The sequence below is a fragment of the Massilia sp. genome (assembly GCF_032106685.1).
Lineage (GTDB): Bacteria > Pseudomonadota > Gammaproteobacteria > Burkholderiales > Burkholderiaceae_D > Telluria.
Map to the genome: position 1 here is coordinate 1 of NZ_DAMCPG010000016.1, position 55,094 is coordinate 55,094.

At 66.1% G+C, this 55,094-nt stretch carries 54 protein-coding genes, 1 tRNA gene and 1 riboswitch (1 of these 56 running past the window's edge); of the genes, 32 read left to right on the plus strand and 23 right to left on the minus strand.

Features of this window, described 5'->3' with window-relative positions; all coding sequences use genetic code 11:
- On the minus strand, window positions 1-1,117 hold a 1,117-nt coding region (locus RT688_RS11070), incomplete at its 3' end, for a flagella assembly protein FlgT middle domain-containing protein (RefSeq protein WP_313704935.1).
- Window positions 1,107-1,652, minus strand: a complete 546-nt coding sequence (locus tag RT688_RS11075; RefSeq protein WP_313704936.1) for an LPP20 family lipoprotein — start codon at window positions 1,650-1,652, stop codon at window positions 1,107-1,109. The genes RT688_RS11070 and RT688_RS11075, both read right to left, overlap by 11 nt.
- A 293-nt stretch (window positions 1,653-1,945) precedes the next feature.
- On the opposite strand from RT688_RS11075, the gene RT688_RS11080 reads away from it, so the two are divergent.
- From RT688_RS11080 to RT688_RS11100, 5 genes are all read left to right on the plus strand, one after another.
- Entirely contained in the window at window positions 1,946-2,992 is a 1,047-nt protein-coding gene (locus RT688_RS11080; RefSeq protein WP_313704937.1) for a TraB/GumN family protein, read from the plus strand.
- A 317-nt stretch (window positions 2,993-3,309) separates the two neighbouring features.
- Window positions 3,310-4,392, plus strand: coding sequence for a sugar-transfer associated ATP-grasp domain-containing protein (locus tag RT688_RS11085; RefSeq protein WP_313704938.1), 1,083 nt, complete (start codon window positions 3,310-3,312; stop codon window positions 4,390-4,392).
- A 209-nt stretch (window positions 4,393-4,601) separates the two neighbouring features.
- Window positions 4,602-5,414 carry a TorF family putative porin gene (locus RT688_RS11090; protein WP_313704939.1) on the plus strand — a complete coding sequence of 271 codons (813 nt, stop codon included), beginning with the start codon at window positions 4,602-4,604 and terminating at the stop codon, window positions 5,412-5,414.
- A 17-nt stretch (window positions 5,415-5,431) separates the two neighbouring features.
- Window positions 5,432-7,480, plus strand: a complete 2,049-nt coding sequence (locus tag RT688_RS11095; protein ID WP_313704940.1) for a methyl-accepting chemotaxis protein — start codon at window positions 5,432-5,434, stop codon at window positions 7,478-7,480.
- Between the two features lie 97 nt (window positions 7,481-7,577).
- Window positions 7,578-7,651: transfer RNA gene (locus tag RT688_RS11100), tRNA-Gly, on the plus strand.
- A 38-nt stretch (window positions 7,652-7,689) separates the two neighbouring features.
- Here RT688_RS11100 and RT688_RS11105 read toward each other — a convergent pair.
- A complete protein-coding gene (locus tag RT688_RS11105) occupies window positions 7,690-8,538 on the minus strand; it encodes a LysR family transcriptional regulator (protein WP_313704941.1) in 849 nt (282 codons plus the stop codon).
- A 120-nt stretch (window positions 8,539-8,658) separates the two neighbouring features.
- Between RT688_RS11105 and RT688_RS11110 the strand changes: the two genes are divergently transcribed.
- Window positions 8,659-9,132, plus strand: a complete 474-nt coding sequence (locus tag RT688_RS11110) for a nucleoside deaminase (RefSeq protein WP_313704942.1) — start codon at window positions 8,659-8,661, stop codon at window positions 9,130-9,132.
- 3 nt (window positions 9,133-9,135) lie between these two features.
- Window positions 9,136-10,371: a cyanate transporter gene (locus RT688_RS11115; RefSeq protein ID WP_313704943.1), complete on the plus strand. Its 1,236-nt coding sequence runs from the start codon at window positions 9,136-9,138 to the stop codon at window positions 10,369-10,371.
- Window positions 10,372-10,513: 142 nt separating this feature from the next.
- Here the strand turns inward: RT688_RS11115 and RT688_RS11120 are convergent, their stop codons facing one another.
- On the minus strand, window positions 10,514-11,632 hold the full coding sequence (locus tag RT688_RS11120) for a M14 family metallopeptidase (RefSeq protein WP_313704944.1): 1,119 nt from the start codon (window positions 11,630-11,632) through the stop codon (window positions 10,514-10,516).
- Window positions 11,633-11,834: 202 nt separating this feature from the next.
- Here RT688_RS11120 and trmB point away from each other — a divergent pair, with 202 nt between their 5' ends.
- Window positions 11,835-12,515 carry a tRNA (guanosine(46)-N7)-methyltransferase TrmB gene (gene trmB, locus RT688_RS11125; RefSeq protein WP_313705020.1) on the plus strand — a complete coding sequence of 227 codons (681 nt, stop codon included), beginning with the start codon at window positions 11,835-11,837 and terminating at the stop codon, window positions 12,513-12,515.
- A gap of 210 nt (window positions 12,516-12,725) precedes the next feature.
- Here the strand turns inward: trmB and RT688_RS11130 are convergent, their stop codons facing one another.
- The 3 genes from RT688_RS11130 to RT688_RS11140 are packed head-to-tail and all read right to left on the minus strand — an operon-like array spanning window position 12,726 to window position 16,739.
- Complete coding sequence (locus RT688_RS11130; protein WP_313704945.1) at window positions 12,726-14,015, minus strand: sugar MFS transporter; 1,290 nt, start codon at window positions 14,013-14,015, stop codon at window positions 12,726-12,728.
- A gap of 38 nt (window positions 14,016-14,053) precedes the next feature.
- Window positions 14,054-15,889, minus strand: a complete 1,836-nt coding sequence (gene recQ, locus RT688_RS11135; protein ID WP_313704946.1) for a DNA helicase RecQ — start codon at window positions 15,887-15,889, stop codon at window positions 14,054-14,056.
- Between the two features lie 16 nt (window positions 15,890-15,905).
- The gene (locus tag RT688_RS11140) at window positions 15,906-16,739 is read right to left on the minus strand and encodes an undecaprenyl-diphosphate phosphatase (protein ID WP_313704947.1); all 834 of its coding nucleotides are present in this window, start codon (window positions 16,737-16,739) and stop codon (window positions 15,906-15,908) included.
- 250 nt (window positions 16,740-16,989) lie between these two features.
- On the opposite strand from RT688_RS11140, the gene RT688_RS11145 reads away from it, so the two are divergent.
- Both RT688_RS11145 and RT688_RS11150 read left to right on the plus strand, forming a co-directional pair.
- Entirely contained in the window at window positions 16,990-17,400 is a 411-nt protein-coding gene (locus RT688_RS11145) for a hypothetical protein (protein WP_313704948.1), read from the plus strand.
- Window positions 17,401-17,486: 86 nt separating this feature from the next.
- Window positions 17,487-17,711 (plus strand): hypothetical protein, encoded by a 225-nt coding sequence (locus RT688_RS11150; protein ID WP_313704949.1) that lies wholly within the window; start codon window positions 17,487-17,489, stop codon window positions 17,709-17,711.
- Here RT688_RS11150 and RT688_RS11155 read toward each other — a convergent pair.
- Window positions 17,708-17,965 (minus strand): YkgJ family cysteine cluster protein, encoded by a 258-nt coding sequence (locus RT688_RS11155; RefSeq protein WP_313704950.1) that lies wholly within the window; start codon window positions 17,963-17,965, stop codon window positions 17,708-17,710. The two genes, RT688_RS11150 and RT688_RS11155, sit on opposite strands and share 4 nt — an antisense overlap.
- A gap of 183 nt (window positions 17,966-18,148) precedes the next feature.
- Between RT688_RS11155 and RT688_RS11160 the strand changes: the two genes are divergently transcribed.
- From RT688_RS11160 to RT688_RS11180, 5 genes are all read left to right on the plus strand, one after another.
- Complete coding sequence (locus RT688_RS11160; RefSeq protein ID WP_313704951.1) at window positions 18,149-19,048, plus strand: SDR family oxidoreductase; 900 nt, start codon at window positions 18,149-18,151, stop codon at window positions 19,046-19,048.
- A gap of 199 nt (window positions 19,049-19,247) precedes the next feature.
- Window positions 19,248-19,904: a TetR/AcrR family transcriptional regulator gene (locus tag RT688_RS11165; RefSeq protein ID WP_313704952.1), complete on the plus strand. Its 657-nt coding sequence runs from the start codon at window positions 19,248-19,250 to the stop codon at window positions 19,902-19,904.
- Between the two features lie 173 nt (window positions 19,905-20,077).
- Window positions 20,078-20,731, plus strand: coding sequence for a protein-L-isoaspartate O-methyltransferase (locus RT688_RS11170; RefSeq protein WP_313704953.1), 654 nt, complete (start codon window positions 20,078-20,080; stop codon window positions 20,729-20,731).
- A gap of 11 nt (window positions 20,732-20,742) precedes the next feature.
- Window positions 20,743-21,066 (plus strand): rhodanese-like domain-containing protein, encoded by a 324-nt coding sequence (locus tag RT688_RS11175; protein ID WP_312550848.1) that lies wholly within the window; start codon window positions 20,743-20,745, stop codon window positions 21,064-21,066.
- 40 nt (window positions 21,067-21,106) lie between these two features.
- The gene (locus RT688_RS11180; RefSeq protein ID WP_313704954.1) at window positions 21,107-22,462 is read left to right on the plus strand and encodes a TolC family outer membrane protein; all 1,356 of its coding nucleotides are present in this window, start codon (window positions 21,107-21,109) and stop codon (window positions 22,460-22,462) included.
- Window positions 22,463-22,530: 68 nt separating this feature from the next.
- Here the strand turns inward: RT688_RS11180 and RT688_RS11185 are convergent, their stop codons facing one another.
- The 5 genes from RT688_RS11185 to RT688_RS11205 all read right to left on the minus strand — a co-directional run bounded on the left by RT688_RS11185 (window position 22,531) and on the right by RT688_RS11205 (window position 26,316).
- Complete coding sequence (locus tag RT688_RS11185; RefSeq protein WP_313704955.1) at window positions 22,531-23,772, minus strand: hypothetical protein; 1,242 nt, start codon at window positions 23,770-23,772, stop codon at window positions 22,531-22,533.
- Window positions 23,773-23,953: 181 nt separating this feature from the next.
- Window positions 23,954-24,604, minus strand: a complete 651-nt coding sequence (ribB, locus tag RT688_RS11190; RefSeq protein ID WP_313704956.1) for a 3,4-dihydroxy-2-butanone-4-phosphate synthase — start codon at window positions 24,602-24,604, stop codon at window positions 23,954-23,956.
- A 106-nt stretch (window positions 24,605-24,710) separates the two neighbouring features.
- Window positions 24,711-24,857: riboswitch (FMN riboswitch) on the minus strand.
- 91 nt (window positions 24,858-24,948) lie between these two features.
- On the minus strand, window positions 24,949-25,362 hold the full coding sequence (gene gloA / locus RT688_RS11195; RefSeq protein ID WP_313704957.1) for a lactoylglutathione lyase: 414 nt from the start codon (window positions 25,360-25,362) through the stop codon (window positions 24,949-24,951).
- Window positions 25,363-25,561: 199 nt separating this feature from the next.
- On the minus strand, window positions 25,562-25,993 hold the full coding sequence (locus RT688_RS11200) for an OsmC family protein (protein ID WP_312550839.1): 432 nt from the start codon (window positions 25,991-25,993) through the stop codon (window positions 25,562-25,564).
- 11 nt (window positions 25,994-26,004) lie between these two features.
- Window positions 26,005-26,316, minus strand: a complete 312-nt coding sequence (locus RT688_RS11205; protein WP_313704958.1) for a hypothetical protein — start codon at window positions 26,314-26,316, stop codon at window positions 26,005-26,007.
- 142 nt (window positions 26,317-26,458) lie between these two features.
- On the opposite strand from RT688_RS11205, the gene RT688_RS11210 reads away from it, so the two are divergent.
- The 3 genes from RT688_RS11210 (at window position 26,459) to recN (ending at window position 30,167) form a co-directional block, all read left to right on the plus strand.
- Complete coding sequence (locus tag RT688_RS11210; RefSeq protein WP_313704959.1) at window positions 26,459-27,445, plus strand: DUF3667 domain-containing protein; 987 nt, start codon at window positions 26,459-26,461, stop codon at window positions 27,443-27,445.
- Between the two features lie 128 nt (window positions 27,446-27,573).
- The gene (locus RT688_RS11215) at window positions 27,574-28,476 is read left to right on the plus strand and encodes an NAD kinase (protein WP_313704960.1); all 903 of its coding nucleotides are present in this window, start codon (window positions 27,574-27,576) and stop codon (window positions 28,474-28,476) included.
- A 26-nt stretch (window positions 28,477-28,502) separates the two neighbouring features.
- Window positions 28,503-30,167 carry a DNA repair protein RecN gene (gene recN, locus RT688_RS11220; protein ID WP_313704961.1) on the plus strand — a complete coding sequence of 555 codons (1,665 nt, stop codon included), beginning with the start codon at window positions 28,503-28,505 and terminating at the stop codon, window positions 30,165-30,167.
- A gap of 228 nt (window positions 30,168-30,395) precedes the next feature.
- Here recN and RT688_RS11225 read toward each other — a convergent pair whose 3' ends face one another.
- Window positions 30,396-31,022, minus strand: coding sequence for a membrane protein insertase YidC (locus tag RT688_RS11225; protein ID WP_313704962.1), 627 nt, complete (start codon window positions 31,020-31,022; stop codon window positions 30,396-30,398).
- 215 nt (window positions 31,023-31,237) lie between these two features.
- On the opposite strand from RT688_RS11225, the gene RT688_RS11230 reads away from it, so the two are divergent.
- From RT688_RS11230 to RT688_RS11260, 7 genes are all read left to right on the plus strand, one after another.
- Entirely contained in the window at window positions 31,238-31,666 is a 429-nt protein-coding gene (locus tag RT688_RS11230) for an organic hydroperoxide resistance protein (protein WP_313704963.1), read from the plus strand.
- A 215-nt stretch (window positions 31,667-31,881) separates the two neighbouring features.
- The gene (gene hemH, locus RT688_RS11235; RefSeq protein WP_313704964.1) at window positions 31,882-32,985 is read left to right on the plus strand and encodes a ferrochelatase; all 1,104 of its coding nucleotides are present in this window, start codon (window positions 31,882-31,884) and stop codon (window positions 32,983-32,985) included.
- Between the two features lie 548 nt (window positions 32,986-33,533).
- Entirely contained in the window at window positions 33,534-34,085 is a 552-nt protein-coding gene (gene grpE, locus RT688_RS11240) for a nucleotide exchange factor GrpE (protein ID WP_313704965.1), read from the plus strand.
- A gap of 101 nt (window positions 34,086-34,186) precedes the next feature.
- Window positions 34,187-36,130: a molecular chaperone DnaK gene (gene dnaK, locus RT688_RS11245; RefSeq protein ID WP_313704966.1), complete on the plus strand. Its 1,944-nt coding sequence runs from the start codon at window positions 34,187-34,189 to the stop codon at window positions 36,128-36,130.
- A gap of 105 nt (window positions 36,131-36,235) precedes the next feature.
- Entirely contained in the window at window positions 36,236-37,357 is a 1,122-nt protein-coding gene (gene dnaJ, locus RT688_RS11250; RefSeq protein ID WP_313704967.1) for a molecular chaperone DnaJ, read from the plus strand.
- Window positions 37,358-37,499: 142 nt separating this feature from the next.
- The gene (can, locus tag RT688_RS11255; protein WP_313704968.1) at window positions 37,500-38,174 is read left to right on the plus strand and encodes a carbonate dehydratase; all 675 of its coding nucleotides are present in this window, start codon (window positions 37,500-37,502) and stop codon (window positions 38,172-38,174) included.
- On the plus strand, window positions 38,171-38,551 hold the full coding sequence (locus RT688_RS11260; protein ID WP_313704969.1) for a nucleotide pyrophosphohydrolase: 381 nt from the start codon (window positions 38,171-38,173) through the stop codon (window positions 38,549-38,551). The genes can and RT688_RS11260 overlap by 4 nt, the downstream gene beginning before the upstream one ends.
- 236 nt (window positions 38,552-38,787) lie before the next feature.
- Here the strand turns inward: RT688_RS11260 and RT688_RS11265 are convergent, their stop codons facing one another.
- The 4 genes from RT688_RS11265 to RT688_RS11280 all read right to left on the minus strand — a co-directional run bounded on the left by RT688_RS11265 (window position 38,788) and on the right by RT688_RS11280 (window position 41,567).
- A complete protein-coding gene (locus RT688_RS11265; protein WP_313704970.1) occupies window positions 38,788-39,126 on the minus strand; it encodes a hypothetical protein in 339 nt (112 codons plus the stop codon).
- Window positions 39,126-40,580, minus strand: a complete 1,455-nt coding sequence (gene gabD / locus RT688_RS11270) for an NADP-dependent succinate-semialdehyde dehydrogenase (RefSeq protein ID WP_313704971.1) — start codon at window positions 40,578-40,580, stop codon at window positions 39,126-39,128. Before gabD ends, RT688_RS11265 begins: the two co-directional genes overlap by 1 nt.
- Window positions 40,581-40,646: 66 nt before the next feature.
- Complete coding sequence (uraH, locus tag RT688_RS11275) at window positions 40,647-41,060, minus strand: hydroxyisourate hydrolase (protein ID WP_313704972.1); 414 nt, start codon at window positions 41,058-41,060, stop codon at window positions 40,647-40,649.
- A 15-nt stretch (window positions 41,061-41,075) separates the two neighbouring features.
- Window positions 41,076-41,567 (minus strand): heme-binding protein, encoded by a 492-nt coding sequence (locus RT688_RS11280; protein ID WP_313704973.1) that lies wholly within the window; start codon window positions 41,565-41,567, stop codon window positions 41,076-41,078.
- Window positions 41,568-41,705: 138 nt separating this feature from the next.
- On the opposite strand from RT688_RS11280, the gene RT688_RS11285 reads away from it, so the two are divergent.
- Both RT688_RS11285 and RT688_RS11290 read left to right on the plus strand, forming a co-directional pair.
- On the plus strand, window positions 41,706-42,398 hold the full coding sequence (locus tag RT688_RS11285) for a heavy metal response regulator transcription factor (protein ID WP_313705021.1): 693 nt from the start codon (window positions 41,706-41,708) through the stop codon (window positions 42,396-42,398).
- A complete protein-coding gene (locus tag RT688_RS11290; protein WP_313704974.1) occupies window positions 42,368-43,765 on the plus strand; it encodes a heavy metal sensor histidine kinase in 1,398 nt (465 codons plus the stop codon). The genes RT688_RS11285 and RT688_RS11290 overlap by 31 nt, the downstream gene beginning before the upstream one ends.
- A 1-nt stretch (window position 43,766) precedes the next feature.
- Here the strand turns inward: RT688_RS11290 and RT688_RS11295 are convergent, their stop codons facing one another.
- On the minus strand, window positions 43,767-44,480 hold the full coding sequence (locus RT688_RS11295; RefSeq protein WP_313704975.1) for a PEP-CTERM sorting domain-containing protein: 714 nt from the start codon (window positions 44,478-44,480) through the stop codon (window positions 43,767-43,769).
- A gap of 376 nt (window positions 44,481-44,856) precedes the next feature.
- Between RT688_RS11295 and RT688_RS11300 the strand changes: the two genes are divergently transcribed.
- The 3 genes from RT688_RS11300 (at window position 44,857) to RT688_RS11310 (ending at window position 48,580) form a co-directional block, all read left to right on the plus strand.
- Window positions 44,857-45,612 (plus strand): gamma-glutamyl-gamma-aminobutyrate hydrolase family protein, encoded by a 756-nt coding sequence (locus tag RT688_RS11300; protein ID WP_313704976.1) that lies wholly within the window; start codon window positions 44,857-44,859, stop codon window positions 45,610-45,612.
- A 120-nt stretch (window positions 45,613-45,732) separates the two neighbouring features.
- Entirely contained in the window at window positions 45,733-47,103 is a 1,371-nt protein-coding gene (locus RT688_RS11305) for a glutamine synthetase family protein (RefSeq protein WP_313704977.1), read from the plus strand.
- Window positions 47,104-47,134: 31 nt separating this feature from the next.
- Window positions 47,135-48,580, plus strand: coding sequence for an aspartate aminotransferase family protein (locus tag RT688_RS11310; protein ID WP_313704978.1), 1,446 nt, complete (start codon window positions 47,135-47,137; stop codon window positions 48,578-48,580).
- Window positions 48,581-48,753: 173 nt separating this feature from the next.
- On the opposite strand, the gene RT688_RS11315 is transcribed toward RT688_RS11310, so the two are convergent.
- A complete protein-coding gene (locus RT688_RS11315; protein WP_313704979.1) occupies window positions 48,754-50,214 on the minus strand; it encodes a sodium:solute symporter family protein in 1,461 nt (486 codons plus the stop codon).
- 133 nt (window positions 50,215-50,347) lie between these two features.
- Here RT688_RS11315 and RT688_RS11320 point away from each other — a divergent pair, with 133 nt between their 5' ends.
- Complete coding sequence (locus tag RT688_RS11320; protein WP_313704980.1) at window positions 50,348-51,832, plus strand: aldehyde dehydrogenase; 1,485 nt, start codon at window positions 50,348-50,350, stop codon at window positions 51,830-51,832.
- Between the two features lie 70 nt (window positions 51,833-51,902).
- On the plus strand, window positions 51,903-53,240 hold the full coding sequence (locus tag RT688_RS11325; RefSeq protein ID WP_313704981.1) for a glutamine synthetase family protein: 1,338 nt from the start codon (window positions 51,903-51,905) through the stop codon (window positions 53,238-53,240).
- Here the strand turns inward: RT688_RS11325 and RT688_RS11330 are convergent.
- From RT688_RS11330 to panB, 3 genes are all read right to left on the minus strand, one after another.
- On the minus strand, window positions 53,237-53,563 hold the full coding sequence (locus RT688_RS11330) for a hypothetical protein (protein WP_313704982.1): 327 nt from the start codon (window positions 53,561-53,563) through the stop codon (window positions 53,237-53,239). The genes RT688_RS11325 and RT688_RS11330 overlap by 4 nt on opposite strands.
- 143 nt (window positions 53,564-53,706) lie before the next feature.
- Complete coding sequence (gene thpR / locus RT688_RS11335; protein ID WP_313704983.1) at window positions 53,707-54,222, minus strand: RNA 2',3'-cyclic phosphodiesterase; 516 nt, start codon at window positions 54,220-54,222, stop codon at window positions 53,707-53,709.
- An 18-nt stretch (window positions 54,223-54,240) separates the two neighbouring features.
- Window positions 54,241-55,094: the 3' portion of a 3-methyl-2-oxobutanoate hydroxymethyltransferase gene (gene panB, locus RT688_RS11340; RefSeq protein ID WP_313704984.1), read on the minus strand. The gene runs 4 nt beyond the window's last position; 854 of the gene's 858 nt are visible here — the last part of the coding sequence; its start codon lies off the right edge, out of view; it ends in the stop codon at window positions 54,241-54,243.

Consider the following 55,094-nt stretch of genomic DNA (forward strand, 5'->3'; position numbering starts at 1 on the left):
CCGGCGGATCGATCTTCCCGATCGCGAACCCCGGCTGCACCTGCACGATCGACAGCGTGCCGACCGGCGCTTCCACCGTGCCGAGCGGCGCCAGCGGATCGCTGCCGTAGACCTGCTGGCGCGCATCAAGCCGGTAGACCACGAGCTGGTCGCCCGGCGCCACCGAGGAAGTGCTGCCGGCGTCGATGAAGACGCGCTCGCCTTGCACCTGCACCACCTTCGCCATGAAGGGCAGCGGCGCCAGGTCCTCGGCGATCCGGTCGACACCCTCGTCGAGCGCGCGCAGGATCGCGCCCCCGAACGGCGTTGCGGCGAAGCTGGCGCTGCCGAAAGGCTTGTCGCGCCCGACGCGCTGCTCGCCCACGCCCTCGGCCACCGCCGTGCGGCGCGCGATGAGGGCGCCGGACAGGCCGTCGTAGACGTAGAAGACGATCTCGATGCGGCGCGCATCCTTCTTGATCAAACCGTAATAGGCCGGCTTGCCGAACTTGCCGGCGTCGACGATTTCGCCGGCGATGACGAACTGGGCGTCGTGCATCGTGGCGATGCGGCGCACCGCGGCAAGGTCGGTGGCCGGGCCGCTGGCGCCGGGCGCGATCACGTAGGGGCTGTCCTTGCCGAGGAATTTGCCGCTGTCGCTCAAGCGGCGCAGCAGTTCCTGCGGCAGGCGGGTGGCGATGTTGTCGACGTCGTCGAGCTGGGGCGAGCTGCGCACATGGAAGGGGGTGACGACGATCTTCTTGCGGTAGGCGAGGTTGACGTTGCCGCGCGGGCGCGCTTCCTCTTCCTTCACCTGGACGCGCACGTGCAGCAACTGGCCGGTCTGCCATTCGCGCACGATGCTGTAGCGGTCGAATTCGGCGGCCGGCTGGACGCGGCTGCTCTCAAGAAGCGTGCCGCGCGTGCTGGCGCCGGCGGCGACATCCACGCGCGCCGCGCTGCGCAGGCCGAGCTGCTCGAGCGCGTCGCGGATCGCGACCTGGCGCGCGCGCGCGACGCCGCCTTCGGCGACCAGCGCCACGCCTTCGGCTTCGGCCGGCGCGGCAAAGGCTGCGCCGTGCAGCGCGAACAGCAGCGCCACAGCAGCGCGCAGGAAACCTGCCGTCTTACTGGGCATGGTAGAACGACGCGCCATAGGCAGCGCCGGGACCGGCGTTGCCCACCATGGTGCGGGCGTTCTTCGCCACGGCCGGCTGGGTGGCGCTTGGGGCCTGGTACTGTGCCGCATGCGGGTCGAAATCCATCTCCACGGTCGTCTCGTAGGTACCGTCCTCGCGCTGCGCCGACTTCGTCACGCGCGCGCCACGGATGAAGGCGTCAATATACACCTTGAAACTGTCGTCCTTGAGCGCGAGCGCGCCAACCGTGCTGCCGCTCTCGACGCGCACGCCGTACACCTGTTCGGCCATCGCACGGTAGGCGTCCAGGCGCGAGGCGCGCATCGCCAGCAGCTTGCGCTGGGCCTGCGAGACGCGCTCGCAATCGCCCTGGCAGGCGGCGCTGTTGACGGCGCCGTAGCCGGTGGCGGTGAGGGTGATGACGGCGCCTTGCGCACTCGAGGCCGGCTGGGCGGTGAAGGTGGGCGTGCGCACGGTGCCACATGCGGTCAGCAGCGTGGAAGCGGCAAGGGCGAGGACAGCGACGAGTTTCATGACGGATCCGGTAAGGTGTTCGGTGCGCAAACGGGCGCGGTATCAGACTGGATAACGGACGCTGGCGCCGGATCTTGATGGAAATGGGAAATATTTGTACCGAAATGACGCAAAAATGCGGTGGGCTTGTCCGAACGGCATGACGCATTTGGCCCAATCCAGGCCCTGGACAGTGTGCACTCCGGGGCGGCACAGATATCAGGCATGCATATGCCTCTTGTAACATCTTGTTTCTTGCTTATATTGCTTGTCGCTATGACAATACGGCAACCAACAACAAGAGGGATGTCACGATGTTGAAACGCGCCTTGCCCGCATTGACCCTGTGTTTCCTGACCCTGCCGGCCGTGGCGCAGACCGTGCCCGCGGCCGAGCCTGCCGCGCCCACGCTGGCCACGGCGGACAGCGCGCCGACCGACGCCGCCGGCGAGCCGCTCCCGCAGACCATCCTCGTCTCGGGCCAGCGCCCCGGCCCCGGCCTGTGGAAGGTGACGAAGGGCGATCACGTGCTGTGGGTGTTCGGCATCCACGATCCGCTGCCGAAGGGCATGGAATGGCGCTCGAAAGAGGTCGAGCGCAAGATCGCGCAATCGCAGGAATTCCTGGGGGCGCCGGGCGGCGGCGTGCACGTCGGCTGGGGTGGCGGCCTGGGCGCCTTGCCCTTCCTTATCGGCCTGAAGAAGAATCCGGACGGCGCCACGCTCAAGGACGTGCTGCCGCCGGACCTGTACGCGCGCTGGGCGCCGTTGAAGCAGAAATATTTCGGCGACGACGACGGCATCGAGCGCGAGCGCCCGGTCTTCGTGGCCCAGGAACTGTACCAGCGCGCCAAGGTCCAGGCCGGGCTGCACAAGGGGCCCGACCTGCGCGAGGTGCTGGGCAAGCTCGCCAACCAGCACAAGCTCAAGTACACCTCGAGCAAGGTCGAGGTCGAACTCAAGGAGCCGGGCAAGGCGGCGCGCGCATTCAAGAAGGGCGCGATGGAAGACGTGCCTTGCCTGGCCGCGACCATCACCCAGCTCGAGACCGATATCGAAGCCATGCGCACGCGGGCCAACGCCTGGGCCGTCGGCGAGCTCGACGCCATCGAGAAACTCGATTACTCCGACCGCGAATCGGCCTGCCACAACGCCTTCCTCAGCAGCGCCATCACGACGCTGCAGCCGGAACTGCTGACGATGCAGCAGCGCGCCCGCGACAGCTGGCTGGCCGCGGCCGAAAAGGCGCTCGATACCAACACCAGCACCTTCGGCCTGTTGAGCATGAAGGACGTGCTGTCGCCGCAAGGCACGCTGGCCAGGCTCAAGGCCAAGGGTTATACGGTCGAAAAGCCGAATTGAACGACGTAGGGTGGGCGCCCTGTGCCCACGCGTAAACGTCGAGCATTATTGGCTAAATTGCAATACAGAGATAACACGATTCAAGCTTCACGCGTGGGCACAGGGCGCCCACCCTACTGTATCGTCCGGGCATTTCTCGGTAAAACCGTCCCCATCCCACCACACTTCTTCCCGCCACCGCCCCGCACGCCTACCGTGCACCTGAAATACTTGCCATTGCGCTATCATTGCTGACGACGCGACATGGACTCCTGACATTCCCGTAACCGGCAGGACGATCCCGCGCCATCAGAACAACCAGTGGAAAAGGCTAGAGCATGAAGTTATCCCGTGTCGCCGAGGTCCTCTCGGATTACGCGCGCGCCGAAATGTACGCGCTGTCGTCGATCCGCAAGCTGTCGGACGTACACCTGATCTGGGGACCGATCCATGCCCGCACGGCCTATGGCATCGGCGCCAAGGACTTTTCGCTGTACCGGCTGGCGAGCACGCCGAAGAAGAGCTGGTCCGACTACCTGATCAACGAACCGCTGAAGGCGAAATACGCGGCCATCACCTCGAAGGAAGCGCGCCAGATCGCCGACGACAAGTCGCGCTTCTTCGAGCACTGCCATGCCCACGGTATCCGCACCATCCCGATCCTGGCGCTGGTGACGAAGCAGCCGTCGAACGGCGGCATCATTCCCCACCTGAATTCGGCCGGGGAACTGGCGCGCGTGCTGGTGCCGGGGCAGTATTTCTTCAAGCCGAGCAACGGCTCGCACGGCAAGGGCACCTTCTCGCTGCGCGTGGACGATTTCGGCCTGCACTGGGCCGGCAACAGCGGCACCTACGAGGACTTCTTCACCTACTGCCAGGCGGCCCTCGAATACACCCGGGCCCTGATCGTGCAGCCGAAGATGTTCAACCACCAGGTGATCCGCAACATCACCCAGGCCAAGGGCCTGTCGACGGTGCGTATCTGCACGGTACGCAAGGGCGGCGAGATCAAGGTCATCGGCTCCTGCCTGCGCATCATCGTCGGCGACAGCGAGACCGACAATTTCACGCATGGCTCGAGCGGCAACCTGGTCGGCGCCATCGATTCCGACACGGGCGAACTGATCGGCGTGCGCGGCTCCCTCTCGCGCACCTGGCCGAAGATGACCGACGTGCTGGCGCATCCGCGCACGGGTAAGACCATCGTCGGCGTGCAACTGCCCTACTGGCGCGAGGTGGTCGACCTGGTCGCCAGGGCCCACCATTCGATCGACAGCCTGTACACGGTCGGCTGGGACGTGGCCATTACCGACGACGGCCCGGTCATCGTCGAGGCCAACTGGCGCTACGACATCGACATCCTGCAGGTCGCCTACAAGAAGGGCTATCGGCAGGTGATCGCCGACAACCTCGTGGTCTGAACGGCGCGCGTCCGGACCTTGCCGGCTCGCGGCTGACATCGACGGATTTGCCGATTGTTGCGCAGGCGACGCACAACGCTAGAAATCTCGTTATCGAAAATTTACATTTTCGGGAATAATCACAATCGTCTCGTAGAATTTCCGCACGGCACTAATTGCTGAGCAAGCGGAAGGCGTCCTGCCTTTCGCCGGAGAGGACGAGACGCCCCATGATTTCCCAGCTTATTTCCCTGCTTTCCCGGCTGTTGCCGGTTCCCTTGCTGCTACTGGCCCTGCCCGCCGCGCACGCCGGCGACGCGGCCGGATCCGGTACGCCGTCCACCCCGGGCGCGTCTGTTACCGCCAGCGCGACCTTCGCGTCGCAATACGTCTCGCGCGGCATGCGCCAGACCTGGGGCCGGCCGGCCTTGCAGCTGGGTGTCGATTACGCGCATCCGGACGGCTGGTCGGTGGGTACCTGGGCCTCCAGCGTCAGCGACCGCTTCGTCGAAGGCGGCCGCGTCGAGTGGGACCTGTACGGCGGCTATGCCGGCGCCATCGGGCCGGTCGGGGTCAGCCTGATGCTCATGCACTACCGTTATCCGGGCGCGCGCATCGGCGCCACCGGCACGCGCTACGACTATACCGAACTGGTGCCGGGCATCAGCCACGGTCCGTTCTACCTCAAATACAACCGCACGGTGTCGCGCGACTTCTTCGGCATCGCCGGGGCGCGCGGCACCGGCTACCTCGACGCCGGCGCCAACATCGCGCTGGGCGGCGGCTATACGCTGAACCTGCACGCCGGCGACGGCCGCGTGGCCGGCAGCGGCAACGCCGTCTGGGACTGGCGTGACGCCAAGGCCGGCGTGACCAGGACCTTCGACGGCGGCTGGAGCATCGCCGCCGCCTACACCCGCGCCTGGGGCGCCACCGATGCCTACGACCGCTACACGACCGGCGTGGCGCGTGCCGACGGCGCCGTCGCCTATTCGAATCCCGCCGAGGGCACGTTCGCCGTGAACCTCGCCCGCACCTTCTGAGAACGAGAGAGACCAGCATGACCGACCAATCGAAGGCGCGCAGCGCGCGCCGCCTGTCCTTGTCCCTGGGGTCGATGTCCCTGAGCGCCAAGATCTGCGCCACCGCCACCCTGCTTGTCGTGACGAGCCTGGGCGCGACCTCGGCCTTCATCGCCGTCAAGAGCAGCCAGAGCGCCGAGGAAGCGGCCATGCGCCAGGCGCGCACGCTGACCCAGGAGGCATCGGCACGGCTCAAGAGCCGGCTGTCCGCCAACCTGGCATCGCTGCAAAGCGTCGCCACGGTGCTGCAATCGACCCAGGCGGCGGGGCAGGCCCTGAGCCGCGCCCAGGTGGCCGACGTGGTGCGCGCCACGCTGGTGGGCTCGGAAGACTTCATCGGCAACGCGGCCGCCTACGAGCCGAACGCGCTGGACGGCAAGGACGGCGAGTTCGCCGGCCAGCAGCCGCTGTACGATGCCACCGGCCGCTACATGCCGTACTGGACGCGGACCCCGGACGGCAAGGTGAACGTGGAGCCGATCGTGTTCGTCGCCACCCCGGGCGGCAACGACTGGTACGACATTCCGAAGACCAGCGGCCACCCGCACTTCACGGAACCGTACATGTACCCGATCAACGGCAAGGACGTCGTGATCGCCACCCTGGCGGCCCCGATCAAGGTGGGGGGCCAGTTCAAGGGCGTGGTCACTGGCGACTTCCAGCTCACCACGCTCGGCGCCATGCTGGCCAGCATGAAGGTGATGGAGGGCGGCACGCTGGCGCTGATCTCGAACGGCGGCCAGTACGCCAGCAACCAGAACCATGCCCTGAACGGCAAGAAAGCGGAGGATATCCCGGCCGCCGCGCTGGACGCGCTCAAGCAGGGCCAGCCCTACGAATACACCGACGACAAGGGCATGGTGCACCTGCTGCAGCCGCTGCGCGTGCAGGACGACATGGCGCCGTGGGCGATCTCGCTCGCCTTCCCGCAAAGCGTGGCGACCGCGCCGGCGCGCGAGCTGGCCGGCTATGCGGCGCTGGTATCGGTATTGTGCGCCGTGGCCGCCGTGTGCGTGATGGTGGCGGTGCTGCGCCGCCTGACCCGTCCGCTGCGCGTGCTGGGCGACGCCATGACCGACCTTTCCGGCGGTAACGCCGACCTGAGCGTGCGCCTGGCCGTGCGCGGCAACGACGAGCTGGCCGACATCGCGCGCGGCTTCAACGGCTTCGTGGCGAAGATCGAGGACGTGCTGGCGCGGGTGCGCACCAGTTCCGACGCCGTGGCTGTCGCGTCGGACGAAATCCGGCAGGGCAATGCCGACCTGTCGGTGCGCACCGAGCAGCAGGCCAGCGCGCTGGAGGAAACGGCGGCCTCGATGGAAGAGTTGAACGGCACCGTCAGGCAGAACGCGGACAATGCGCGCCAGGCCAACCAGCTGGCCGCATCGGCCAGCGAGATCGCCGGGCGCGGCGGCGAAGTGGTGGCCCAGGTGGTGACCACGATGGCGTCGATCGACGAATCGTCGAAGAAAGTGGTGGACATCATCGGCGTCATCGACGGCATCGCCTTCCAGACCAACATCCTGGCGCTGAACGCGGCGGTGGAGGCGGCGCGCGCCGGCGAGCAGGGCCGCGGCTTCGCGGTCGTGGCGAGCGAAGTGCGCAACCTGGCCCAGCGCAGCGCCGCCGCCGCCAAGGAAATCAAGGGCCTGATCGGCGACTCGGTCGACAAGGTCAGCACCGGCACCATGCTGGTCGAGGAAGCCGGCAAGACCATGGCGGACCTGGTGGCCAGCGTGCGCCGCGTGAGCGACATCGTGGCCGAGATCAGCGCGGCCAGCGCGGAGCAGAGCACCGGCATCGGCCAGGTCAACCAGGCCATCGTGCAGATGGACGGCGTGACCCAGCAGAACGCGGCGCTGGTCGAGGAAGCGGCGGCGGCGGCGGAAAGCCTGCAGCAGCAGGCGGCCACGCTGGTGGCGCTGGTGGGCGAGTTCCGGATCGCCGCCGACGCCTCGGCGCAGCCGGCCGCGCAAGCGGCCATCGCAGCGCCAGTGGCCGCGCGGCTGGCGCTGCGGGCCGCATGACGCCATCTGCCGCAGCCCGGCCCGCGCGCCGGGCCGGGTCGGCGCGTTGCGCTTGAGCTAGCCAAAGCGATACAAACACGCTTAGAATGCTGGCAACGCGGGTGTAGCTCAATGGTAGAGCTGAAGCTTCCCAAGCTTAAGACGAGGGTTCGATTCCCTTCACCCGCTCCAGTCCGCCTTTTCCCCTGCAGTTCCTCGCATTTCCCCTGTTATCCGAAGCGCGCCTGCCTGTCGGCGAGCACCGCGCGTATTCCTTCGACCAGCTCGGCAACCAGCCCCGTGTTTTCCCAGGCGTAGATCGATACCGCGATGGCCGGCTCGTCGGGAAAGCGCGCATACGGCCGCACGCGGTAGCCGGCAGCGGCGGCCTTCGGCAGCAGCGACAGGCCGAGCCCGGCCTCTACCGCGACCAGGACGTTGTGCAGGCTGCTGCCGGAAAAGGCGATGTACCAGCGCAGCCGTTCGCCCTCGATGCGCTCGAACATGGCGTCGCGGTACAGGCCGCCCGGCGGGAAGGTCACCAGGGGCAGGGGATTCGGCCAGTCCTCTGCGGCGGCGCTTTCGAACCACGCCAGCGCCTCGGGAAAGGTGGCGCGGCAGTCGGGACTGGCGGCCGGCTCCTTGGCAACCAGGATGTCGAACTCGCCGGCGCGGTAGGCGCGCGTCAGGTCGCGGCTCAGGCCGGCCGTGACGTCGAGGTGGACTTCGCGGTGGCGCCGGGTGAAGTCGTGGAAGACCCGCGCCATCGCGCTGCCGGCGATGTCCTCGGGTACGCCGATCCGGATCGGGGCGGTGCCGGCCGGATCGCCGAGCGCCGCCTGCGCTTCTTCCTGCAGCGCCAGGATGCGGCGCGCGTAGCCCAGCAGCCGCTCGCCCGCCGGCGTCGCCTTGATCGGGCGCGCCGCGCGCTCGACCAGCACCACGCCCAGGCTTTCTTCCAGCCGGGCGAGCTGCTGGCTGATGGTCGATTGCGTCATCGCCAGGCGCTGGGCCGCGAGCGTGAAGCTGCCCGTATCGACGATGGCGGCAAACGAGCGGAGCAGGCGTGGGTCGAGCATGGTTTGCAAGCGATCGGGCAACATGCGGAAAATGAATGGATTTTATCTGAATATTTAATTTTCAAATATCGGCCGGGCTGTCTATAGTCGAACCCATCCCACCAATGAAAGGAAGAGAGCATGAGCGACGAACAGACTTACCTGCGCGAAGCCATCGCCCTGGCGCAGGCCAACATCGGCAAGGGCGGCCGCCCCTTCGGCGCCCTGGTGGTGCGCGACGGCGCGGTGATCGCCACCGGCGTCAACGAGATCCACGCCAGCCACGACCCGACCGCGCACGCCGAGATGAGCGCCCTGCGCGCCGCCAGCCGCGCGCTCGGCTCTCCCGACCTGGGCGGCTGCGCGGTCTACGCCAGCGGTCATCCCTGCCCGATGTGCATGGCAGCCATGCGCCTGGCCGGTGTCGCCACGGTCGTCTATGCGTATTCGAACGACGACGGCGAACCTTTCGGCCTGTCGACGGCGGCGCTGTACCGGGAACTGGCAAAACCGTTTGCCGAGCAAACCATGGACATCCGCTACCTGCCGGTGCGGCGCGAGGGCCAGACCGACCTGTATGCCGAGTGGGCGCAGGCGAAAAAACCACAGGCCTGATTCATGCACCTGGCACGCCGCGCACCGGCCCCGCTGTTGCTGGCGGCCGTCGCCCTGATCGCACTCAACCTGCGCCCCTTCATCACCGGCATCGGACCGCTGGCAGCCGATATCGGCCGCCACACCGGCCTCGACCTGCAGGGCATGGCGCTATTGACCCTGGTGCCCATGCTGCTGATGGGGGTGGTCGCCTTCGCCGGACCCGCGCTGCAGGCGCGCTTCGGCGCGCGGCGGTCCGTGATCGGCGCACTGGTCCTGCTGGCCGCCGGTTCCAGCCTGCGCCTGTTCGCCACCGGCGGCGGGCAACTGGTCGGCACCGCCGCCTTGCTGGGACTCGGCGCCGCGGTGGTGCAGGCCATGCTGCCCGGCGTGATCAAGCGCCAGTTCCCGCGCCATGTGGGCCTCGTCATGGGCCTGTATTCGGCCATGCTGATGGCGGGCGGCGCGCTCGGCGCCCAGGTTGCGCCCCTGATGGCGGCCTTCGGCGGAGAATGGCGCGCCGGCCTGGCCTGGATGGCGCTGCCGGCCGTGCTGGCCCTGGCGCTGGCCGCATGCAGCCTGCCGCGCGACCCGGCCGGCGGGCGTAACGGGCTGGCCCTCGGCGCGTGGCTGCGTCTGCCGCGCGTCTGGTTGCTGATGGCCTGCTTCGGCCTGGTCAATGGCGGCTACTCGACCGTGGTCGCCTGGCTGGCGCCGTTCTACCGCGAGCACGGCTGGAGCGCCGCCGCCAGCGGCAGCCTGCTGGCGCTGCTGGCCGTGAGCCAGGCGGCGTCGGCCCTGCTGCTGCCGGCCTTGGCCAGGGTCAACCACAGCCACGACCGCCGGCCCTGGTTGTGGCTCACGCTGGCCATGCAGGCCGCCGGCTTCGGCGCACTGGCATTCCGGCCCGACGCCGCGCCCTTTGCCTGGGCGGTGCTGCTCGGCGCCGGCCTGGGCGGCTGCTTCGCGCTGTCATTGATCGTGGCGCTCGACCATCTGCCCGATCCGGCCCGGGCGGGCGCCCTGTCCGCGCTGATGCAGGGCGGCGGCTTCCTGATCGCCGCGCTGCCGCCGCTGATCGTCGCCACCCTGCGCGAAGCGCTGGGCGGCTTCGCGGCAGGCTGGCTGCTGCACCTGGGCTGCGTCGCCGTGGTCGCGCTGCTGTACTGGCGGGTCGGCCCGGCCAGCTATGCCGGCGCGATGCGTCCAGCGGCGCAGCGTCGGCATTGCTCGACGGAGAGCGCGAACGAGCAAGCCTGAGCCGGATGGCCGTCCCCGGCTTGCTTCCCGGTGGCCTGGCGGCATCACGGCGGTACGCATATCGTCAGCCCCCAAGGGAACCTGGCCGGTTCTCCGGATGTAGCCAATCCGCGCACGCCCATGCCGGCGCCGCGTACCTGGTTCAGTGACTGAGCAGGTTGCCGGTGCGGTAACCCGTCTCGCCGGCGATCTTGCAGACGTGCATGCCGCGCAGCAGGTGGCGGTGCGCCGTGCTGGCGAAGAAGATGCCGGCGCGCGCCGGCTGCACCGGCGTCACCTTGCCGCTCACCGGATTGACGATCTCGGCCACCGTTTCCCCGGCCTCGACCCGGTCGCCCAGTTTTTTCAGGAACACCAGCACGCCCGAGTGCGGCGCGAACAGCGGCTCGACCGCGTCGAGCGGCGTCGGCTTGCAGCGTGCCGCCGGCAGCGGTGCGACCGGCAGGTCGAGCACGCCCGCACGCGCCAGGTATTGCAGCAGCGCCGCGGCGTCCGGCCGCGCCAGGTCGTAGCGCACGTCGTTCTCGCCGCGCAGTTCGACGGTCACGGCGACACAGGCCGGCGGGATCGCCACTTCGGGTCCGAAGTGCTCGGCCAGGTCCCACCACAGGCGGCTGCAGGCCTCGTCGAAGGGTTCGCCGCCGGACTCGCGCGCCAGCAGCAGCACGTGCGCGTCCATCAGCGCGGCCAGCGGCGCCACCGCCTCGGCCAGCGGTTCGCCGGCGTACATGTGCAGCACCGACTCGTTATCGCAGTGCAGGTCGAGCATGATGTCGGCGTCGATCGCCATCGACAGCAGGGTTTTCTTGAGCTGCCCGCCGGCCGTGATTGGTGCCCATTCCTCGAGCGATTTGCGTGCGTGCGCGCGGATCAGGGCCACGTTGGCCTCGGCGTCCTGGCCGAGCTTGCCCGCCAGCGATTGTTTGAGGTCCTGGGCGACGTGCTTGTAGGCGCGGTTGAAATTCACGCCGGTCGACAGGTCGTAGCGGCCGAAGGGCGTGCCGTGGATGGTCTGCGACAGGCCGATTGGATTGGCGGCCGGCACCAGGATGATCTCGCCCCGGATTTTTCCTTCGGCGTCGAGCCGGTCGAGCTCCTGGCGCAGGAAATGGGCGACCAGCATGGCCGGCACCTCGTCGGCATGCAGCGACGCCTGGATGTACACTTTTTTCCCGCTGCCGGGCTGGCCATAGTGGTAGGAGGTGAGCTGGAAAGTGGCGACGTTGTCTTCGATCGCGATCGGGTGTTTGGTCGCTTGCATCGTGGGCCTCGGCGGGGTTCGAAAGGTGAAGGTCAGGGAATTGATTATGGCGCAGATTGCCTTTCTGATCACACAGTAATGCGGCGTAACAACAGTTGCGTAAGCAGTTCGCGCCGCGAATCCCCTATAATGGCGGCCGTTCTTTCCTCATTACCCGATTCCCATGTCCGAAGAAAAGCCAAGCAACGGCCCGGCCCGTCCGATGCTGTACGACCCGACCGAACACCGCATCCGCAGTTTCGTCACGCGCGCCGGCAGGCTCTCGACCGGCCAGGCCCGCGCCTTCGAGCAATTCGGCCCGCAGTTCCTGGTCGAGTACAAGAAGGACCTGCTCGACTACGAGGCAGCCTTCGGCCGCAAGGCGCCGGTGATCCTCGAGATCGGCTTCGGCATGGGCGACACCACGGCCCACATCGCGCGCCTGATGCCCGAGAAGGATTTCCTCGGCGTCGAAGTGCACACGCCGGGCGTGGGCAGCCTGCTCAAGCAGATCGGCGAGCAGGACATCCAGAACCTGCGCCTGGTCCAGCATGACGTGTTCGAGGTGCTGAACCACATGATCCCGGACGGTTCGCTGGCCGGCGTGCACGTGTTCTTCCCCGATCCCTGGCACAAGGCGCGCCACAACAAGCGCCGCCTGATCCAGGCGCCGTTCGTGAAGCTGCTGTGCCAGAAGCTGGAAACGGGCGGCTACATCCACCTCGCGACCGACTGGGAAGACTACGCGGTGCAGATGCTGGAGGTGCTGGGCGCGGAGCCGCAGTTGGCCAATACCGCCGAGGGCTATGCGCCGCAGCCGGCGTACCGGCCGCTGACCAAGTTCGAGAACCGCGGCCTGAAACTCGGCCACGGGGTGTGGGACCTGGTGTTCACCAAGAAGTAAGCAGCAGGACGTAGGGTGGGCGCCCCGTGCCCACGCGGAAGTCGACATCATGTTGGCTCCAATTCCTGACCGACTTATACGCAAAAAACAAACGCCTCCAAATGATCATTTGGAGGCGTTTTCTTTTGCGTGCGGTCGGTCACAACAGGGCCAACACCAGGCATCGTTCCGCGTGGGCACGGGGCGCCCACCCTACGGGGATGCCACAGCTTACAGCGCCCGCGGGCGCCGCGCAAACACCCCGAAGCACAGGATGACGGCATAGCAGATGGCCGGCACGGCCAGCGCCATCTTGAGCCCCACCGCATCGGCCGCGTGCCCGGTAATCAGGGGCACGATCGCGCCGCCGACGATCGCCATGCAGATCAGCCCCGACCCTTCCGCCGCGCGCTCCTTCAGGCCTTCGCAGGCCAGCGAGAAAATGGTCGGGAACATGATGGAGTTGAACAGCCCGACCGCCAGCAGCGACCAGCCCGACACCATGCCGGTCGTATTCGCCGACACCAGCAGCAGGGTGATGGTCATGGCGGCCGCGCAGGCCAGCACTTTGCCCGGCGAGAACATGCGCAGCAGGGCGGCGCCGATGAAGCGGCCGACCATGGCGCCGCCCCAGTACAGCGGCACGTGCTTGCCCGCTTCCTCGGCGCTCAACGCCAGCACGTTGGACTCCATCAGGTAGTTCACGATCACCGAACCGACCGCCACTTCGGCGCCCACGTACAGGAAAATGCAGGCTGCGCCGAAGGCGAAGCGCGGCTGGCGCAGCAGTTCGAAGGCCTTCAGGATGCTGACCTTCGGCGCCGGCGTCTCCACCAGTTTTTTTCGGTTGTGCCAGACCAGCGCCGCCACGATCACCAGCGCGATCGCCAGGCCGATATAGGTCTGCACCACGACCCGCGTTTCCTCGGCGCGGAAGGCGTCGAGCGCGGCGCCCGAGAGCGTGGCCGGGTCGACGGTCGCGAGCGAACCCAGGATCAGGATCGCGCCCACGTACGGGAACACCGTGGTGCCGAGCGAATTGAAGGCCTGGGCGAAGGTCAGGCGGCTGTGCGCCGTCTGCGGGGCGCCCAGCAGCGAGATCAGCGGGTTGGCCACCACCTGCACGATCGTGATGCCCGCGGCCAGCACGAACAGCGCGATGAGGAAGGTCGCGAACATGCCGGACGACGACGCCGGGATGAACAGCAGGCAGCCCGCCGTCATGGTCAGCAGGCCCACCACGGCGGTGCGCATGTAGCCGATGCGGCGCACGATGGCGGCCGCGGGAATCGAGACGATGAAGTAGGCGGCGAAAAAGGCCGACTGCACCAGCATCGCCTGCGCATACGAGAGCGTGAACAGGTCCTTCAGCTTGGGGATGATGACGTCGTTCAGGCTGGTGATGCCGCCGAAGATGAAGAACAGCGCAAACACGAAGGTCTGCAGGCTGGCGGCGTTGGCCGGGACCTGGTGCGAGGCGGGTGCGCCATTCGATGGTGCGGTAGAGGATTCGATCTGCATGATGTGGAACGTGGTGGTGAATCGTGCCGCGGCAGGTGCTACAGCATGTCGTTGATGATGCCGACGATGTCCTCGCCGTAGGAAACCAGTTTTTTCTCGCCGACGCCGGACACGCCGCGCAGTTCGTCGAGCGAGGTCGGCTTGGTCTTGGCGATCTCGCGCAGCGTCGCGTCCTGGAACACGACATAGGCCGGCACGCCGTGCTCGCGCGCGGCGCCCATGCGCCAGGCGCGCAGGCGCTCGAAGATGGCCTGTTCGGATTTCGACAGCTCCAGCTCCTCGTAACCCTTCGAGGACGCGAAGCTGCGCTTGGGCTTGACCGGCTTCTGGTACTGGCGCAGCTGCACCTTCTGGCCGCCCTTGAGCACGGGACGCGCCGCCTCGGTCAGCTTCAGGGAGCTGAAGGCATCGTGGTCGACCGCGACCAGGCCGAGCGCGATGGTCTGGCGCACGATGGCGCGCCATTCCTGCTCGCTGCGGTCGCTGCCGATGCCGAACACGGACAGGGAGTCGTGGTGCCACTGGCTGATGCGCTCGGTCTGCACGCCGCGCAGCACGTCGATCACGTGGCCGGCGGCGAAGCGCTGGTCGACCCGGTAGATGGCCGACAGCAGCTTCTGCACCGGCACCGTGGCGTCGAACGACACCGGCGGGATCAGGCAGGTGTCGCAGTTGCCGCAGGGGCCGGAGCGTTCGCCGAAATAGTCGAGCAGGCGCATGCGCCGGCAACTGAGGGTCTCGCACAGGCCGAGCATGGCGTCGAGCTTGACCGACAGCACGCGTTTAAACGTCTCGTCGGCCTCGGATTCGTCGATCATCCGGCGCTGCAGCACCACGTCCTGCAGGCCATAGGCCATCCAGGCGCTGGCCGGCGCGCCATCGCGTCCGGCGCGGCCGGTCTCCTGGTAATAGCCCTCGATGCTCTTCGGCAGATCCAGGTGGCAGACGAAGCGCACGTCGGGCTTGTCGATGCCCATGCCGAAGGCGATGGTGGCGACCATCACGATGTTCTCTTCGCGCAGGAAGCGCGCCTGGTTCCCGGCGCGCAGGCTGTGCTCCATGCCGGCGTGGTAGGGCAGGGCGCGGATGCCGTTCTCGTTCAGGAAGTCGGCGGTCTCCTCGACCTTTTTCCGCGACAGGCAGTAGACGATGCCCGAGTCGCCCGGGTGCTCGGTGCTGATGAAGTCGAGCAGTTGCTTGCGGCCGTTGGTCTTCTCGACGATCGCGTAGCGGATGTTCGGACGGTCGAACGAGGAGACGAACTGGCGCGCCTCTTCCAGCTGCAGGCGCTGGGCGATCTCGGCGCGGGTCTGCTGGTCGGCCGTTGCCGTGAGGGCGATGCGCGGCACGTTCGGGAAACGCTCGTGCAGGATCGACAGGCGGATGTACTCGGGCCGGAAGTCGTGGCCCCATTGCGAGACGCAGTGCGCCTCGTCGATCGCGAACAGCGAGATGCGCGAGGACTCGAACAGGTCGAGGCAGCGCTGGGTCATCAGGCGCTCTGGCGCGACGTACACCAGGTCGAGTTCGCCGGTACGCACCAGGCGCTCGATGCGCAGGGTCTCCTCGAAGGTCTGGGTCGAGTTCAGGAACGCGGCGCGCACGCCGACTTCTTCCAGCGCGTCGACCTGGTCCTGCATCAGCGCGATCAGCGGCGAGACGACCACGCCGACGCCCTCGCGCAGCAGCGCCGGGATCTGGTAGCACAGCGACTTGCCGCCGCCGGTCGGCATCAGGACCAGGGCGTCGCCGCCATTGGCCACGTGCTGGACGATGTCAGCCTGGTTCCCGCGGAACGCGGGGTAGCCGAACACGGTCTGCAGTACGTGCAACGCGCGCGCTTCGGTGTCCTGGCCTTCGATCTCGGTGTACATGAAGAGTTTCCCGGATTTATTCCGCCCAGTTCACCAGGCCATAATGGGCGGTGACGAGGACGATCACGCCGAACACGATACGGTACCAGGCGAAGATCGTGAAGTCGTGGGTACTGATATAGCGCAGCAGCCAGCGCACGCAGAGGAAGGCCGACACGAAGGCGGCCAGGCCGCCGACGCCGAACATCGGCAGGTCGTCCATCGACAGCAGCGCGCGTTCCTTGTACACCGAATACACGGTCGCACCGAGCAGGGTCGGGATCGCCAGGAAGAAGGAAAATTCGGTGGCCGCCTTGCGCGACAGGCCGAACAGCATGCCGCCCATGATGGTGGCGCCCGAGCGGCTCGTGCCCGGGATCAGGGCAAAGGCCTGGGCGCAACCGACCTTCAGGGCGTCCAGCACCGTCATGTCGTCGACGGTCTCGATGCGCGCGGCTGTCGGCAGATTCTTGTGCCGGCGCTCGACCCACAGGATCACGAAGGCGCCGACGATGAAGGCCATCGCCACCGGCACCGGCTTGAACAGCTCGTCCTTGATGGCGCGGCTGAAGATCAAACCGAGGAGCGCGGCCGGCAGGAAGGCGACGACCAGGTTGATCACGAACTTCTGCTGGCGCCGTTCGGTAAGCAAGCCACTTAATACGCGCCCGATGCGTTCGCGGTATTCCCAGATCACGGCCAGCATGGCGCCGGCCTGGATCGCGATTTCGAAGACTTTGACTTTTTCGCCGGTAAAGTTGAGCAGGCTGCCTGCGAGAATCAGGTGACCGGTGGAGGAGATCGGCAGGAATTCGGTGAAGCCCTCGACCAGGCCCATGATGATCGCCTTGACGGCGAGAAGGATATCCATGAACTTTGCTATCTATTAAGGAATACGGCGCGGAAGGACAGCGCGGGCATGCCGTAGGGGCCGAAGCTTACCACGAGCACGGCGAATGCCGTTGAGTCGGTCTCAATGGCGAACAAATTTTATGCGCGGCATATTGCCGTTTCGTTACCGAACACTGTGCCGGCAAGGTGCGCACAATATCGCCGCCACCTGCGCCACGGCGCACGCAACGTGCTAGACTGGTCCGCATGAGTAACGCTGTCGTCTACCCATGAGCATCTTTGCGATCCTCGTCATCCTGGCTGTTGGTTGGGCCATGTTGGCGTTCGGGCAGTTGCCCAACCCCCTGCGCACACGTACTTGCCAGGGCCGCCAGTGGCGCCGCGCCTTCCCTTCCGCCACCAAGAAACAAATCCGCGAATTCCTTTCCGTCTTCACTTCCGCGTTCGATTTCCGCGACGCCGACCTCCTGAAATTCCGTCCCGACGATCAATTGCTTGGCCTCTATCGCGCGCTGTCTTCCTCGAAGTGGATGAGCGGCGCCATGGAATTCGACACGCTCGCCCGCGAACTGCGCACCCGCTTCGGCATCGTGCTCGAGGATATCTGGGACGAGCGCATGACCCTGGGCACCCTGTTCGCCCACATCCAGCAGGCGCAGCGCCCGGCCACGGCACATTGACCGCCGTGGCGCGGCTTGCTACCCGCAAAGGATATTTACAGGGCAGCTATTGAACCGCCATTGCCAATACTCATTTATTGGCAATGATGAAACAAAAGCTCAACTGGAAGCGTCCGCTGTTCTACCTGCTGCTGTCGGTCTTTTTCATCATGGTTTTTCTCGGCTTTCCGATCCCGGTCGCTCCGCCGCCGGCCACCAAGCCGGGCCAGGAAATCTCCACCACCGTCAAGAAGAAGAAAAAGGCCAGGCTGCTGTCGCCGTGCGAGACCGAGGCGGACGAGGACGAGGACGAGGACGAGCGTAAAACCTAGCCCGGTGCTGTCGCCCGCTCCAGTTCGCCGAGCCACAGCATGGCCTGCTCGCGGCTGCTCCCGCACATGTCCAGCGAAGGCTGCAGGCCGGCGCAGAAGGCCGGCCGTTCCGGCTGCCCGAAGATGCGGCAGCGGTTGTCGTCGGCAAGCTGCACGCAGCGCACGCCTGCCGGCTTACCGTTGGGCATGCCGGGAATCGGGCTGGTGATCGAGGGCGCGGTGCAGCAGGCACCGCAATGGTCGCGGCAATTCATCGGGTTCCAGGAGGAGGGCGGCCGGCGCTGAAGCGGCCGGAGCGGGCAGTATACCAAGCCCACGGCGCAAGCCGACAGCGCAAGCGGACGGCGGCCGGCCATGCCTGTGGCTGGCGGGCGCTGCACAGTTGGCATTCCTGCTAAGGTGGGCCCAAGAGATCACGCCGACGGAGGACGCTGCGCATGGCCAGTTCGCTCAAACCACTCGACCAGCAAGTGATGGTCATTACCGGGGCGTCGAGCGGCATCGGCCTGGCCACCGCCCAGGATGCGGCGCGGCGCGGCGCGAAGCTCGTGCTGGTCGCGCGCAGCGGCGACGTACTGGAAGCCATCGTCGGCGGCTTGCGCGCCAGCGGGCACGACGCCGTCCACGTCGTGGCCGATGTGTCCGACCGCGCCCAGGTCGAGAACGTGGCGGCGCAGGCGATCGCACGCTTCGGGCGCATCGACACCTGGGTCAACGATGCCGGCTGCACCATCTACGGCAGGCTGGACGAAGTGGACGAGGCCGACAGCCGGCGTCTGTTCGACATCAATTTCTGGGGCATGGTCAACGGTTCGCTGGCGGCGCTGCCGCACCTGCGCATGACCGGCGGCGCCCTGGTCAACGTCGGCAGCGAAGCGTCCGAAGTGGCGATTCCGCTGCAGGGCATGTATTCGGCCAGCAAGCACGCCGTGAAAGGCTTCACCGACGCGCTGCGCATCGAGATCGAACAGGTCGACGGCGCCCCGGTGTCGATCACCCTGATCGAGCCGACCGCGGTCGACACGCCGCTGCCCCGGCACGCGCGCAATTACCTCAAGAACGAACCGAAGCTGCCCGGGCCGCAACTCGACCCGCACCAGGTGGCCGCGGCGATCCTGCAGGCCGCCACCACGCCCACGCGCAACCTGAAGGTCGGCGCCATCGCCAGCCTGGACGTCGCGGTCGGCAAACTCCTGCCGGGCGTGGCGGACGTGTTGTCGGTGTTCCAGGTGCCGCGCCAGCAGACCGACCAGCCGGCGCGCGAGCGCGAGGGCGCGCTCTACCGGCCGCGCAGCGAAGGGCGGATCTACGGTTGCGGCAACGGCAAGGCAAGGTAGGGAGCAGCCAGGAAGCAGGTAGGAAGCAGAACGGCGCAGGCGCTGGAAAGGTGTCGAAAATACGTGAAAAGCGTACGAAAAGCGCGCAAGGACTTGTAAACACGGGCCGGATCCCGCTGCAGGCAGGCGTATGTATGCTTGACTGCCCACGGACCGGGGTCTATATTCGATGACTCTTTGAAAGTTGTCGGACAGAAGCATGGAATGCCCATTTGACACCAAGCCGCGCTGGGAGCGCCGCAAGGATGCTCGTCCGCAGGAATTGCTGGCGGCAGCCATCGACCTGTTCGTCGAACGGGGGTTTGCCGCTACCCGGCTCGAGGACGTGGCGCGCCGCGCCGGCGTCTCGAAGGGGACGCTCTACCTGTATTTCGAAAACAAAGAGGAATTGTTCAAGGCCGTGGTGCGCACCAGCATCGTGCCCGTGATCGGCGAGGCCGAGTCCTCGGTCGCCGAATTCGACGGCCACAGCGCCGACCTGCTGCGCAACGTGCTGCTGGCCTGGTGGGAGCGGGTCGGCGGCACCAAGGTGTCGGGCATCGCCAAGCTCGTCACCGCCGAAGCGAACAATTTCCCCGAGCTGGCCAAGTTCTACCAGGAAGAAGTGATCAACCGTGGCACGCGCATGATTTCCAGCATGCTCGAGCGCGGCATCGCGCGCGGCGAGTTCCGTTCCATCGACGTCATCCAGATGACCCAGGTCCTGATCGCGCCGATGCTCATGCTCGTCACCTGGAAGCATTCGGTCGGCCCCTGCGAGCGCGGCGCGCTCGAACCGAAAGCCTTTCTCGACACCTTCCTCGACATGGCGCTGCACGGCCTGCTGCCCCCGGCCGCCGCGGTCGCCGGCGCGTGATCGGCGGCGTGAACAGCCGATCTCTTCAGGACGCCTTTTTCAGGCGTTCATTCCCTCCAAACTGCAGACTGTCGCAATTTCACGCGATCTCGATGCCATCCCGATAAGATGTGCGTCCTGAGGCAGTTCAACGATAAAATATCGGATTATTTCTTTTTCCACTGAGTATTGAGATGAATATCGAACAAGCCCGCTTCAACATGATCGAACAGCAGATCCGCCCCTGGAACGTGCTGGACCAGGATGTTCTCGACCTGTTGCATGTGGTCAAGCGCGAACAGTTCGTGCCGGAGGCTTACCAGAACCTGGCCTTCGCCGATGTCGAGATCCCGCTGCCGGGTGGCGACACGATGTTCAACCCGAAGATCGAAGCGCGCATTCTGCAGGAACTGAACCTCAAGAAGCACGAGAAGGTGCTGGAAATCGGCGCCGGCTCGGGTTACATGGCGGCGCTGATGGCGCACAAGGCGCAGCACGTGACCGCGGTCGAGCTCTCGCCGGAAATCAAGGCGCTGGCCGAGCAGAACCTGAAGAAGGCCGGCATCGACAACGTCACCGTGGTCGAAGGCAATGGCGCGGCGGGCTGGGAGCAGGGCGCGCCCTACGACGTGATCGTCATCTCGGGCGGCCTGGAAAGCCTGCCGGAAGCCTTCCTGCGCCAGGTGAAGGTGGGCGGCCGCATCGCCGCCATCGTCGGCCAGGCGCCGGCCATGGCCTGCGAGATCGTCACCCGCGTCTCGGAAACCGGCTACGACACGGTCAAGCTGTTCGAGACCAACGCCAAGCCGCTGGCCGGTGCGCCGGTCGCGTCGCGCTTCACGTTCTGAGCGGACGCGCGATGCAGCACATTACCGCCCCCGAGTTGGCCGCCTGGCTGGCCGACCCGGCGCGCGAGCGCCCGTTGCTGCTGGACGTGCGCGAGAACTGGGAATTCGAGACCTGCCACATCGCAGGCTCGACCCAGATCCCGATGCACCTGGTCCCGATCCGCGCCGGCGAGCTCGGCGACGACCAGGAGATCGTCTGTATTTGCCACCACGGCGCGCGCAGCATGCAGGTTGCCGCTTTCCTCGAGCGTAACGGCTTCGAGAACGTAACGAATTTGACGGGCGGAATACACGCCTGGGCCATGCAGGTCGATCCGGCGATGCCGAAGTACTGACCTGTTTTCCTCACTTTTGATGACTCCGACGGAGACCGCAATGCAGAAACCCCTCATCGCCATGCTGCTGGCCAGCGCTTTCGTGTCGTTCGACGCGAACGCGATCGACCTGATCCAGGTATACCAGCAGGCCCTGGCCAACGACGCCACCTATGCCAGCGCGCGCGCATCGCTCGCCGCCGGCCGCGAACGGGTGACGCAGGGGCGTGCGGGATTGCTGCCGACCGTCGGCCTGTCGGGGTCGTACGTCAAGAACGATAACGACTTCTCGCCATTCAACGAGGGCGATACCGTCAACGTCGGCGGCGTGCCGACCCCCGTCGTCGGCAGCGGTTCGAACCTGCGCACCAACCAGTACAGCCTGTCGCTGACCCAGCCCTTGTTCCGCTGGGACCGCTGGCAGACCTACGAGCAGAGCAAGCTGGCCCAGGCCGTCGCCGAAGCCCAGTTCGCCCAGGCCCAGCAGGACCTGATCACGCGCGTGGCCCAGGCCTACTTCGACGTGCTGGCGGCCCAGGACACGCTGGAGTCGACCCGCGCCCAGAAAAGCGCCGTGACCGAGCAGCTGGCCTCGGCCAAGCGCAACTTCGAGGTCGGCACCCAGACCATCACCGACACCCACGAAGCCCAGGCCGCCTACGACCTGGTGGTGGCGCAGGAATTCGCCGCCGTGAACGACCTGGACAACAAGCGCAGCGCGCTGCAGGCCATCATCGGCGCCGAACCGGGCGCGCTGGCGCCGCTGCAGTCGGGCATCGCGCTGGTGCCGCCGCAACCGGCCACCGCCGACGCCTGGGTCAGCGCCGCCGAGACCCAGAACTACGGCGTCACCGTGCAGCAGCTGTCGCTGGAGACGGCCAAGCGCGAGATCTCGAGGAACCGCGCCGGCCACCTGCCGACCCTGGACCTGGTCGCGAATACCGGCCGCAGCAACGTCAACGGCCGTACCAGCAACTCGGGCGACGGCCGCACCAACTCGATCGGCGTGCAGTGGACGGTGCCGATCTTCAGCGGCTTTGCCGTGACCAGCCGCGTGCGCGAAGCGATCGCGCTGGAAGACCGCGCCCGCAACGACCTGGAAGCGACCCGCCGCAACGCCGCCCTGCAGGCGCGCCAGGCCTTCCTCGGCGTGAACAGCGGCCTGGCCCAGGTCAAGGCGCTCGAGGCGGCCGAGGTGTCGAGCCAGTCGGCGCTCGAGTCGAACAAGCTCGGCTACCAGGTCGGCGTGCGCATCAACATCGACGTCCTGAATGCCCAGCGCCAGCTGTACTCGACCCGCACCGACCTGGCCCGCGCGCGCTACAACACCATCCTGAACGGCCTGCGCCTGAAGGCGGCGTCGGGCTCGCTGCGCGAGGCGGACCTGGTGCCGGTGAATAACCTGCTGCAGAAGTAAGCCAGGCGCTCCCGTCACGAGAACGGCACCTTGCGGTGCCGTTTTTCATTGCAGCGCGGCTGGCGCGTTCACTTGCGCGGCCGCAGCAAGCCCAGGCCCTCGTTGGTGCGCACGGCAATCCCGCCGTCGTCGGCCACGGCCAGCGCCGCGATCAGCGTGACACCCTTGGGCAGGTTCGTGACCCGTTCGTTCAGGTTGACCATGCCGTAACTGCTGCTCCAGGCAAACGCACGCTGGCCGACGGCGGTGGGGTCGACGGACGATCCCACCACCAGGCCTGACGCGTTGATCGCGACCGCCTGCGAGATGCGGCCGCCGCCCAGGGTGCCGAGCTCATGCAGGGTAGTGCCGTCGTGCAGGAAGGCGACCTTGCGCTCGTCGGGATAGGTGACGGTGCCGACCACGTGGCCGGCGGCATTGATGGCCGTGGCCTCCGCATCGCGGGCGCCGGGCGGCAGGCCGAGATCGAGCAGCGCGCCGCCGGCATAGCGGTAGGCGCGCAGGGTGGATGCGCCTACCGCCGAGATGGCGACCTGGCCGGCTTCGTTGATGTCGACTGCCCTCGAACGCCAGCCCGCCGGGCCGATGTCCAGGATCGGCCCACCGGTGCGGGCGTCATACAGGAAAGCGCGATACGTGCTGTCCGCAAGATAAGCGTACCCAACGACCTGGCCCAGGGAATTGAGGGCGGTCGCGGCCGATGCGTCACCGCCGAAGGTACCGATGTCGTGCATGGTCTTGCCATCGTGGTAGAAAGCATGCGCCTGGCCGGCGCTGGTGCCGGCCCAGCCCGCCACCTTGCCGCAGGTGCTGATCACGTTGCCGTAGGAGTCGGCGCCGCCGAGCGTGCCGAGATCGCGCAAGCTGCCGTTTTCGTAGTAGAAGGCGTGCGCGATGCCGGTATCCGTATAGGCCCAGCCGGTCACATGGCCGCAAGGGTTGACCGAGAAGGCGCGGGCGCTGCCGCCGCCGAGGGTGCCGAGGTCGATGTTCTTCTTGCCGTCGTACAGGAAGGCCCGGGTCTCGGTGCCGATCCAGGCGGTGCCCGCCACCAGTGCGCCGTTGGCGATGCCCTGGCGCACGACGGCGCCAAGCGTCATGCCCGGCAGGCCGATCGCCGTGAAATGGTAGAGCGGGCCGCGTTCCACCGGGGGCGTGGGCGGGGGCGGCGAAGCGACCGGCGGAGCGGGTTGCCGGCCCGGGCCATTGCCGCCGCCGCCGCCGCACGCGGCCAGCAGCGCGAGCGCCGCGAACGTTGCCGCCGTGCGCAGTGCCGGGCGCACGGTGCTTCCTGAACGAGATGTGAACATGGGTGCCTCCATTAAAGAGTTCATGTCCAGTCTAGGACGCGTTCGCCGCGGCGCCGCGTTAAAGATGAGCTTGCTTAATCGCCATCAAACAAGATATTGACTGTTGGCAATAAGAGAAATTATTTTCCGAAAAGAAAACGGCGCCGCAGCGCCGTTGCTTTTCTCTGGCTTTCTTCCTGCTTTATTTGCCTTCGCGCGCCTTGCGCCAGGCGATCATCTCGGCGATGGTCAGGATCGGGAAGCCGCGCTCCTCGGCGAAGCGCTCGATGTCCTCGCCGCGCATCATGGTGCCGTCCGGATTCATCAGCTCGCACAGCACGGCGGCCGGCTGCAGGCCGGCCATGGTCGCCAGGTCAACCGAGCCTTCGGTGTGGCCGGCGCGGGCCAGCACGCCGCCCGGGGTGGCGCGCAGCGGGAACACGTGGCCCGGACGCACCAGGTCTTCCGGCTTGGCCTCGGGCGCGATCGCGGCGCGCACCGTGGTGACCCGGTCAAGCGCGGACACGCCGGTGGTGACGCCGTGGCGGGCCTCGATCGAGACCGTGAACGGTGTGCCGTAGCGGCTGCCGTTCTCGATCGCCATCGGCGGCAGTTCGAGTTCGCGCACCCTGTCGGCGGACAGGCAGAGGCAGACGATGCCGCTGCATTCGCGGATCATCAGCGCCATCGTTTCGACGCTCAGCTTGTCGGCGGCGACGATCAGGTCGGCCTCGTTTTCGCGGTCGAAATCGTCGAGCAGGATGACGGGAATGCCGGCCCGGACCGCAGCCAATGCCGCTGCGATGCGGCCGTCCAGGTCGGTGCTGTGAAGGGTGTAAGTGTTGACTAACATGTGAAACGCTCCTCGCGTGAAGTTGGCGAAAAACGCATCAGGGCAAGCGAATAGACGCGACCTGCCTGCAAGCCGTATGGGCGAGCGCAAGCAAGCGCATGGCAGCGCACATCTTCTTTCATCCGGACTATGACCGTCGGCCCTGGATTCGCACCAGATCTGCTGACCCTGCCGGCGAAGGCAGGCGCTCGCGGGCTTGATTGTTTCCAATCTTACCGCCGGTGGGGAATTCCACCCCGCCCCGAAGACGTATTGATTGCCTGTGGAACAGGCAGAAGAATTTTAACAGCAAGAAACCGACCCTGCTGGGCAGGGTCGGTTTCGGCATCCTTTGCCTGGAGCGCTTAGTTGCTCAGGCCGCCGCCGCCTTCGTTGTCCTTGCGCTGGATGAACTCGATCTTGTAGCCGTCCGGGTCGGTGACGAAGGCGATCACGGTACTGCCGCCCTTGACCGGGCCCGGTTCGCGGGTGATGTTGCCGCCGGCCGCGCGCACGGCGTCGCAGGTGGCGTAGATGTCTTCGGCCGAGATCGCGATGTGGCCGTAGGCGGTGCCCATGTCGTAGCTCTCGACGCCGTAGTTGTAGGTCAGTTCGAGTTCGGCGTGCTCGGGGTTGCTGCCATAGCCGAGGAAGGCCAGCTTGTACTTGTACTCGGGGTTGTCGCTGGTGCGCAGCAGTTTCATGCCGAGGACCTTGGTGTAGAAGTCGATCGAGCGCTGCAGGTCGCCGACGCGGAGCATGGTGTGGAGGAAGCGCATGGGGTTGTCTTTCTTGATGGTTCGGAAAGGGCAATTTTATGCGTTTGAGGCGAAGCTTGCCGGAGGCGGCTGTGTCGGAGGGCAGGGCGCCGCGAATCGTTCCGCGCAATTCACCGGGTAACGCGAGATGCGGCGTGTTCGTCGGAGCGAACGGTGGTTGGACGCGTGGGCGGAAAACCGCCCACCCTAGGTTTGCAACTCAGTTTTCCAGGCGCGAGCTCAGGGTGATCTTCGCGTTCAGGAGCTTCGACACCGGGCAGTTTTCCTTGGCGGTATTGGCCGCCTTGTCGAAGGCTTCCTGGCTGGCGCCCGGGATCTTGGCGACCAGGTCGAGGTGCACGGCGGTGATCGAGAAGCCGCCCTCGACCTTTTCCATCGAGACGGTGGCGGTGGTGCGCAGTTCCTGGGCCGTCATGCCGGCCTGGCCGAGCTGGCCGGACAGGGCCATCGTGAAGCAGCCCGCGTGCGCGGCGCCGATCAGTTCCTCCGGGTTGGTGCCGGGGCCGTCTTCGAAGCGGGTATTGAAACCGTACTGCGAATCCTTCAGCACGCCGCTACCGGTCGAGACCGCGCCCTTGCCGTCCTTCAGGCCGCCGCTCCAGACGGCGCTGCCGTTGCGTTTGATGGTCATGTCGCTTCCTTTCAGCGGTTCTTGCCCGGCAGGGGCTGGGCCGAGTCGTGATCGCGCATCGAGCGATGGCGGTCGGGTTGTGGGTTGGCCTGGCCGGTGGCGCCGGGCGCGGGATCGACCGATTCGCTCACGCCGGGCGTGGCGCGGGCGTCGGTGTCGACCAGGCCCTGGGCCAGGTCTTCCGCCGCCTGCTTCATGACGCCGCGCGGCTCAAGGTCCTGGCCGTCGGGCGACTCGTCGCGCTCGTGCGGCTGGCGCTTGACGCCGTCGTTCTCGATCTTCGCATCGGTGTTGACGAAGCGGTCCTTGGTTTCGGTAACCATTGCATCCTCCTTTGCATACTCTTGCATGAATCCTAACGCGTCGCGTCCGCGGCAGTCGCGCAATTGAATAGCGCAATGAGTAATGCTTTTTTGCAATTAACTCGATAACATGTCGACTTCGACATCATTGCCCAGCCAAACCGTGAATACCGAAGCCCTCCCGCACCAGGCCGCCACCCTTTGCCCGAATTGCGGGACGCCGCTGGGCGGCAAGTTCTGCCCAGGGTGCGGGCAGCCGGCGCACCTGCACGTGCCGAGCGCGCGCGAATTCCTGCACGAGTTCATCGCCCATTACGTCGCGCTCGAGGGCAAGTTGTGGAAATCGGTGGCGCTGCTGCTGTTCCGGCCGGGCCGGCTGACGCTCGAGTACATCCAGGGCCGCCGCGTGCGCTACGTCGAGCCGCTGCGCCTCTACCTGAGTTTCAGCATCATCTTCTTTGCGCTGTTCAAGCTCGTCGGACTCAGCTTCGGCGACGACGGGCGGCAGGCGGCGCCGGAGAAGCCGGCCGCGGTGGCGCCGGCGCCGGCAGCCGCGAGCAAGCCGGCGCCGGCAGCCGCGAGCAAGCCAGCGCCGGCGACCGCGAGCGAGCCGGCGCCGACGCCGCCGGCCGCGGACAGCCGGAAAAAAGAAGAACCCGGGTTGATCGAGTTCGAAGGCGATGCCCGCAAGGCACGCAACCTGGTCGAGAAGGTGCACCCGGCGCTGGGCGCGAAGGTCGCGCATTTCAGCGAGCTGCCCAGGGCCGAGCGCAACACCGCGCTCAAGCGCGCCTTCTTCAGCTATGCGCCGTATGCGATCTTTGCCCTGATGCCGGTGTTCGCGGCGCTGCTGAAACTGCTTTACCTGGGATCGGGGCGGCGTTACGGCGAACACGTCCTGTTCGCGCTGCACAGCAACGCCTTCGCCTTCCTTTGCCTGAGTCTCTTGATGCTCGTGCCCGAAGGCGTGCCGCTGGTGGGGCAGGCACTGTTCCTGTGGCTGGTGTTCTACCTGCCGACCGCCATGCGCAAGGTCTACGGCGGCACCCGCCTCGTCACTGCCTTGCGCTGGATGGTCCTGATGACGGCGCATTCGCTGTGCATCCTGTTCGCGGCCGTGCTCGCCGCGGGCCTGGCAATGATGGGCTGATCTTGCCCTTCCGGCCCCTGCGCATCTATACTGTGATTTTGTACAGTATTCGATGTGCGGCCGGGTAGCAGGCGCAGGGATTATCGGTTAATCTCGCAGCGTGTTTTCCTATCGATGCCGAGAAATCTATGCCCTCTACGCCTGACCCGCAACAAATCATCGCGCTTGTCGTACGGCAGAACACGGCCGGCATCGAAGAGCCGGTCGCGCGCATCCTGGGCTTCCTGCAAGGCGCGGGCTACCGCGTCGTGTTCGAGGCCGATACGGCCGCCCACCTCGGCCTGCCGGGCGTCGAACCGATGAGCGTGGCCGACATCGGCGAACAGGCCGACCTCGCAGTCGTCATGGGCGGCGACGGCACCATGCTCGGCATCGCGCGCCAGCTCGCCAAGTACGACATCCCGCTGATCGGCATCAACCTCGGCCGGCTCGGCTTCATCACCGACATTCCGGTCGACCGCATGCTGCCGGCGCTGGGCGAAATCCTGCAGGGCAAGGCGACGTCCGAGAAGCGCACTCTGCTCGAAGGCCGGGTCATGCGCGGCGGCGAAATGATCTATTGCGGCGTGGCCGTGAACGACGTGGTGGTAGCGCGCGGCAGCGGCGCCGGCATGGCGGAATTGCGCGTGGCGGTCGACGGCCAGTTCATGTACAACCAGCGCTCGGACGGCCTGATCGTCTCGACCCCGACCGGCTCCACGGCCTACGCGCTGTCGGCCGGCGGCCCGTTGCTGCACCCGAGCCTGCAGGGCATCGTGCTGGTGCCGATTGCGCCGCATGCGCTGTCGAACCGGCCGATCGCCGTGCCCGACACCAGCGAGATCGTGGTCGAGATCGTGTCGGGCCGCGACATCTCCGTGAACTTCGACATGCAGACTTTCGCCAGCCTGCAGCACGGCGACGAGATCGTCATCTCGCGCTCGCCCAATACCATCACCTTCCTGCACCCGGAAGGCTGGAGCTACTACCACACCCTGCGCGAAAAACTGCACTGGCACGAATACCCGTCGCACGACGGCAAACTCAAATAAAGAACCGACAGGAGACCTGTTTCTTCATGCTGCGCACACTGACCATCCGCGATTTCGTCATCGTCGACGCCATCGAGCTCGAATTTGCCAACGGCTTTTCGGTCTTCACCGGCGAGACCGGCGCCGGCAAATCGATCCTGATCGATGCGCTGCAACTGGCCCTGGGCGGGCGCGGCGAGGCCAGCATGGTGCGCGAAGGCGCGGCCAAGGCCGACATCACGGCCGATTTCGCTGTGACCGAAGCCGCCGCATCCTGGCTCGCGCAGCACGAGTTCGCGAGTGAAGAGGGCGGGGCGCTGCTGCGCCGCGTGATCGACAACGCCGGCCGCTCGAAGGGCTACATCAACGGCATCGCGGCCACCGCCGGCCAGTTGCGCGAGCTGGGGGACATGCTGGTCGACATCCACGGCCAGCACGCGCACCAGAGCCTGCTGAAAAGCGAGGCCCAGCGCGCCCTGCTCGATAACCAGATCGCCGTGCGCGATCCGGCCGCCGCCGCCGAGGCGCAGGAAGTGGCCGCCGCCTACCGCGCCTGGCGCGCGCTGTCGCGCCAGCGCGAGGAATACGAAACCAACGCCAAGAACGTGCTGATCGAGCGCGAGCGCCTGGAATGGCAGGTGAGCGAACTCGACAAGCTGGCGCCGAAACCGGGCGAGTGGGTCGAGATCTCGAACGAGCACAGCCGCCTGTCGCACGCCGCCAGCCTGATCGAGGGCGCGCAGGAGGCGCTGGCCGCCATCTCGGAGTCGGACCACCCGATCCTGTCGCAACTGAGTTCGCTGAACACCAAGCTCGGTAAACTGGTCGACGTCGACGCCGAGCTGCAGGGCGTGCTCGACTGCATGGAACCGGCGCGCATCCAGCTGCAGGAAGCGGTGTACGCGCTGAACAACTACATCGACAAGGTCGAGCTCGACCCGGACCGCCTGCGCGAAGTCGACGCCCGCATGGACGCCCTGCACAGCGCCGCGCGCAAGTACCGCGTCACGCCGGAAGAGCTGCCCGAGGAGCACGCCACGCTGGCCGCGAAACTGCGCCAGCTGGCCGACGCCACCGACATCGAGGGATTGAAACGCCAGGAAGAAAAGGCGGAAAGCGCCTACCGCAAGGTGGCGAACCGGCTATCGGCGCGGCGGGTTTCCGCTGCAAAATCCCTGAGCGAACAGGTCACGTTGGCCATGCAGGAACTGAGCATGAGCGGCGGCCGCTTCGAGGTCTCCCTGAACCAGGCCGAGCCCGGCGCGCACGGCCTCGAACAGATCGAATTCCTGGTGGCCGGCCACGCCGGCGTCGCCCCGCGTCCGCTGGCGAAGGTCGCCTCGGGCGGCGAACTGGCGCGCATCTCGCTGGCGATCTCCGTCATCACCTCGCACGCGACCACCACGCCAACCCTGATCTTCGACGAGGTCGACAGCGGCATCGGCGGCGGCGTCGCCGAAGTGGTGGGGCGCCTGCTGAAACGCCTCGGCCAGCAGCGGCAAGTGCTGTGCGTCACTCACCTGCCGCAGGTGGCGAGCCAGGCCAACCAGCACTTCCAGGTGGCCAAGGGCACGACCGGCGAGGGCCGCACGGTCTCGCGCATCGAGGTGCTGAACAACCGGGCGCGCGTGGAAGAGGTGGCGCGCATGCTGGGCGGGATCGAGATTACCGAGACGACGCGCAAGCATGCGCGGGAGTTGCTGGCGTCGTGAATTCCGGCTTGCCCTTGTAAATGGCCTGCAAGCGTGTAACGGAGGGGCGTAGGGTGGACGGCTCCACCCGTGCTTCCGATGACCATGCTGCGTCGACGCCGCCCACGCGTTCAACCAGCGGATGCGTCGCCGCATCAGATTTCTCTACATTACGAGCCCGCCTCTAGCTTGGCCTGTAGCGTCGGTATGCCATACAGCCCGACGTTTGCGAGATGCGAGCGTTACCGCTTATTCAGCCTGCTTCCTCGGCGCGTTGAACCCGTAACGCAGCACAAAGTTCTGGACAACACTGGCAAACGCCGACACCGCCCAATACAAACCGACGCCCGCCGCCAGCTTCCACACGATGAAGGCCGTCACCAGGATTTGCACGGCCATCATCACCATTGCCGTGTCCGCCGCGGTGGTCGGCGCGTAGTAAGCGGCGACGGCGGTCAGCGCGAGCACGACGAGGGTCAGAACCGTATCGGGCGCAGCCAGGTTCCTGATCCACAGGAAGCTGCCCGCGCTGGCGTTGGTGATCGCCTTGTACAGCAGGCCGAATACCGGCAGCTGCACCAGGGCGCCCAACAGGCTGGAACGGTCGAACATGCGCGCATCGTTTTCCTTGTACAGCGCCGAGACCGCCGTAAACATGGCCTTCGGGTCCGACGCAAGGCGCGCCTTGATGGCGTCGACCTGGGGCTGCAACGCCTTGATTTTTTGCTGGTTCGCCAGCATCCTGCGCGCCAGGTGCAGCGTCAGCGGGAACAGGGCCAGCCGTACCACGAGTGCCAGGGCCAGGATGGTCCAGCCCATGTTCCCATCGAACAGCGTGGCAAGCTGCGTCATGGCTGACGCCAGGAAGTCGTTCATGTTGTTCTTTCTTTAGTTATTAAATATTGAACAAATTGTACGCAGGGATTTCTTAAGAAAAACATGCTTTTTTCGATGCGTTACTTCGGTTTTCTCGAAGTGTCGAAGTCGTTAAGCGCCAGGCAAGTGCGCTGCCTGCCCGGGCGCGCTAACCGGGCGCTGCCTACTTCACCGCTCTGCCACAATCTCCCTCCAACCAAAACAAGGAGGTTCGCATGAGCATCGAAAAAGTCCTGTACCGCGCCAAGGCCACTTCGCAGGGCGGCCGCGAGGGCACCTCGCGCAGCGATAACGGCGTGCTGGACGTCAAGCTGACGACACCGAAGGAACTGGGCGGCAACGGCGCCACCGGCACCAACCCGGAGCAGCTGTTCGCGGCCGGCTACTCGGCCTGCTTCCTGGGCGCGCTGAAGTTCGTCGCCGGCCAGGCAAAGGTGAAATTGCCGGAGGAGCTGACGGTGACGGGCGAGGTCGGCATCGGCCAGATCCCGACCGGCTTCGGCATCGAGGCCGATTTGACCATCCACGGTCCGGGCATGGATAAGCAGCAGTTGCAGGAGCTGGTCGACAAGGCCCACATCGTCTGCCCCTATTCGAACGCGACGCGCAACAACATCGACGTGCGCCTGCATGTGACGACCTGACGCGGCACGGGCCGGGACCGCGGCGGTATCGCGGAGGGTGGGCGCTTGCGCCCACGCTGCCGCAGCGCTTCGATCACCCGGCGCCATGGCCCACAGGCTGCTTCGCGTCAAGCGGCAGCGCGCAACTGTTGGGCTATCGCCGCGATCAACATTATCTTCTCGAAGGCCGGACGGCGCGCACCTATAATGGAGCCCCACGCATTCCTGTCCTGTCTATGCCCTTTCGAAAAGAACCGCCCCACACCCACGGCACCGTTGCCCAAAGCGCCATCGTCCTCGTCAATCTCGGCACGCCGGATGCGCCGACCCGTTCCGCGGTCAAGCGCTACCTGAAGCAATTCCTGTCCGACCCGCGCGTGGTCGAAATCCCGCGCCTGGTGTGGTCGTTCATTCTCAACCTGATCATCCTGCCGTTCCGCTCCGGCGCATCGGCCAAGAAATACCAGACGATCTGGACGAAGGAGGGTTCGCCGCTGAAGGTGCATACCCAAAGGCAGGCGCAGCTGCTGCAGGCGGCGCTCGAGCAGCGCGGCCACGAAGGCGTGCAGGTACGCATGGCGATGCGCTACGGCTCGCCCTCGCTGCCGGAAGTGCTGGACCAGTTGAAGCTCGACGGCTGCGACCGGATCGCGATCCTGCCTTCGTATCCGCAGTATTCCGGCACCACCACGGCCTCGATCTGGGACGCCGTGTTTGCCCACTACAAAGCGATCCGCAACGTGCCCGAGCTGCGCCTGGTGAAGCACTACCACGACCACGACGGCTACATCGACGCGCTGCACGACACGGTGCAGGCGCACTGGGACGCGCACGGCCGCGGCCAGAAGCTGGTGATGAGTTTCCACGGCGTGCCGAAGCGCACGCTGCTGCTGGGCGACCCGTATTACTGCGAATGCCAGAAGACCGCGCGCCTGCTGGCGGCGCGCCTGCGCCTGGCGCCGGACGAGTACATCGTCACCTTCCAGTCGCGCTTCGGCAAGGCCGAGTGGCTGCAGCCGTACACGGCGCCGACCGTGGCCGAACTGGCGCGCCAGGGCGTCGAGCGCATCGACGTGATCTGCCCGGGCTTCACCGCCGACTGCCTGGAAACGCTGGAAGAGATCTCGATGGAAGTAAAGCACGACTTTGAAAGCGCCGGCGGCAAGGAATTCCACTACATCCCCTGCCTGAACGAGGCGCCGACCTGGATCGTCGGGCTGGCCGAGATTGCCGAGCAGCACCTGATCGGCTGGCCGACCATGATGAGCCCGTCGCAGCGGGAAGCGGAGCGGCGCGACGCGGAAGTCGCGCGCGAGCATGCGTTGCGTCTCGGGGCGTGAAGTAACACCATCAGTGCCGGCACGGTCGCGGCAGTTCCCACGATAGCGATCGACGCGTGGGCGGGGAACCCGCCCACCCTACGGGTATGCGGACGGTAGGGTGGGCGGCTTTGCCGCCCACGCGTTCAACACAGGTTCGCACACCGCAACCTTCGAAATCCTCCCGCCGGGCTCCCCACGGCCCAACCTGCTAAAATGCTACGTTTTACGGCTTGGCTCACAACCCGGCATAGCAGATGCATGCCACCGCAAGGGCGGTGTACACCACGACGGCGCTGCTAATCAACGGCAATCTCATGAGTCTCTCCCACGACTGGTTCTTGTTCTGGCGACGCCCGTGTCAACGCGTCGGTAAGCGATCTTAGAACTTGCCGGCAGGGAAAGAATTATTTCATCGGTAAGAGTTGTAACAAATGTTGTCGGTTCTGCCGCTAACAAATGCGCAATTCCCCTTGAAAATGTAGGAGATCGCCCCATATGCGGCGCTGTACGACAAGCAGGACCTGTCTAACCATTCAGCCAAGTCATTGATTTCAGGAGTATTTTCGATGCAAGACCAAGAAAATCCAGAGGTGATTAAACAGCCGGAAGGCGACGCCGCAGCCGCGACCGCCCAGGCCACGCCGGACGAAGCGCGCGAGCCCAGCCTCGAAGAACAACTGAGCGCGACTGAAGCCAAACTGGCTGAAATGCACGACGCGTTCATGCGTGCCAAGGCCGAAGGCGAGAACATCCGCCGCCGCGCCCAGGAAGACGTCAGCAAGGCGCACAAGTTCGCCATCGAAAGCTTCGCCGAGGCCATGGTGCCGGTGCGCGACAGCCTGGAAATGGCGCTGAAGGTGGAAACGCAAACGGTCGAGGCGATCCGCGAAGGCGTCGAGATGACCCTGAAGCAGCTCACCACTGCCTTCGAGAAGAACCGCCTGGTCGAAGTCATGCCGGCGCAGGGCGAGAAGCTCGACCCGATGAAGCACCAGGCTGTCTCGATGGTGCCGGCGGACCAGGAAGCCAATACCGTGGTGAATGTTCTGCAAAAAGGTTACATGATCGCCGACCGCCTGCTGCGTCCGGCCATCGTCACGGTAGCACAGCCGAAATAAGAAAAAGTATGGTGCTGCTTGGCAAAAGGCCTTGAAAGCAGTCAGGTTTTTCCCCATATCCGAAACATCAGAACATTTCAGTATTCAAAGGAAAATAAATCATGGGCAAAATTATTGGTATTGACCTGGGAACGACCAACTCCTGCGTCGCGATCATGGAAAACGGCCAGCCAAAGGTGATCGAGAACGCCGAAGGCGCGCGCACCACGCCGTCGATCATCGCCTACCAGGAAGACGGCGAGATCCTCGTCGGCGCACCTGCCAAGCGCCAGGCTGTCACCAACCCGAAGAACACCCTGTTCGCGGTCAAGCGCCTGATCGGCCGTAAGTTCGACGAGAAGGAAGTCCAGAAGGACATCTCGCTGATGCCGTACCAGATCACCAAAGCCGACAACGGCGACGCCTGGGTCGGCGTGCGCGACAAGAAACTGGCGCCGCCGCAGATCTCGGCAGAAGTGCTGCGCAAGATGAAGAAGACCGCCGAAGACTACCTCGGCGAAGAAGTCACCGAAGCGGTCATCACCGTGCCGGCCTACTTCAACGACTCGCAGCGCCAGGCGACCAAGGACGCCGGCCGCATCGCCGGCCTGGACGTCAAGCGCATCATCAACGAGCCGACCGCGGCCGCGCTGGCATTCGGCCTGGACAAGACCGACAAGGGCGACCGCAAGATCGCCGTGTATGACCTCGGCGGCGGCACCTTCGACGTCTCGATCATCGAGATCGCGGACGTGGACGGCGAGAAGCAGTTCGAAGTGCTGTCGACCAACGGCGACACCTTCCTGGGCGGCGAAGACTTCGACCAGCGCGTCATCGACTACATCATCGACGAGTTCAAGAAGATCAACGGCCTCGACCTGTCGAAGGACCCGATCGCCCTGCAGCGCATCAAGGCTTCGGCCGAGCGCGCCAAGATCGAACTGTCGTCGGCCCAGCAGACCGAAATCAACGAGCCGTACATCGCCATGGCGAACGGCGCGCCGGTCCACCTGAACCTGAAGATCACCCGCGCCAAGCTGGAGTCGCTGGTCGAGGAACTGGTTGCCCGTACCATCGAGCCGTGCCGCACCGCTATCAAGGATGCGGGCGTGAAGGTCTCGGACATCGACGACATCATCCTGGTCGGCGGCATGACCCGCATGCCGAAGGTGCAGGAAAAAGTGAAGGAGTTCTTCGGCAAGGATCCGCGCAAGGACGTGAACCCGGACGAAGCCGTGGCGGTTGGCGCGGCGATCCAGGGCTCGGTGCTGGCCGGCGACCGCAAGGACCTGCTGCTGCTGGACGTGACCCCGCTGTCGCTGGGTATCGAAACCCTGGGCGGCGTGATGACCAAGATGATCCACAAGAACACCACGATCCCGACCAAGTTCTCGCAGGTGTTCTCGACCGCCGACGACAACCAGCCGGCCGTGACCATCAAGGTCTACCAGGGCGAGCGCGAGATCGCTGCCGGTAACAAGGGCCTGGGCGAGTTCAACCTCGAAGGCATCCCGCCGGCGCCGCGCGGCACGCCGCAGATCGAAGTGACCTTCGACATCGACGCCAACGGCATCCTGCACGTGGGCGCGAAGGACAAGGCCACCGGCAAGGAAAACAAGATCACCATCAAGGCCAACTCGGGTCTGACCGAGGAGGAAATCCAGAAGATGGTGAAGGACGCCGAGCTGAACGCGGAAGAAGATAAGCGCGTGAAGGAACTGGCCGAGTCGCGCAACCAGGCCGACGCGCTGGTCCACTCGACCCGCAAGTCGCTGACCGAATACGGCGACAAGCTGGAAGCCGGCGAGAAGGAAAAGATCGAGTCCGCCATTACCGACCTCGAAGGCTCGATCAAGTCGGGCGACAAGGCCGACATCGACGCCAAGGTCGCGGCCCTGTCGACCGCTGCCCAGAAGCTCGGCGAAAAGATGTACGCCGACATGCAGGCGCAGCAGGGCGGTGCTGATGCCGCCGCCGGCGCCCAGGCCGCGGGTGGCGCCGACGCTTCGGCCAAGGCCGACGACGTGGTCGACGCCGACTTCAAGGAAGTGAAGGACGCGAAGTAATCCTTGACCGCGTAAGGAACCGAGCCGCTGCAGCCATACAGGTGCCGGCTCGGTTTTTTTGCTCCAACAGACAGTTTTGTTCAGTAGATAACAGCAAGGTGCCAAATGGCAAAGCGTGATTTTTACGAGATCCTCGGGGTCGCGAAGAATGCTTCGGAAGAAGACATCAAGAAGGCCTATCGCAAGCTGGCGATGAAGTACCACCCCGACCGCAACCCCGACAACAAGGAAGCGGAAGAGAAGTTCAAGGAGGTGAAGGAAGCCTACGAGATGCTGACCAATCCGGAGAAGCGCGAGGCCTACGACCGTTACGGTCACGCCGGCGTCGACCCGAACATGGGCGGCGGCGGCGGCTTTGGCGCCGGTGGGTTCGGCGACGCCTTCGGCGACATCTTCGGCGACATCTTCGGTGGCGGTCGTTCGCGCAGCGCGGGCCCCCAGGTCTACCGCGGCGCCGACCTGCGCTACAACCTCGAGATCACGCTGGAACAGGCCGCCAACGGCTTCGACACCACCATCCGCGTGCCGAGCTGGGACAAGTGCGACACCTGCCACGGCAGCGGCGCCAAGCCGGGCACGCAGCCGGTCACCTGCACCACCTGCCACGGCCATGGCCAGGTACGCATGCAGCAGGGCTTCTTCAGCATCCAGCAGACCTGCCCGAAGTGCCACGGCAGCGGCAAGATGATCCCCGAACCCTGCCCGTCGTGCAGCGGCGCCGGACGCATCAAGCGCAACAAGACGCTGGAAGTGAAAATCCCGGCCGGTATCGACAACGGCATGCGCATCCGCTCGACCGGCAACGGCGAGCCGGGCACGAATGGCGGCCCGTCGGGCGACCTGTACGTCGAGATCCACATCAAGCCGCACCCGGTGTTCCAGCGCGAGGGCGACGACCTGCATTGCGAAATGCCGATCTCGTTCTCGAAGGCGGCCCTGGGCGGCGAGATCGAGGTGCCGACCCTCACCGGCAAGGTCTCGTTCACGGTGCCGGAAGGCACCCAGACCGGCAAGACCTTCCGCCTCAAGGGTAAAGGCATCAAGGGCGTGCGCTCAGGCTACGCCGGCGACCTGTTCTGCCACGTGGTCGTCGAGACCCCGGTCAAGCTGACCGAGAAGCAGAAGGACCTGCTGCGCGAATTCGAACGCATGACGGTCGAAGGCGGCGCCAAGCACAGCCCGCAAAGCAAGGGCTGGATGGACAAGGTCAAGGACTTCTTCGAATAAGAAGCATCCAACCGCCGGGAGCGCGAGTTCCCGGCGGTTTTTTTTCGTCTGTACGCGCCAAGGCTTACAATACGGAAAACTCACGGAAAATCACGGGATGGCGCCGTCCGCCGCGCCGCCCGCAGCAAGGGAGAAAATCAAGATGGCAAAAACGCCTACCGGCCTGACGGCCGCAGACCTGTTCGCACGCAACCGCGAATGGGCGGCCGACATGGTCAAGGAAGACCCGGACTTCTTCAACGACCTGGCTTCGCAGCAAGCCCCGGAATACCTGTGGATCGGCTGCTCGGACAGCCGCGTGCCCGCCAATGAACTGCTGGGCATGGCGCCGGGCGAACTCTTCGTCCACCGCAACATCGCCAACGTCGTGGTCCATTCGGACCTGAACAGCCTCGCCGTGCTGCAGTTCGCGATCGATGTCCTGAAGGTCAAGCACATCATCATCTGCGGCCACTACGGCTGCTCGGGCGTGCACGCCGCGCTCACGAATACCCGTGTCGGCCTGGCCGACAACTGGCTGGGCCACGTGCGCGACGTGCGCGACAAGCACGGCAAATACCTCGGCAACGTGGCCGGCAAGGCCGCCAGCGACCGCCTGGTCGAACTGAACGTGGCCGAGCAGGTGATCAACGTGGCGCAGACGACCATCGTGCGCGACGCCTGGGAACGCGGCCAGCCGCTGACCATCCACAGCTGGGTCTACGGCGTGCACGACGGCCTGCTGCGCGACCTCGGCATCACGGTCAGCAGCTTCGCGGAAATCGCACCCAAGCTCGAGGTCGTGCTGCAGGGTTACCTCGAGGGCGGGGCGAAGTGAATCCCGACGGCGAACTGGCCCGCCTGCGCGAGATCGTCCGCCAGTTCGTGGATGAACGCGACTGGGACCAGTTCCACACGCCGAAGAATCTGTCGTCGGCGCTGTCGGTCGAGGCGGCCGAACTGCTGGAGCACTTCCAGTGGCTGCACAGCGGCCGGCCCGAGGAGCTCGGTTCCGAAAAGCTGGTGCAGGTGCGCCACGAGATGGCCGACGTGCTGGTGTATCTCGTGCGCCTGGCCGACAAGCTCGACGTCGACCTGATGGCGGCGGTCGAGGAGAAGATGGTGCTGAACCGGGCAAAGTACCCGGCCGACAAAGTGCGTGGGGACGCGCGCAAGTATGACGAGTACAAGAGCGACGAGTCCAGGGACGCATGACGGCGGCGCCGAACTCGTAGGGTGGGCACCCCGTGCCCACGCGTTACGGGCGTCTCCATACTCTTGCGGCGGTCGCGTATTGCTCCGCGGCCTTCGACCTGACGGTAGCGTGACCGTCGACGTTCTTTATCAAACGATGATGGACGTCTCAGGCCATGACATGCGTTTGCGGGCGAAACGCCACGGCGTCCAGCCAAACGTGACGTCCGTAAACGCGTGGGCACGGCGTGCCCACCCTACAGGTAACGGTCGATCACGCCGGACTTGTCCTCGACGCCGAGAATACCCATCAGCTCTGCCAGCGCGTCACGAAAACGCTTGCGCGCCGCGCTATCCTCCTCCTTGATGACCTCCAGCGAACGCTGGAACTGCTTTATCACCCAGAACCTGGTCGGATGCCCTTCGATCCCTTCGAGCAGCCGGCCGCGCAAGCGGTCGATCTCGGCCGACAGCCGGGCACGCTCGGCCTGCGGCAGGCCGTCGAACGCGGGGCTGAAAGCCCGTAGGCCATCGAGCACCCGCGGCACGACGAACAGCGGCGCGTCCACCATGCCCTCCAGCGGATCGCGCTCCATCAAACGCCGCCCATGCAGATGTACTTGATGACCAGGTAGTCGTCCATGCCGTAGATGGAACCTTCGCGGCCCAGGCCCGACTGCTTGACGCCGCCGAAGGGCGCGACCTCGGTCGAGATCAGGCCGGTGTTCACGCCGACCATGCCGGTCTCGATCTGCTCGGCCACGCGCCAGACGCGGCCGATGTCGCGCGAGTAGAAGTAGGAGGCCAGGCCGAATTCGGTGTCGTTGGCCATGGCAACGACTTCCTCCTCGGTCTTGAACCGGAACAGCGGCGCCAGCGGACCGAAGGTTTCCTCGCGCGCGACCATCATCTCGGATGTCACGTCGGCGAGCACGGTCGGCTGGAAGAAGCTGTGGCCGAGCTCGTGCCGTTTGCCGCCCAGCATCAGGCGCGCGCCCTTGGAGAGGGCGTCGGCGATGTGCTGCTCGACCTTGGCGACCGCCTTTTCCTCGATCAGCGGTCCCTGGTTCACGCCCGGGTCCTGGCCATTGCCGACCTTGAGCTTGCCGACCGCCGCCGTCAGTTTGCGCGCGAATTCCTCGTAGACGCCGTCCTGCACGTAGAGGCGGTTGGCGCAGACGCAGGTCTGGCCGGCGTTGCGGTATTTCGAGGCGATCGCGCCCTCGACGGCGGCGTCGATGTCGGCATCGTCGAACACGATGAACGAGGCGTTCCCGCCCAGTTCGAGCGAGATCTTCTTGACCGTCGGCGCGCACTGCTCCATCAACTGGCGGCCGACCTCGGTCGAGCCGGTGAAGCTGAGCTTGCGCACCAGCGGATTGCTCGTCATTTCGCCGCCGACCGCCTTCGAATCGCCGACGACGACGCTGAACACGCCCTTCGGCACGCCCGCGCGTTCGGCCAGCACGGCCAGGGCCAGCGCCGAATAGGGCGTCAGTGCGGCGGGTTTCAGGACGATGGGGCAGCCGGCGGCCAGGGCCGGCGCGACTTTTCTCGTGATCATCGCCGCCGGAAAATTCCACGGCGTGATGGCCGCGCACACGCCGATCGGCTCCTTGGTGACGACGATGCGGCGGTCGGGCCAGGGCGACTGGATGGTGTCGCCGGCAACGCGCTTGGCTTCCTCGCCGAACCACTCGAAGAACGACGCGGCATAGGCGACTTCGCCTTTCGATTCCGCCAGCGGCTTGCCCTGTTCGGCCGTCATCAGGAGCGCCAGGTCGTCGGCGTTCTCCAGCATCAGGTCGTTCCACTTGCGCAGGACCAGGCTGCGCTCGCGCGCGGTCTTCCTGCGCCAGGCCGGCCAGGCCGCGTTGGCGGCTTCGATCGCGCGGCGTGTTTCCTGCGCGCCCATGTGCGGCACGCTGCCGAGTTTTTCGCCGGTGGCGGGATTGACGACGTCGACCGTCGCGCCTTCGAGCGCGTCGCACCACTGGCCGTCGATGTAGGCCTGCTGGCGCAGCAGGGAGGGGTCTTTCAGGTTCAGCATGAGGGGCCTCTTTCGTGTCGGTGAAAGCGATCCCCCATGGTAGACCGATTCGGGATCGGCCCTTGCTCAGTTGCCGCGGTAGGTCGAGTAGCCGAAGGGGCTCAGGAGCAGGGGGATGTGGTAGTGCTGCTGCGTGTCCTCGACCTTGAACTCGACCGGGATGCGCGGGAAGAAGCTGGGTTTTCCCGCACGCGCGAAGTGCTCGCCGGTCTGGAACACGATGCGGTATTCGCCCGCCGCGATCGGTTTGCCTTCCGGGTAGAGGGCGGAGATGCGGCCCTGGGCGTTGGTGACGCCGGCGGCCAGCTCGCGCCATCCTTCGCCGGCGCGCTGCTCGAGCGTGACCTTGATGCCGGCGCTCGGCTGGCCGCTCTGCAGATCGAGCACGTGGACGCTGAGCGGGTTCGGGGCGGCAGCGGTGGCCAGGCCGGCGGACAGGGCCAGGGCGCCGGCCAGGATCAGGTGTTTGAAGGTGTTCATGGTATTTCCTTTCGATCAGGGAGTGGGTTGGTCGAGTTCCGGCACGGCGGCCAGGGCCGCCAGCGCGCAGGCATGGTCGTTGACGGCGCCGCCGCCGCCGGCCACGCCGATCGCGCCGACCGCCTGGCCGCGCACCGTCAGCGGCACGCCGCCGCCCAGCAGCAGCAATTCCGGCAGGTTGGCGAGGTTGCGCGCATCGGGGTCGCTTGCCGCCTTGCGCGCCAGCGCCAGCGTGGCGGTGCGCGTCGACAGGGCGGTGTAGGCCTTGCGCCGGCTGGCCTCGATGTTGTGCGGGCCGACGCTGTCGGCGCGTTGCAGCGCGACCGGATGGCCGCCGCGGTCGAGGACCGACACCACGATGTCGCGCCCTTGCCGCTTGCAGGCATCGATGGCGCCGGCGGCCAGGCGATTCGCGGCGGCCAGCGTCAGGTCGGGTGGCTGGCGCAGCTGGGCGGCGGCCGGAAGGGCGGCGCAGCCGGCCAGCAGGAAGGCGATGAGTTTGTGCATACCAGGCTCAAAGAGAAGGAAGATGGCGCCAGCTTAACGGGCGCCCGGCGACGCGATCCTGACCGCCAGATGACAATCCTGTCATCTTCGGCGCGCCGCGAAGCGCATAGAATGAGGGTTTTATCGACCCGCGCGCCCATGACCATCCTGGTGATCGAAGACGAGCCGAAGACCGGCGACTACCTGCAGCGCGGCCTGGCCGAATCCGGCTTCGCCGTGCGCCTGGCGCGCAACGGCCGCGACGGCCTGTTCATCGCGCGCGAGGAAGAGATCGAGCTGGTCGTGCTCGACGTGATGTTGCCGCGCATGGACGGCTGGCAGGTGCTGGAAGCCCTGCGCGCCGATCCGGCGACCGAGCAGATCCCGGTCCTGTTCCTGACCGCGCGCGACGAGGTCGAGGACCGGGTGCGCGGCCTGGAGCTGGGCGCCGACGACTACCTCGTGAAACCCTTCGCCTTCGTCGAACTGGTGGCGCGCATCCGCACCCTGCTGCGGCGCGGCCCGGTGCGCGAGGAGGAACTGATCCGCATCGGCGACATGGAGATCGACGTGCTCCGGCGCCGGGTGCGCCGCGGCGCCCAGCCGATCGCGCTGACGGCCCAGGAATTCGCGCTGCTGCACCTGCTGGCGCGGCGCCAGGGACAGGTGTTGTCGCGCGCCCTGATCGCGTCCCAGGTCTGGGACATGAACTTCGACAGCGACACCAACGTCATCGACGCGGCGGTGCGCCGGCTGCGGCGCAAGATCGACGATCCGTTCGCCCAAAAGCTGATCCACACGCGGCGCGGCATGGGCTATGTGTGCGAAGCCGAACCGGCGGCGGCATCGTGAAGGGCAGCTTGCGCCATTCGCTGGCCCTGCGCGTGACCGCCATGTTCACGCTGATCGTGGCGCTGGCGGCGTCCAGCCTGGGCATCTACCTGTACCGCGCCTTCGTCGCCGAGATCGTGCGGCGCGACGACATCCAGCTGCTCGGCAAGCTGCGCCAGGTGCAGCAGCTGCTGGGACGCCCCGGCGCCAGCGAGCTGCTGCGCGAGCAGCCCGACTACTTCCGCGACACCATGAGCGGCCAGGAGAATTCGCTGGTGTGGATCACGGCGGCGGACGGCGCCGTCCTGGCCGACATCAATGCCCTCGGCGAGCGCTATCCGGCGCCGCCGGCCGGGAGTGGGATCGCCGGCTGGACCACCAGCCGCGGCGATCCGGGCCGGGTGGTGGCCGCCAGCGCCCGCCTCGGCACGGGCACGGTGACGGTGGTGGTCGCCCGCGCCTATGCCGAGCGCAGCGCCATGTTCGCCGCCTACCGGCGCCAGATCGCCTGGGCCGTCGCCGCCAGCGCGCTGGGCGCGGCCCTGCTGGCGGCCCTGATGCTGCGGCGCGGCCTGCGCCCCCTGCGCATGCTGGCCGAGCACGCCGCCCTGGTGCGGCCGGGCACGCTGGCGCAACGGATCGACCTGGCGCACGCGCCGTCCGAACTGCGGCCCCTGGTCGAGGCCCTGAACGCGATGCTGGCCCGGCTGCAGGAGGGCTATGCGCGCCTGCTCGGCTTCTCGGCCGACCTGGCCCACGAATTCCGCACCCCGGTGACAAACCTGCTGGGGCAAAGCCAGGTCATGCTGGCGCAGCCGCGCAGTACCGCCGAGTATGAGCAGTTGATCGCATCGAACATCGAGGAACTGGAGCGGCTGGCGCGCATGATCGAGAGCATGCTGTTCCTGGCGCGCGCCGGGCAGGAAGAGGTGGTGCTGGCGCGCCGCCCGCTGGCGGCGCTGGACGAGCTGCGCAAGGTGGCGGATTTCTACGAGGGGATGGCCGAGGAGCGCGGCCTGGCGCTGGCATGCACGGGCGAGGCGACCGTGCTGGCCGACCCCGCGCTGCTGCGGCGCGCGCTGGCCAATCTGCTGTCGAATGCGGTGCGCCATGCGGACCCGGACAGCACCATCCATCTGCACGCGACCCAGGGCGAGCGCTGCACTGAACTCGCGGTGACGAACAGCGGCGCGCCGATCGACGCCGCGCATCTTGCCCACCTGTTCGAACGCTTCTACCGCGCCGATCCGGCGCGCAGCGACGCCGAGGGATCGACCGGGCTTGGCCTGGCGATCGTGCGCGCCATCATGGACTTGCATGGTGGCCAGGCGAAGGTGGCGGCGGACGGTACGCGCGTCACCTTCACGCTGGTGTTTCCCGACGCCTAGCTCAGGCGCGGCGGCGGCGTGCCGCGGCCAGGCCGAGCAGGCCCAGGCCCAGGGTCAGCAGGGTCGCCGGCTCCGGCACGTCGGCCGGCGTGCCCGGGATGTCGACCGGAACAGTAGGCAGTTCGCTCGGCGTGCCGGGCAGGGTGACGACCGGCGGGATGGTCGGCAGTTCCGGCGTGGCCGGCTGCTCGGCCGGCGGCAGCGGCTCGGCCGGCTGTTCGACCGGAGGCACCGGCAGCGTGACGACCGGCGGCACCGGCTCGGCCGGCTTGGTCGGGACGGTCGGCTTGGTCGGCACGCGGTTCACTTCGAGCAGGATGTTCTTCAGCCAGACGTCCTGGCCGTAGCAGAAGAACAGGCCCTGGGTGCAGCCGAGCGAGACCGACAGGTTCAGCTTGCCGTCGTCGAGCAGCGCCGGCAGCACGTTGAAGCTGTAGGTGGCGTAGTCGGTGACGTTGGTGACCGTGCCGGCGAGGACGTTATCGAGCCGCACCGAGATCGTTTCCTTGGTGCTCCAGGTGAGGTTCAGCGGGTCGGCGAAGCTGAGCTTCAGGGTCGCCGATTCGATCTCGTAGCCGGCTTGCTTCTGCACGTGCAGGATGGCGTGGTAAGGATCGTCGGTCGTCAGGTAGGCCGGCAGGTAGGTGGCTTGCGCCGCGGAGGTGACGCCGAAGGCGAGGGTGGCGGTGGCGAGGATCTTGTTCAGGATGTTCATGTGTTCTTGGCGTGATGAGTTAGCGCAATATTGCACTTGATTATAATCAAGCAATAAACGTGCCTATGAAGAAATATTCATTTCTTTCAGACACTTATGCGAAGTGCGTCAAGACGCCGATGCCAAAGTGTAAGATTTCTCGACAGCAGTAAAAACGTGGGAAGCTGGGGCGGGGCGCGCTGGCGCTGCCTATTCGTGTTGGCATCGATTCGCGGTTGCCGTTAAGCTTTTGCTACGGAAATCGCGTTTTACTAGCAGATCGGCGCACGTTGTGTGCAGGGAGTCGCACGGCGTTTGATCTGGATTAACGGCCACTCGCGCCGGGACCAGATTGCTCGTATGATGGTCCTCGTGCGCTCACGACAAGGTAGAGACCATGCGCCCCATCGTAATCGTTCCAGCATGCACGCGTGACTTCGGCGAACACCCGTATCACGCGGCCCAGCACAAATACTGCGACGCCGTCGTGCTCGGCGCCGATTGCGCGCCCATGATCCTGCCCTCGCTCGGGCCGGCGCTCGATCTGGAAACCATGCTGCAACTGTGCGATGGCATCATGCTCACCGGTTCTGCCTCGAATGTGCACCCCAGCTATTACTCGGAAGAGTTGCTCGATCCTTCGCTGCCGCAGGACCCGGCGCGCGACGAGACCACGCTGCCGCTGATCCGGGCGGCGGTCGGGCGCGGCATTCCGATCATCGCGATCTGCCGCGGTTTCCAGGAGATGAACGTGGCCCTCGGCGGCAGCCTGCACCAGGCGGTGCAGAGCGTGCCCGGCAAGTTCGACCACCGCGAGAACCCGGAACTGGGCATGGACGAACAATACGGCGACGCCCACAAGATTGCCATCGTGCCGGGCGGCTTCCTGCACGGCATCCTCGGCGCCGACGAAATTCCCGTCAATTCCCTGCATGGCCAGGGCGTGAACGAACTGGCGCCGGGGCTGGTGGTCGAAGCCACCGCCGAGGACGGCCTGGTCGAGGCCTTCTCGGTCGCGGCCGCGCCCGGCTTCACGCTGGCGGTGCAATGGCATCCCGAGTGGCGCATCACGCACAACCCGTATTCGATGAAGATGTTCGGCGCCTTCGGCCAGGCATGCCGCGACTACCGCGCCAGGAAACAGGGACACTGATGACCGCCTACGAGAAATGGGCGGCGCGCGCCGTCCCCTAGCTTGCCTCGTTCTCTCCCCGCACTGCACGTGCAGGCGTGAACGCACGCCTGTGTCGATCGAACCGATAAAGAGGCAACCATGGCAATCCGCGAAAACTTCTCCTACAACGACATGGACGACTGGCTCAATGCCAAGCGCGTCACCGAGATCGAATGCCTGGTCCCCGACCTGACCGGCGTCGCCCGCGGCAAGATCCTGCCGCGCGTGAAATTCACCGAAGAGCGCGGCATGCGCCTGCCCGAAGCCGTGCTCGGCATGACCGTCACCGGCAATTCGCCGACCCACGACGACGCCTACGACCGCGCCATCTCCAGCACCGACCGCGACATGATCCTGAAGGCCGACCCGACCACCATTACCATGGTGCCGTGGGCGGTCGACCCGACCGCGCAGGTGATCCACGACTGCCACTTCGCCGACGGCACGCTGGTCGACTTCGCGCCGCGTTCGGTGCTGCGGCGCGTGCTGAAGCTGTACGAGAAAAAGGGCTGGAAGCCGCTGGTCGCGCCCGAGCTCGAGTTCTACCTCACCGCCAAGAACATCGATCCCGACCTGCCATTGACGGCTCCGATCGGCCGCAGCGGGCGCTCGGAAACTAGCCGCCAGGTCTACAGCATCGACGCCGTCAACGAGTTCGATCCGCTGTTCGAAGACATCTACGACTACTGCGACATGATGAACCTCGACGTCGACACCCTGATCCACGAAATCGGCGCCGGGCAAATGGAAATCAACTTCCAGCACGGCGACCCGCTGGGGCTGGCGGATAAAGTCTTCTACTTCAAGCGCACCCTGCGCGAGGCGGCCCTGAAGCACGACATGTACGCCACCTTCATGGCCAAGCCGATGGCGGGCGAGCCGGGTTCGGCGATGCACGTGCACCAGAGCGTGGTCGATGCGAATACCGGCCGCAACATCTTCAGCGGCGACGACGGTGCGCCGTCGAAGCTGTTCCACCAGTACATCGGCGGCCTGCAGCGCTACATGCCGTCGGCGATGGCGGTCGTCGCGCCCTACGTGAACTCCTACCGCCGCATCGTGCGCCACACGGCCGCGCCGATCAACCTGCAATGGGGGATCGACAACCGCACCGTGGGCTTTCGCGTGCCGGTGTCGGGCGCCCAGGACCGGCGCGTGGAAAACCGCATCATCGGCGCCGACGCCAACCCGTATCTCGCGCTGGCGGTGACGCTGGCTTGCGGCTATCTCGGCATGGTCGAGGGCTGCGCGCCGTCACCCATCGTCGAGGGCAGCGCCTACAACATGCCGGTCGAGCTGCCGCAAGGCTTGCCGGAAGCCCTGAACCTGCTGCGCGGCGAGGCCTCGCTGCGCGAGGTGCTGGGCGAACGTTTCATCGACGTGTATTCGGCGATCAAGGAACTCGAGCACCAGGAGTTCATGACCGTCATCAGCCCGTGGGAGCGCGAACACCTGCTGCTGCACGTCTGAGGGTTTTATCACCACAAAACGGGGTGTCATCATGGCAGCCAACAGCGCGGCGCTCGCCGCCAGCAGTGCATTTCCGCGCGTGCCGGACGTGGAAGCGTTCGACACGCGCGCCATCCAGCAACTCGACGCGGCCCATTACCTGCACCCGTTCACCGACCACGCGGCCCTGAGGGACAAGGGCGCGCGCGTGATCGTGCGCGCTCAAGGCGTCTACCTGTGGGATTCCGACGGCCACCGGATCATCGACGGCATGTCGGGCCTGTGGTGCGTGAACGCGGGCTACGGGCGCACGTCGATCTCGGAAGCGGTGTACCGGCAGATGGAAACCCTGCCGTTCTACAACAGCTTCTTCAACACCACCAACGTGCCGGCGGTGCGCCTGGCCGCCGAGTTGGTCGCGCTGGCGCCGCCGCAGTTCAGCCACGTGTTCTTCACCGGTTCCGGCTCGGAGGCGAACGACACGATCGTGCGCATGGTGCGCCGCTACTGGGACCTGATGGGCCAGCCGCAACGTACGGTCATCGTCAGCCGCCACAACGCCTACCACGGCAGCACCATGGCCGGCGCCTCGCTGGGCGGCATGGCGGGCATGCACGCCCAGGGCGGCTTGCCGATTCCCGACATCGTGCACATTGGCCAGCCGAATTATGCCGAGCACGGACAGGGCATGAGCGAGAATGAATTCGGCCTGCGCGCCGCCGGCTGGCTGGAAGAGCAGATCCTGGCCAGCGGCCCGGAGCGCGTCGCCGCCTTCATCGGCGAACCGGTGCAGGGCGCGGGCGGCGTGATCATTCCCCCGCAAACCTATTGGCCGGAGGTGCAGCGCATCTGCGACAAGTACGGTGTTCTGCTGATAGCCGACGAGGTCATCTGCGGCTTTGGGCGCCTGGGCGCCTGGTTCGGCTCGGAACTGATGGGCATGCGGCCGGACCTGATCAGCTTTGCCAAGGGCGTGACCTCGGGCTATGTGCCGCTCGGCGGCGTGCTGGTGGGAAAACGCGTGGCGCATGTGCTGGTCGAGAAGGGCGGCGACTTCAACCATGGGTTCACGTATTCCGGCCACCCGGTGGCCTGCGCCGCGGCGCTGGAAAACCTGCGCATCCTGCGCGAGGAAAACCTAGTCGAGAAGGTGGCGCTGGAAACCGGTCCGCACCTGAAGACGGCCTTCGCCGAACTGGCGGCGCATCCGCTGGTGGGGCATGCCGAAACCTGCGGCATGGCGGCCGGGCTGAACCTGGTGCGGCGCAAGGGCAGCGGGCCGCACGACTGCGTCCGCTTCGACCGCGATCTGCACGTGGGCATGCTGTGCCGCGGGCACATGTTCGACAACGGGGTCATCATGCGCGCCGTCGGCGAGCGCATGATCGTCGCGCCGCCGCTGGTGATGACGAAGAGCGAAATCGACGCGATGGCCGAGCGGATCTGGGATTGCCTGGACCTGACGCTGGCGGATGTGTATGCGCGGGGGTGGGTGTAAAAAACGCGTCGCAGTTTGCCGGCGTGCGTTGAACGCGTGGACGGGGAACCCGTCCACCCTACGCGTCTTCGGCACGCTTTGTCATATACAGGTAGGGTGGACGGCTCTGCCGTCCACGCGTCCAACCATCACACGATCAGCCAGACAATTGTTTTATTGATTAAAACAATTGTTTAGGCGCCAGCCGCAATGGTCTTCGCCGGCTCGGTCCGGTTCTTGAGCACCTGCGGCGCCAGCGAACCGACGAACATGCCGGCAAACGCCGCCAGCAGCCCGGCCAGCTGGCCCGGGAACTGCTCGCCCAGGGACGAAATTTGCGGGAAGAACAAGATCCACACGAACAGGCCGGCGCCGATCGAGAGGATCGCGCCCTGGGTGGTGGCGCGCTTCCAGTACAGGCCCATCAGCAGCGGCACGAAGGCGGCGACCAGGGTCACCTGGTAGGCCGAGGACACCAGTTCATAGATCGAGGTGCCTTCCATCGCGATCGCGTACAGCAGCACCAGCGCGGCGAAGATGACGATGGTGATGCGCATTGCGAGCAGTTGCTGGCGGTCGCTCATGCCCGGGCGCAGGTTCTTCAGGATGTTTTCCGTAAAACTGGTCGACGGCGCCAGCAGGGTGGCCGACGAGGTGCTCTTGATCGCCGACAGCAGGGCGCCGAAGAACAGGATCTGCATGATCAAGGGCATCTTGGTCATGACGAAGGTCGGCAGCAGTTGCTGGTAATCGTTGCGCGCGATTTCCATGGCGTTGTTGCCCATCACGACGACGGCGGCGGCGACGATGAACATCGGCACGAAACCGAACAGGATGTAGCTGGCGCCGCCGATCACCGCGCCGGCGCGGGCGGTCGGGGCGTCCTTGGCCGACATCACGCGCTGGAACACGTCCTGCTGCGGAATGCTGCCGAACATCATGGTGATCGCCGCGCCGATGAAGAAGATGATGTCGGTGAAGTTCGGTTCCGGCAGCAGGCGCCACAGGTTGGCCTGGTGGGCCATGCCCAGCACCTTGTCGGCGCCGCCGGCCAGGTCGGCGGCGAAGAAGGCGATGATCGACATGCCGATCACCAGCACGATCATCTGGATGAAGTCGGTGAGCGCAACGGCCAGGAAGCCGCCGACCACGACGTAGATCAGCACCGCCAGGGTACCGATGATCATGCCCACGGCCGGCGACATGGCGCCATCGGTCAGCACCGAGAACACCAGGCCGAGCGCCGTGATCTGGGCCGCGACCCAGCCCAGGTAGCTCAGGATGATGGCGACCGAGCAGAACACCTCGATGCCCTTGCCGTAGCGCTGGCGGTAATAGTCGCCGATCGTCAGCAGGTTGAGTTTATACAGCTTGGTCGCGAAGAAGAGACCAACCAGGATCAGGCAGGTGCCGGCGCCGAACGGGTCCTCGATGATCGCGTTCAGCCCACCCTGCACGAAGCGGGCCGGCACCCCCATCACGGTCTCGGCGCCGAACCAGGTCGCGAAGGTCGTGGTGATCACCATGATCAGGGGCAGGCTGCGGCCGGCCACGGCGAAGTCGCTGGTATTCTTGATGCGCGTGCCCGCCCAAACGCCCAGCGCCAGCGTGCCCAGCAGGTAGAGCACGACACAAGTAATCAAGGTGTAGTTCATATATGTGGGGGCCTTGGGGGACGTAGAAATTATCGGGCGGAAAATCGGCGATTATAGCGGCAGAAATCGGCGGTTGGATCAAGCTTGTTCGCATTTTCGTGGAGTTTTCTTTCATCTTGGGAGGAATGCTGGCATGACAACAACACCATGGCATGAACGTGCTGCCGTACTGCGTCTTGACGGTCGCGCCTTCATCGACGGCAAGCGGGTCGATGCGGCCTCGAGCGCGCGCTTCGATTGCCTGTCTTCGGTCGACGGGCGCAAGCTGGCGGAAGTGGCGCGTTGCGGCGAGGCCGAGGTCGACGCGGCCGTCGCCGCCGCCCGCGCCGCCTTCGAGGACAGGCGCTGGGCCGGCAAGGCGCCGGCCGAGCGGAAAAAGGTGCTGGTGCGCTTCGCCGACCTGATGCTGGAACACCGCGACGAGCTGGCGCTGCTGGAAACCCTGGACATGGGCAAACCCATCCGCTACAGCCGCGGCGTCGACGTGCAGCTGGCGCAGAACTGCATCCGCTGGTACGGCGAGGCGATCGACAAGCTCTACGACCAGGTCGCGCCCAGCCCCGAGGACAGCCTGGCCCTGATCACGCGCGAGCCGGTCGGCGTGGTCGCCGCCGTCATCCCCTGGAATTATCCGATGCTGATGGCGGCCTGGAAGATCGGCCCGGCCCTGGCCGCCGGCAACAGCCTGGTGCTGAAACCCTCGGAAAAGGCGCCCTTGAGCTCGCTGCGCCTGGCCGAGCTGGCGCTGGAGGCCGGCGTGCCGCCCGGCGTGTTCAACGTGTTGCCAGGCTATGGCGACGAGGCCGGACGCGCGCTCGGCCTGCACATGGACGTCGACTGCATCGCCTTCACTGGCTCGACCCGGGTCGGCAAGCAGATCGTGCAGATGGCGGGACAATCGAACCTGAAGCGCGCCTGGACTGAACTGGGCGGCAAGTCCGCGAACATCGTCTGCGCCGACTGCCCGGACCTGGACGCGGCGGTCAGCGCCGCCATCGGCGCGATCTATTTCAACCAGGGCGAGAGCTGCAACGCGCCCTCGCGCCTGTTCGTCGAGGCATCGATCAAGGACGCCTTCCTGGACAAGGCCCTGGCCCTGGTGCCGCGGTTCGCGCCGGGCGACCCGCTGAATGAAGACACCGTGATGGGCGCCATCGTCGACGCCGTCCAGATGAAGACCGTGCTCGGCTACATCGCCTCCGGCAAGGAAGAGGGCGCGCGCCTGCTGGCGGGCGGGACGCAGGCGCGGATCGATTCCGGCGGGCTGTACGTCGAGCCCACCCTGTTCGACGGCGTCGACGGCGGCATGCGCATCGCGCGCGAGGAAATCTTCGGCCCCGTGCTGTCGGTACTGTCGTTCACCGACCTCGATGAAGCGGTGCGCCAGGCCAACGCCACGCCCTATGGCCTGGCCGCCGCGGTCTGGACGGCGGACATGAGCCGCGCGATCCGCACCGCACGCGCCCTGCGCGCCGGCACCGTGCACGTGAACCAGTACGACAACGACGACATCACCGTGCCCTTCGGCGGCTACAAACAGTCGGGCAATGGGCGCGACAAGTCGCTGCATGCCTTCGACAAATATACGGAGCTGAAGACGACCTGGATCCAGGTGTGAAGGAAGCGGGGCGCGGACGGCATGGTGGCGGTGCTATATTGGCCACCTTGCCGGCTGCACGGGGATGGCGATGAGCGAGGCGATGCGCACGTTTCTGCAGGAACACCAAATCCACGAAGTGGAATGCGTCATCACGGACATGACCGGCATTGCGCGCGGCAAGATCCTGCCGAAAGACCTGTTCCTGGGCGGCGACTTCATGCGCCTGCCGAAAAGCGTCTTGCTCAACACCGTCAACGGCGAGCAGCCGAACAACCTGCCTTATGTGGGCGCGACCGATCCCGACATGGTCTGCGTGCCCGACGAGGCGACGCTGCGCGTGGTGCCCTGGGCGGCCGAATCGGTGGCGCTGGTCATCCACGACTGCCGCAACTTCGACGGCAGCCCGGTCGAGCTGGCGCCGCGTTCGGTGCTGCGGCGCGTGCTCGCCAAATACGCCGAGCGTGGCTGGAAGCCGGTGGTGGCGCCGGAAATGGAGTTCTACCTGGTCGCCCGGAATGTCGATCCGCACGTGCCCCTGATGCCGCCGATGGGCCGCAGCGGCTTGACGGAACTGGGCCGCCAGTCCTACTCGATCGACGCGGTCAACGACTTCGACCCGTTCTTCCTGGAGTTATCCGCCTTCTGCAAGACCCATGAACTGGGCGTGGAGACCCTGATCCACGAGGCCGGCGCCGGCCAGATGGAGATCAATTTCGCCCACGGCGACGCGCTCGAACTGGCCGACCGGGTGTTCCTGTTCAAGCGCGCCGTGCGCGAGACGGCGCTGCGCCACGGCATCTTCGCCACCTTCATGGCCAAGCCCATGGAGACCGAGCCGGGCAGCGCCATGCACGTGCACCAAAGCGTGGTCGAGGCCGCCACCGGCCGCAACGTCTTCACGAACGACGACGGCAGCCCGAGCGCGCTGTTCTTCCATTTCATCGGCGGCCTGGAACGCTATGTGCCGCCGGCGCCGCTGATGTTCGCGCCGCACGTGAATTCCTACCGCCGCCTGTCGCGCTTCCAGTCGGCCCCGACCAATGTGCGCTGGGGCTACGACAACCGCACCTGCGGCATCCGCGTGCCGAACTCCTCGCCCCAGAACCGGCGCGTCGAGAACCGCGTGCCCGGCGTCGACGTCAACCCCTACCTGGCGATGGCGGCCACGCTCAGCTGCGGCTTCCTCGGCATGACCGAGGGTCTCAACCCGTCCGAACCGACGCTGGATAGCGCCGAGCACATCCACGACGACCTGCCGCGCAACCTCGAGGACGCGATCCTGCGCATGCGCGGCTGCGCGCCTCTTTCACGCATGCTGGGGGACTTGTTCGTGCAGGCCTACTGCGAAGTGAAGGAACTCGAGTTCGCCACCTTCAGCCGCGTGATCAGTTCGTGGGAACGCGAGCACCTGATGCTGCTGGTCTAGATGTCGTCGTCGTTCATGCGCTCCTGGCGGCTGTAGAACGCTGCGGATAATACTTCTTCCTTCGTCCAGTTCTGTGACAGCCAGATTGTGAGCGCGGCGCCGGATAAGTGCCACCAGCTATTGCCTTGATATCGGCGGTGCTTGAGCAGATAGTCGGAAGCAACCCACCAAACGACCAGCTCGCCGGGATGCGTCCGCCCCCTTGTTTTACTCAACATCTTGGCGGCAAATGAATATGGCGTCATGGACGTGATGTGGGGAGTACCCTCGCCGCGAGCCTGTTGCCAAACAAGTGCCTGCTGTTCTTGAGAAGCGAGCTGCACTGGTCTCTGGGGACGTCCTTCCAAGCCACTCAAGCCTAGCCGATACAGGGCAAATGGGGATGCCAGCAATAGCGCCGCTATAGTCGGAAGAAGAATGGTGATGGCGGCACGAAGTCGAGGCATGGAAACCTTGTTCGAATTGACTAGGAATAGGTTTCCAATACTGTATATACGCCGCCATTGTTCGGCTGCGACTCCACCAGCGCGTAGCCGTCGACGTTCCACACCAGCGGTTCCAGCTCGGGCGGCACCGCGACGCCGTTCGCGCGGCGGGCAAAAGTCACGTGCGGGCGGTAGGTGCGCGCCTCCGGTTGCAGGCCGAGCGCGAGCAGGGCGTCGGACAGCCTGGCGTGCAGCGCCAGCAGTTCCGGCGGCTCGCTCGACGGCTCCAGCACGGCGATGCCGTTGTGCCAGAGCTTCGGCGGACCGAAGCGCAGTTCGAAGGGCGTGAAGGGCACGGCCAGGCTGCGCCGCAGCTCGGGCACGCGCTCGCTCGGCACGCCGCCGAGGAAGTGCAGCGTCACGTGCAGCTTGTCGGGATGGACGGGACTGGCGCCGCGTGGCCAGTCCCAGGCGTCGCGCCGCTCGCGCAGCGCGTGCCGGATGGCGGGGTCCGGCCAGAGGGCGAGGAACAGGCGGGTGGTCGAATCGCTGTCCATCGCGCTCTCCTCAAAAGTTTAGAAGCAATGTTCCGGCGCCGGGAAGCTGCCGTCGCGCACCGCGTCGACGTAGGCGCGCACGGCGGCGTCGATGCTGGCCTGGCCTTCCATGAAGTTCTTCACGAAGCGCGCCTTGTGGCCGGGGAAGACGCCGAGCATGTCGTGCATGACCAGCACCTGGCCCGAGGTGTCGGGGCCGGCGCCGATGCCGATGGTCGGCACCTGCAGCAGTTCGGTGGTTTCCTTGCCCAGGGCTGCCGGCACGGCTTCCAGCAGCACGATGGCCGCGCCCGCCGCCTGCAGCGCCAGCGCGTCGTTCTTGAGGCGCTCGGCGCCTTCGCTGGTCTTGCCTTGCACCTTGAAGCCGCCCAGCTGGTGCACGAACTGCGGGGTCAGGCCGATGTGGGCGCAGACCGGAATGCCGCGCTCGGACAGGAAGGCGACGGTTTCGGCCAGCCAGGCGCCGCCCTCGATCTTGACCATCTGGGCGCCGGCGCGCATCAGCGCGGCCGAGCTTTCGAAGGCCATTTCCTTGGTGGCATAGGTGCCGAAGGGCAGGTCGGCCACCAGCAGCGCGTTCTTGTTGCCGCGTGCAACGGAGGCGGTGTGGTAGACCATGTCGTCCAGGGTCACCGGCAGCGTCGAGGTGTGGCCGGCGCAGACCATGCCGAGCGAATCGCCGACCAGCAGCATGTCGACCTCGCAGCGGTCCATCAGGGAGGCGAAGCTGGCGTCGTAGCAGGTCAGCATGCTGATCCGGGTACCGGCCGCGCGCATCGCGTGCAGCGCGGGAATGGTGATGGGCTTGCGCGCAGGCTTGGAGGGCGGTGGGGTATCGCCACCAGTCATTTCCTTGCCTTGCAGATAAGCGC

Excerpts from the sequence above, each read along its gene's own strand:
- RT688_RS11230 (WP_313704963.1), top strand. The coding sequence starts at position 31,238 with ATGAGCATCGAAAAAGTCCTGTACCGCGCCAAGGCCACTTCGCAGGGC.
- RT688_RS11285 (WP_313705021.1), top strand. The coding sequence starts at position 41,706 with ATGACCATCCTGGTGATCGAAGACGAGCCGAAGACCGGCGACTACCTG.
- RT688_RS11165 (WP_313704952.1), top strand. The coding sequence starts at position 19,248 with ATGGAATGCCCATTTGACACCAAGCCGCGCTGGGAGCGCCGCAAGGAT.
- RT688_RS11310 (WP_313704978.1), top strand. The coding sequence starts at position 47,135 with ATGGCAGCCAACAGCGCGGCGCTCGCCGCCAGCAGTGCATTTCCGCGC.
- RT688_RS11110 (WP_313704942.1), top strand. The coding sequence starts at position 8,659 with ATGAGCGACGAACAGACTTACCTGCGCGAAGCCATCGCCCTGGCGCAG.
- recN (WP_313704961.1), top strand. The coding sequence starts at position 28,503 with ATGCTGCGCACACTGACCATCCGCGATTTCGTCATCGTCGACGCCATC.
- RT688_RS11160 (WP_313704951.1), top strand. The coding sequence starts at position 18,149 with ATGGCCAGTTCGCTCAAACCACTCGACCAGCAAGTGATGGTCATTACC.
- RT688_RS11320 (WP_313704980.1), top strand. The coding sequence starts at position 50,348 with ATGACAACAACACCATGGCATGAACGTGCTGCCGTACTGCGTCTTGAC.
- hemH (WP_313704964.1), top strand. The coding sequence starts at position 31,882 with ATGCCCTTTCGAAAAGAACCGCCCCACACCCACGGCACCGTTGCCCAA.
- RT688_RS11150 (WP_313704949.1), top strand. The coding sequence starts at position 17,487 with ATGAAACAAAAGCTCAACTGGAAGCGTCCGCTGTTCTACCTGCTGCTG.
- RT688_RS11225 (WP_313704962.1), bottom strand. The coding sequence starts at position 31,022 with ATGAACGACTTCCTGGCGTCAGCCATGACGCAGCTTGCCACGCTGTTC.
- RT688_RS11105 (WP_313704941.1), bottom strand. The coding sequence starts at position 8,538 with ATGCTCGACCCACGCCTGCTCCGCTCGTTTGCCGCCATCGTCGATACG.
- RT688_RS11090 (WP_313704939.1), top strand. The coding sequence starts at position 4,602 with ATGATTTCCCAGCTTATTTCCCTGCTTTCCCGGCTGTTGCCGGTTCCC.
- RT688_RS11175 (WP_312550848.1), top strand. The coding sequence starts at position 20,743 with ATGCAGCACATTACCGCCCCCGAGTTGGCCGCCTGGCTGGCCGACCCG.
- RT688_RS11300 (WP_313704976.1), top strand. The coding sequence starts at position 44,857 with ATGCGCCCCATCGTAATCGTTCCAGCATGCACGCGTGACTTCGGCGAA.
- dnaK (WP_313704966.1), top strand. The coding sequence starts at position 34,187 with ATGGGCAAAATTATTGGTATTGACCTGGGAACGACCAACTCCTGCGTC.
- RT688_RS11145 (WP_313704948.1), top strand. The coding sequence starts at position 16,990 with ATGAGCATCTTTGCGATCCTCGTCATCCTGGCTGTTGGTTGGGCCATG.
- thpR (WP_313704983.1), bottom strand. The coding sequence starts at position 54,222 with ATGGACAGCGATTCGACCACCCGCCTGTTCCTCGCCCTCTGGCCGGAC.
- dnaJ (WP_313704967.1), top strand. The coding sequence starts at position 36,236 with ATGGCAAAGCGTGATTTTTACGAGATCCTCGGGGTCGCGAAGAATGCT.
- grpE (WP_313704965.1), top strand. The coding sequence starts at position 33,534 with ATGCAAGACCAAGAAAATCCAGAGGTGATTAAACAGCCGGAAGGCGAC.
- RT688_RS11325 (WP_313704981.1), top strand. The coding sequence starts at position 51,903 with ATGAGCGAGGCGATGCGCACGTTTCTGCAGGAACACCAAATCCACGAA.
- ribB (WP_313704956.1), bottom strand. The coding sequence starts at position 24,604 with ATGTTAGTCAACACTTACACCCTTCACAGCACCGACCTGGACGGCCGC.
- RT688_RS11095 (WP_313704940.1), top strand. The coding sequence starts at position 5,432 with ATGACCGACCAATCGAAGGCGCGCAGCGCGCGCCGCCTGTCCTTGTCC.
- uraH (WP_313704972.1), bottom strand. The coding sequence starts at position 41,060 with ATGAACACCTTCAAACACCTGATCCTGGCCGGCGCCCTGGCCCTGTCC.
- gloA (WP_313704957.1), bottom strand. The coding sequence starts at position 25,362 with ATGCGCTTCCTCCACACCATGCTCCGCGTCGGCGACCTGCAGCGCTCG.
- RT688_RS11280 (WP_313704973.1), bottom strand. The coding sequence starts at position 41,567 with ATGCACAAACTCATCGCCTTCCTGCTGGCCGGCTGCGCCGCCCTTCCG.
- RT688_RS11180 (WP_313704954.1), top strand. The coding sequence starts at position 21,107 with ATGCAGAAACCCCTCATCGCCATGCTGCTGGCCAGCGCTTTCGTGTCG.
- gabD (WP_313704971.1), bottom strand. The coding sequence starts at position 40,580 with ATGCTGAACCTGAAAGACCCCTCCCTGCTGCGCCAGCAGGCCTACATC.
- RT688_RS11215 (WP_313704960.1), top strand. The coding sequence starts at position 27,574 with ATGCCCTCTACGCCTGACCCGCAACAAATCATCGCGCTTGTCGTACGG.
- RT688_RS11205 (WP_313704958.1), bottom strand. The coding sequence starts at position 26,316 with ATGGTTACCGAAACCAAGGACCGCTTCGTCAACACCGATGCGAAGATC.
- RT688_RS11185 (WP_313704955.1), bottom strand. The coding sequence starts at position 23,772 with ATGTTCACATCTCGTTCAGGAAGCACCGTGCGCCCGGCACTGCGCACG.
- can (WP_313704968.1), top strand. The coding sequence starts at position 37,500 with ATGGCAAAAACGCCTACCGGCCTGACGGCCGCAGACCTGTTCGCACGC.
- RT688_RS11200 (WP_312550839.1), bottom strand. The coding sequence starts at position 25,993 with ATGACCATCAAACGCAACGGCAGCGCCGTCTGGAGCGGCGGCCTGAAG.
- RT688_RS11170 (WP_313704953.1), top strand. The coding sequence starts at position 20,078 with ATGAATATCGAACAAGCCCGCTTCAACATGATCGAACAGCAGATCCGC.
- RT688_RS11155 (WP_313704950.1), bottom strand. The coding sequence starts at position 17,965 with ATGAATTGCCGCGACCATTGCGGTGCCTGCTGCACCGCGCCCTCGATC.
- RT688_RS11295 (WP_313704975.1), bottom strand. The coding sequence starts at position 44,480 with ATGAACATCCTGAACAAGATCCTCGCCACCGCCACCCTCGCCTTCGGC.
- RT688_RS11080 (WP_313704937.1), top strand. The coding sequence starts at position 1,946 with ATGTTGAAACGCGCCTTGCCCGCATTGACCCTGTGTTTCCTGACCCTG.
- RT688_RS11315 (WP_313704979.1), bottom strand. The coding sequence starts at position 50,214 with ATGAACTACACCTTGATTACTTGTGTCGTGCTCTACCTGCTGGGCACG.
- recQ (WP_313704946.1), bottom strand. The coding sequence starts at position 15,889 with ATGTACACCGAGATCGAAGGCCAGGACACCGAAGCGCGCGCGTTGCAC.
- RT688_RS11305 (WP_313704977.1), top strand. The coding sequence starts at position 45,733 with ATGGCAATCCGCGAAAACTTCTCCTACAACGACATGGACGACTGGCTC.
- RT688_RS11120 (WP_313704944.1), bottom strand. The coding sequence starts at position 11,632 with ATGCAAGCGACCAAACACCCGATCGCGATCGAAGACAACGTCGCCACT.
- RT688_RS11130 (WP_313704945.1), bottom strand. The coding sequence starts at position 14,015 with ATGCAGATCGAATCCTCTACCGCACCATCGAATGGCGCACCCGCCTCG.
- trmB (WP_313705020.1), top strand. The coding sequence starts at position 11,835 with ATGCTGTACGACCCGACCGAACACCGCATCCGCAGTTTCGTCACGCGC.
- RT688_RS11265 (WP_313704970.1), bottom strand. The coding sequence starts at position 39,126 with ATGGAGCGCGATCCGCTGGAGGGCATGGTGGACGCGCCGCTGTTCGTC.
- RT688_RS11115 (WP_313704943.1), top strand. The coding sequence starts at position 9,136 with ATGCACCTGGCACGCCGCGCACCGGCCCCGCTGTTGCTGGCGGCCGTC.
- RT688_RS11075 (WP_313704936.1), bottom strand. The coding sequence starts at position 1,652 with ATGAAACTCGTCGCTGTCCTCGCCCTTGCCGCTTCCACGCTGCTGACC.
- RT688_RS11140 (WP_313704947.1), bottom strand. The coding sequence starts at position 16,739 with ATGGATATCCTTCTCGCCGTCAAGGCGATCATCATGGGCCTGGTCGAG.
- RT688_RS11085 (WP_313704938.1), top strand. The coding sequence starts at position 3,310 with ATGAAGTTATCCCGTGTCGCCGAGGTCCTCTCGGATTACGCGCGCGCC.